Source organism: Thioclava sp. NS-SX20, assembly GCF_057380695.1.
Genome location: NZ_CM170816.1, coordinates 279,888 through 336,712, shown reverse-complemented (window position 1 = coordinate 336,712; position 56,825 = coordinate 279,888). Strand labels below are relative to the sequence as shown.

Below are 56,825 nucleotides of genomic sequence, written 5' to 3'. Positions count from 1 at the left end.
CGGGCAACCTTGCGCGCGATCTTCCTGACGATCCTTTCGGCCAGCTTCCTGACCTTCGTCTACGGGCATTATTCCCATGCGCAGGAATCACCGGAGGAAAGCGCGCTTTTGTCCGAGGAGGATAACGGCCCTACCCCCGAGATGGATCTGGCGCCTGAAGGGGCCGATGCGGGCAAGACCAAACTCGGTTCGGCCACCAACCTGCCCATTCCGCGCTATGTCTCGCTGAAGACCTCGACCGGCAATGTGCGCCGCGGCCCCTCCCTGTCGCACCGGATCGACTGGGTCTTCAAACATCGGGGCATGCCGCTGAAGATCACCGCCGAATACGGCAACTGGCGGCGGATCGAAGACCGTGACGGCGCGGGGGGCTGGGTCCATTATGCGCTGATCTCGGGGGTCCGCACCGTGGTCATCCAGGAGGATATGGCGCTTTTGCATGCGAAGCCCGATGACAATGCGGCCATCACCGCGCGCGCGGAATCCGGTGCCATCCTGCATCTGGGCAAATGCACCCATGACTGGTGCGAGATCCGTGCGGAAGGCGCGGAAGGCTGGGTGCGCAAAACCGAAATCTGGGGCGTCGATCCCGACGAAATTCGCGACTAGCGCCTTTACCGGTCTGTCAGGTTGGGCTAGGTCTGCCGCGCAGGGAGATAGCTGATCGGCCAAAAGAGGGCCTGCCCCATGTATGATTCTGAAAGCGTGAAACTTAACAGCTCTGCGGGGCTGGCCTCGGTGGCCGTGGCGATGGTGCTGGTGGGGCTGAAGGCATGGGCGCTATGGCAGACAGGGGCAGTGTCTATCGGGGCCTCTCTGGCCGATAGCGCGATGGACCTGCTGATCTCGGTTCTGGGCCTGATCACCATCCTCTACGCCGCCAAACCCGCCGATCATGACCATGCCTTCGGCCACGGCTCTGCCGAAGATCTCGTCTCGTTGGGGCAGGCGCTTTTTGTGGCAGCCTCTTCCGGCATCATCATCTGGACAGCCGTCGAACGCTTGCTGATGCCCGCGGCCAGCTACAAGCTGGAGGCCGAGGGCACCGGCATCGCCATCATGATCTTCTCGGTCCTTCTCACGCTTGTTCTGGTCTGGTGGCAGGGGCGTGTGGCCAAGAGCACCGGCAATAAGGTCGTTGCAGCAGACCGGCTGCATTATGTGGGCGATATGATCCCCGCCCTTGGGGCGGTCTTCGCGCTCTGGGCGTCAAAATCGCTTGGCTGGCACAAGGTCGATGCGGTGGTGGCGCTGCTGGCGGCGCTGGTGATGCTCAAAGGCGCGTGGACCATTGGCACCGGCGGCTGGAACGCCCTGATGGACGGGGCTGTTGCCCCCGAGATCGTCAAGAACATCCGCCATATCGCCAGCACCCATCCGGGCGTGCGCGCGTTCCACGACCTGAAAACCCGCACTGCGGGGGCCACGATGTTCGTGCAGCTACATGTCGAACTGGATGGGGAGCAGACGCTGGAGGACGCGCATGAGATTGCGGCCCGCCTCAAGCACAAGATCATCGACACCTATCCCAATGCGGATGTCATCATCCATAAGGATGTCTGGCGCTCTGGCAAATAGGGGCAGGCCCGCAAGCCCGCCCACCTATATGGCGCCCCTTGGGGTCAGACCTTATCCAGCAGACCACGGCCCTTCAGCAGAGCCTCGACCCCCGGCATCCGGCCACGGAACCCCTTGTAGAGCGTCTCGGCCTCTTGCGAGCCCCCTTTCGACAGGATCCAGTCCTCCAGCTTTTCGGCCATCGCCGGATCGAAGGGGCCGCCGGCTTCCTCGAAGGCCTCGAAGGCATCGGCATCCATGACCTCGGACCACATATAGCTGTAATAGCCCGCGCTATAGCCATCGCCCGAGAAGACATGCCCGAAATGCGGCGCCGCATGGCGCATTCGGATCGCATGGGGCATGCCGATGTCTGCCAGAACCTCCGCCTGACGGGCCAGCGCATCCTTGGGGGCCGCGCCCTCGTGGAAGTCCAGATCGACCAGCGCCGAGGCCAGATATTCCACCGTCGAGAAGCCCTGATCATAGGTCGCCGCAGCCTTCAGCTTGTCCTGCAGCTCCTGCGGGATGGCCTCGCCCGTCTGATAGTGGCGGGCGTGTTTTTGCAGCACCTCCGGCACATCCAGCCAGTGCTCGTAAAGCTGGCTCGGCAGTTCGACGAAGTCCCGCGCGACCGAAGTGCCCGAGATGAATTCATAGGTCACATCCGACAACATCTGATGCAGCGCATGGCCGAATTCATGGAACAGGGTCCGCGCGTCATCATGGCTAAGAAGCGTGGGATCGCCCTTGGCGAAGTTGCAGACATTCATCACGATCGGGCGCGTGTCCCCGCCCAGCTTCTTCTGCGAGCGCATCGCCGTGCACCAAGCGCCTGACCGTTTGGACCCGCGTGCATGGTAATCGCCCAGGAAGACCGCGATATGCTGGCCCTTACGGGTGACCTCCCAACCGCGCACATCCGCGTGGTAGAAAGGCCCCTCCATCGGGGTGAATTCCAGCCCGAACAAACGGTTGGCCACATCAAAGGCCGCGCCAATCATCGCATCCAGCGAGAAATAGGGCTTCAGCGCCTCTTCATCGAAGTCGAATTCCGCCACACGGCGTTTTTCGGAATAATAGCGCCAGTCCCAAGGTTCTAGCGGACCATTGGTGCCATCGCGATGCAGCATCTCGGTCAGCACCTCGGCATCGGCCTCGGCCGCTGCCTTCGCAGGCCCCCAGACACCCATCAGAAGGTCGCGCACCTTCTCGGGGCTGCCTGCCATCTCGGTCTCCAGCTTATAGGCCGCGAAGCTGTCATAGCCCAAAAGCTTGGCGCGTTCTTCGCGCAAGGCAAGGATCTCGTCCAGCAGCGCGGTATTGTCGGTCTCATTGCCATTGGCCCCCCGCGCGGTCCACGCCTCATAGGCAATCCGGCGCAGCTCCCGATTGTCGGAAAACTGCAGGAAAGGCACCACGAGCGAGCGCGACAGCGTCAGCACGGGGCCGTCTTCCTCGCGGTCCTTGCCCGCGGCCCGCGCCGCCGCCGCCAGCGAGGCCGGAAGCCCCGCCAGATCCTCTTCGGTCAAAGGATGCGACCAAGCGCGCTCATCCGCCAGAAGGTTCTGCGAGAACTGGGTGTAAAGCACCGCCAGACGCGATTTGATCGCGGTCATCCGCTCGGCCTCGGCCCCTGTCAGCGCGGCTCCGGCACGGATGAACATGCGGTGATAGAGCTCCAGCATCCGGTCCTGTTCGGCGCTCAGACCCAGCGTCTCCCGCGCGCGCCACAGCACGGCGATCCGCTGGTAGAGCGTTTCGTTCATGATGATTTCCGAAGAAAAGGCCGACATCTTGGGCGCCAGCTCGCGCATCAAGGCCTCACGCGCGGGCGTGCTATCAGCGCCCGAGACGGTGTAGAACAGCCCCGCGACACGGTTGAGCAGCTCTTCGGCCTCTTCCAGCGCCTCGATCACATTGGCAAAGGTCGGCGGCTCGGGGTTGGCGGCGATGGCTGCGATATTGGCGCGGGCAACGGTCAGGCCGGTCTCGATGGCGGGGCCGAACTGGTCATCCTCCATCTGCGCAAAAGGTGGCAGGGAAAACGGGCCGGTCCAATCGGACAGAAGCGGATTTGTCATGCAGATCTCCTTTCCAAGGAAGCTAGGCGCTTGGTTCGGCTATGGAAAGGGGCTGCTTCAAATGCCGTGAGGTTTTCCCCCGCAGATCGCGCAATCGGGAGCGCGGGTCAGTTTGATGCGGCGGTTTTCGCCCCAAAGGATATCGACCATCTGCAAGGAACCACGCAGGCTTTGGCCCGCCCCCGTGATCTCCTTGATCGCCTCGGCGGCCATTTGCGCGCCCACGACGCCGGGCAAAGCGCCAATGACGCCCGCCTCGGCACAGCTGGGCGCAAGCCCTTCGGCGGGCGGTTCGGGGAAGACACAGGCAAAACACGGCGCACCACGGGCCGGATCATAAAGCGAGAGCTGCCCCTCCCACTGTGTAATCGCGCCTGACAAAAGCGGCACGCGGGCCGTGACACAGGCCTGATTGACCAGATAGCGGGTCGGGAAATTATCGCAGCCATCAATCACCAGCTGACAGTTTTCGAACATATCAGCCGCCATTTCCGCCGTCAGACGGGCATTGATTGGCACAATTTCAACATCGGGGTTCTGCGCCGAAAGCCAGCGGGCCGCCACTGCCACTTTGGGCTGGCCGATATCGGCTTCGGTATAGATCACCTGCCGCTGCAGGTTCGATCGCGAGACAAGGTCATCATCGACCACCGTAATCCGGCCCACCCCAGCGGCCGCCAGATACATCAGCACAGGCACGCCAAGCCCGCCTGCGCCCACCACAATCACATGCGCCTCCTTCAACCGCCGCTGACCCGTGCCGCCCACCTCCCGCAGAAGGATATGGCGCATGTAGCGTTCCAGCTCGCGGTCGGAGAAGGCCGCCATTCAGCCGATACCCGTCGAGCCAAAGCCCCCCGCGCCGCGCGCGGTATCGGACAGGGTCTCGACCTCGGTCACGTCAAAGCGATGCACTTGCGCGATCACCGCCTGCGCGATCCGGTCGCCATGCGAGATACGGAACGGCACCTTGCCCAGCAGCATCAGCCCGATCTGCACCACGCCGCGATAATCCTCATCCACCGTGCCGGGGCTATTGGGGATGATGAACCCATGCTTCAGCGCCAGACCCGAACGCGGACGGATCTGCATCTCGGTCCCTGCGGGCAGCTCCACATGGAAACCGGTCGAGATAAATTCGAACTGCATCGGCTCGAAGGTGATCGGCCCGTCGGGCAGAAAGGCGCGCAGGTCCATACCGGCCGCACCGGCGGTCGCATAGCTGGGCAGGGGCAGGTCCAGATTGCCCTCGGCGCGTTTGAAGCGGATTTCCATCGTCATTCCTTCGTCGTCAAAGCGGAAGCGATGCGCTGCGCCAGACGGCGGGCGACCTCTTCCTTGGCAAGGCGCGGCCAGGTCTCGGGACCCTGCGCATCCATAATCGTCACGGCGTTTTCGGAGCCGCCCATGATACCGGTTGCGGGGCTGACATCATTGGCCACGATCCAGTCGCAGCCCTTGCGCGCCCGCTTGGCGGTTGCATGCTCCATAACCTTTTCCGTCTCGGCTGCAAAGCCCACCACCAAGGCGGGCCGCCCCTCGGGCATCTGCGAGACCTGCGCCAGAATATCGGGGTTCTCACCGAATTCGAGCGCGGGCGCGCGGCCCGTGCCGTCCTTCTTCATCTTCTGCTGACCGGCATTGAGCACATGCCAATCGGCCACCGCCGCCGCGAATACCGCCGCATCGGCAGGCAGCGCCTCTTGCACGGCTGTCTGCATCTGCCGCGCGGTCTCCACCCGTACCACCTTCACACCCGCGGGCGGCGGCACCGAGGCAGGCCCCGTGACAAAGGTGATCTGCGCGCCCAAATCACGCAAAGCACAGGCCAGCGCCGTCCCTTGCGCGCCCGAGGAGCGATTGGCGATATAGCGCACCGGATCAATCGGCTCATGCGTCGGCCCCGAGGTCACCACGATATGGCGGCCCGAAAGCGGCCCGTCCGTCAGCGCGGCACGGATCGCGGCGATAATCTCGGCGGGGTCGCTCATGCGCCCCTCTCCGAATTCTCCACAGGCCATCGGCCCCTCGACCGGCCCGACAAAGCGCACCCCATCGGCCTGAAGCTGACGGATGTTGCGCTGCGTCGCGGGATGGTCCCACATGCGTACATTCATCGCGGGCGCAATCAGCACGGGCTTATCGGTCGCCAGAAGCAGCGTCGAGGCCAGATCATTGGCCAGCCCCTGCGCCATCTTCGCCATCAGATCGGCGGTCGCGGGCACCACGACCAAGAGATCGGCATTGCGCGACATCTGGATATGGCCGATCTCGGCCTCGCGCGAGACATCGAACAGATCTTGATGCGCGGGCTCTCCGGCCACCACCGACAGCGTCAGCGGCGTCACGAATTCGGCGCCCGCCTTAGTGACGATCGGCGTCACCGCACAGCCCTCGGCGCGCAGGGCACGGATCATCTCGGGCACTTTGAAGGCCGCGATGCCGCCACCGATGATCAAAGCAATGCGTTTGCCGTTCAGCATGATCTTTCTCCGCAGAAAACGGCCTTCAGATCTAAGCCACCTGCCCCAGCCGTGCAAGCACCCGCAGATGCCACGCCATTCACGAACTCCCCCGCCAAAGAAAAGCCCGACGCAAGCGCCGGGCCAAGTTCAACAGGGAGAACGTAAAAGGGAGTCACTGATTACGACGGAGAAATCCGGACGGTCAGGCAAAATAGGTCTGCACCTCGGTCCCGTGCATCTCGAGACTTTTGCGCATTTTGCCAAAGGCCTGCGCTTCAAGCTGGCGAATGCGCTCTTTCGACAGACCCAGCTCCTGGCCAAGGCTTTCAAGCGTGCGGGGATCCTCGATCAGACGGCGCTCGCGGATGATGTAACGCTCGCGCTCGGTCAAACGGCCCATCGCCTCGCCCAGCCACGCCCGCAGCGTGATACCGTCCTGATTGGCGGAAACGCTGCCCTCGGTATCGGCGTTTTCATCTTCCAGCGTGTCGACCCATTCACGCCCCTCATCCTCGGAGGATTGCGTGGCGTTCAACGAGAAGTCACTGCCCGAAAGACGACCTTCCATCATCTCGACATCGGCCAGCGGCACGCCGATTTCCTCGGCCACGCGCTTGCGCAGGCTAGCTGCATCGATTTTGCCGCCCTCGGCCTCGACCTCGCGTTCGATCTGCGCCTGCACGCGGCGCATATTGAAGAACAAGGCTTTTTGCGAGGAGGTCGAGCCGGTGCGCACCATCGACCAGTTGCGCATCACGAATTCCTGGATCGAGGCCTTGATCCACCACACGGCATAGGTCGAGAACCGCACACCACGTTCGGGGTCGAATTTCTCGGCGGCTTTCATCAGACCAAGGCTGGCCTCCTGGATCAGATCGTTCATCGGGGCCCCGTAGCGGCGGAACTTGGCTGCCATCGAGATCGCCAGACGCATATAGGCATTGATCAGACGATGAAGGGCCACCTCGTCACGGCTCTCGCGCCATGCTTTCGCCAATTCCAGCTCGGTCTCCGCATCCAGAAACTCGGCCTTCATCGCGCGGCGCGGCAGGGTTTCATCGGTCATACCATCGAGTGCCATCATCTATCTCCCGATCCTGAGCGAGACTGGCGCCCGCATTCAAATCCGTTTCATGATCTGACAATGCACCGGCAGCGAAACGGTTCCGTGAAACTGGAAAAGATTTTTAACCTTTTCGGGAAAATCACGCCGTTCTTTCCAAAACGACGGCAATTTTTCTTTTAACGTCAGACCTCTAGACACATTCCTGCGGGTCAAGCCTTGCCGGCAGGAAAAATCCTCTGCATCGGCGTCTTCCGGCGCGTAACGCAACCATTGCGCGAAAGTCGATTGTCTTTACACTCGGCATATCGCCATCCGCCAAGGGGCATCTTATGGTTGCAACGATTTACACCACAGCCTTCGAAGGCGTGGAGGCTCTGCCAGTCGAGATCCAATGCGCCCTTTCGCCAGGATTGCCGGGCTTCTCCATTGTCGGCCTGCCGGACAAGGCCGTCAGCGAAGCGCGCGAACGCATTCGGGCCGCGCTGGGGGCTTTGGCCATCGCGCTGCCGCTGGAACGGATCACTGTCAATCTGGCACCGGCGGATCTCCCCAAAACCGGAGCGCATTACGACCTGCCCATTGCGCTGGCGTTACTGGCGGCAATGGGGATTATCCCCAAGGAGGAGGCGGCGCAGGTGGTGGCGATTGGCGAGCTGTCTCTGGACGGGCGGCTGGTCGCGGTGCCCGGCGCATTGCCCAGTGCCATGACTGCGGCCGCCCATGACCGCGTGCTTCTATGCCCCGCCGCCTGCGCCTCGGAGGCAGCTTGGGCGGGAAAGGATCTGGTCTTTGCCGCCGCGCATCTGGATGCGATGGTGCGTCATCTGTCGGGGGCTGCGCCGCTGGTGCCAGCCGTCCCTGCCAATGCGCAAACCGACGCCCCGCGCTATGATCTGACAGACGTGAAGGGGCAGGAACGCGCCCGCCGCGCGTTGGAAATCGCCGCCGCCGGTCGCCATCACCTGCTGATGGTCGGGCCACCGGGCGCGGGCAAATCCATGCTGGCGCGCTGCCTGCCCGGCATCATGCCCCCGCTGACACCGGCAGAGGCGCTCGAGACCTCGGTCATCCAGTCGGTGGCGGGGCAGTTGCCCGAGGGCGGGCTGTCGCGCGCGGCCCCCTATCGTGCGCCACATCATACGGCCTCGAAAGCGGCCCTTACGGGGGGCGGGCGCGGGGCCGCACCGGGAGAGATGAGCCTTGCGCATAACGGGGTGCTGTTTCTGGACGAACTGCCCGAATTCCAGCGCGATGTGCTGGAGACCCTGCGCCAGCCGATGGAAACCGGCGAGGTCAGCGTTGCGCGTGCCAATGCGCATCTCACCTATCCCAGCCGTTTTCTGGCGGTGGCGGCGGCCAACCCGTGCCGCTGCGGCCATCTGGGCGACCCCGCCCGCGCCTGTGCCCGTGCGCCCGATTGTGGTGCCGATTATCTGGGGAAGCTGTCGGGGCCGCTGCTGGACAGGTTCGACCTGCGCATCGAGGTGCCCCCTGTGGCCTATACAGAGCTTGCCGCCCGCCCCGCCGGCGAACCAAGCGCCCGCGTTCTGGCACGCGTGACGCAGGCCCGTCAGGCACAGGCTGCGCGCTATGCCGCCTGTCCCGAGATCCGCGCCAATGCCGATGTCAGCGGCGTCTTGCTGGACACGGTGGCCCGCCCCGATGCCGAAGGGGCCGCCCTGCTGGAAAAGGCCGCGCAGCGCCTGCGGCTTTCGGCGCGGGGCTATCACCGCATCCTGCGCGTGGCCCGCACGATCGCCGATCTGGAGGGCACAGAGCCTATCCGCAAGGCGCATCTGTCCGAGGCCATCAGTTACCGGCTGTTGTTCGGGGGGCCGCAGACCATGCGCGGCGAATGAAGCGCGACAGGTCCTCGATCGCCTCTTCCGCCTCGGGCAGGTAGCGGGCGAACATCTGCCAGACATGCGGCGTATCGGGCCAGCTCTGCACTGTCACCTCCACCCCGAAACCGCGCAGACGGTCCGCCATGCGCAGACTGTCATCGCACAGGATTTCGGTCAGGGAGTGCTGGATCAGCACCGGCCCTGCCCCCTCGAAGCGCGAATAAAGCGGCGAGACCTGCGGATCTTCCGGATCCATCCCCGCCAGCAGACAGTCAACCAGCGTGCCAAACTGCTCTGGCGGCAGGATCGGGTCGGCCTCGGCATTGTCGCGCATGGACGCGCCCTGCCCCGTCAGATCGGTCCAGGGCGACATCACACAGGTCGCGCCGGGCGGCGTGCCACGCGCACAAAGCGCCGCCAGCAGCACAAGCGCCAGCCCCCCGCCCGCACTATCTCCCACAATCGCGATACGGTCGGGGCGAAAGCCTTTGGCCAACAACCCGTCCCATGCCGCCAGCGCATCTTCCGGTGCCGCAGGCAGGGGATGGTCGGGGGCCAGACGGTATTCGGGCAATACCACCTCGCAGCCCAGATGCCGCGAGATCTCTCCGGCCAGCCCGCGGTAATGCCACGCCGACCCCGCCAGATAGGCCCCGCCATGCAGATACAGTACGACATGATCGTAATCGGTGATCGCCCCCGCCCGCACCGACAACGCCGCCACCTGCCCCAGATCGCGGCGCAGCACCAGAAGCGCGGGCGGGATCGGCAGACGATGGGTGCCCGCCTCGAGGGCGGCGCGGGCCTCTTGCGGCCCTGTAATCTTGCGAAACCGGCGTTTGACCAAATGGCGCAGAACTAGATTGAAAAGCTGCACACGCGCGCTCATTCGCCGGCTTCCCCGTTATGGAAGGTGATGGCGCGTCAGCCCGCGCGCCGTGCTTCGATGGCCTGCCAGATCTTGGCGGCGATATTGACCCCGTCAAACCGCTCAAGCTCCTGAATGCCAGTGGGCGAGGTCACGTTGATTTCGGTCAGCCAGTCCCCGATCACATCGATCCCCACAAAAATCTGGCCCTTCTCGCGCAGATGCGGGCCGATACGCGCGCAGATCTCGCGATCCCGCTCGGTCAGCTCGACCTTTTCCGGACGCCCGCCGACATGCATGTTGGACCGCGTCTCGCCCTCGGCAGGCACACGGTTGATCGCCCCCACGGGCTCGCCATCGACCAGAATGATCCGCTTGTCACCTTTGGACACGGCGGGCAGGAATTTCTGCGCGATCAGCGGCTCGCGATTGATCCCCGAGAACAGCTCGTGCAGCGAGGCCAGATTGCGGTCATTCGGGTCCAGACGGAACACCCCCGCGCCGCCATTCCCGTAAAGCGGCTTGAGAATGATATCGCCATGTTTGTGCTTGAATTCGCGCAGGGTCTCCAGATCGCGGGCGATCATGGTGGGGGGCGTCAGATCGGGGAAATTCAGCACCAGCAGTTTTTCCGGCGAATTGCGCACCCAGAAGGGGTCGTTGACCACAAGGGTTTTCGGATGGATGCGATCCAGCAGGTGGGTGGTGGTGATATAGCCCATATCGAACGGCGGGTCCTGCCGCAGCCAGACCACATCGAATGTGGACAGATCGACATCCTGTTTCTCGCCCAACGTGAAATGGTTGCCCTTTTCGCGCTTCACGGTCAGCGGCCAGCCCCGCGCATAAATCGCGCCTTCCCGGTAGCTTAGCTGGTCGGGCGTATAATAGAACAGCGCGTGCCCACGGGCTTGGGCTTCCTCGGCAATGCGGAAGGTGCTGTCTGCATCGATATTGATCGGACCAATCGGATCCATCTGAATTGCAACTTTCAAGGCCATGGGCGCCCCCTTTCGTTGGTGACTTAGTGCACCGAAACCAAAAGCACATGCAATCGTGCTGTTCTCCGCATGGTCTGTTCAGTTTTCCACAGAATCTTCCTGCAAGCCCCGTTGTAACAGCGGTGCCCGCCTGTGCCCGGGGATTGATGGCCGCAAACTACAGCCAGCCATCGAAACGGAAAGCGTCGGTCACCAGCCGGATTTCGCCCGTGCCATCCACCAGCGCCAGATCAAAGCGCAGCCGCTTCTGCTGGCACTCGGGGTGGCGGGCCACATAATCCAATGCCGCGCGCCCGATACGGCGGGTCTGCGCCGCCCCGAGGCGTGGCGCGGCAGCCGCAAAACTGCGCGCCCGCTTCACCTCGACAAAGACAAGACAGGCCCCGTCCGACGCGCCACCGCAGCCCCCGCCCTCCGGCAGCGGACCTTCCAGAACCAGATCGATCTCGCCATAGGCGCCCCGCCAGCGTGTCTCACGGCAGACAAAGCCCTGCGCCGCATAGTGCCGCGCCACCTGGGCCTCGGCCACCGCACCGGCAAGATGCGCCCGAAGCCCGCGCGCCTTGCGACGTGCCGCCTCGGGGTCCTCGCTCATAGATCCTCAAGCCCCAGCGCGATCTGATAGACCTCGCGGCGCTTCAGCCCCAGAAGCTGCGCGACCTCGGCAGAGGCATCCTTGACGCTCATATGCGGCAGAAGCTTGCGCAGCGCGGTCTCGATATCTTCAGGGGCGGCCTCGCGCTTGCCCGCCCGATCCACCAGAATAACGATCTCGCCCTTGATCTCGCGGTCCTCAAGCTGCGCCTGCAATTCGGCCACGCTGCCGCGCAGAGCCTCCTCGAACCGCTTGGTCAGTTCACGGCAGATCACCACCTGACGATCCGCACCATAGGCCGCCGCCAGATCGGCCAGAGTATCCTTCACCCGCTTCGGGCTTTCGTAAAAGATCATCGTCGCGGCAACGTTATCCATTGTGCGGAACCAGTCCTGCTTGGCCTTGGACGCCCGCGGCGGAAAGCCCGCAAACAGGAACCGGTCCGATGGCAGCCCCGAAACGGTCAGCGCCGCCAGTGCCGCCGACGGACCGGGGGCGGTATGGACCGGCACGCCCGCATCAATCGCCGCACGCCCCAACTGATAGCCCGGATCGGCCACAAGCGGCGTGCCGGCTTCCGAGGCATAGACCACCGAGCGGCCTTCGCCCAGATGGTGCATCACCTTGGGACGCGCCTGATCGCCATTCTGGTCGTGATAGGAGATCAGAGGCCGGTGATCCAGCGCAACCCCATGAATTTCCATAAGATGTCGCAAAGAGCGGGTGTCTTCGGCCACCAGCACATCGGCTGTGGCCAGCATATCGAGGGCCCGCAAAGTGATATCGCGCGCCGCCCCGATGGGGGTTGCAATGAAATGCAGCCCCGGTGCCAGCGCCCCCTGTCCGGCCTTCGCGCCCACCGTCACCGTTTTTCCGGCCTGCCAATTACCGCTCATTGCGCCCCTTCCGTCACGTTTACTTCCCCTATGGAAACGCATAGGGTCTGCCCTAATTCAATCCCTGCCGAATGATCAGAGGACCACGTATGTTCGCGATTTTACGAAAGCGCCGCAACCCATTGATCCGTCTCGCAGCCGTGATGTCTGCGTTCTGGGTCGCCGCCTGTGACCCGAACGCGATGACTGGCAGCGGATCGGGCCAACGAATCGACACCTCCAAACCGGTTCCTGTCGCCCTACTGCTTCCGGGCGGCTCGGGCAATTCCGGTGACGAGGCTCTGGCGCGCTCGCTCAAGCAGGCTGCCGATCTCGCGATCTCCGATCTCGATGGGGTGAAGATCGATCTGCGCGTCTACAATACCAGTGCCAATGCCGCTCAGGCCGCACAGGTCGCCAGCAAAGCCGTGGATGATGGCGCGAAAATCATCCTTGGTCCGGTCTTCGCACAATCGGCCAATGCCGTGGGCAATGCCGTGGCCGCGCGCGATGTGAACGTGCTGGCCTTCTCGAACAACACCTCGATCGCAGGCGGCAACGTCTTCGTGCTGGGCCCGACCTTCCAGAACACGGCCAACCGTCTGGTGCGCTATGCCGCCCGCAATGGCAAACGCAACATTCTGGTCGTGCATGAACAGAACACCGCCGGTCAGGCAGGGGCGCAGGCCATTGAAAGCGCCATCAGCAGCTCTGGCGCGAAACTGGCTGGCAATATGGCCTATCCCTTCTCGCAGCAGGGGGTGATCAACGCGGCAGGCCAGATCGCGGACCGTGCGAAAGCCGATGATGTCGATGCTGTCTTCATGACCGCCGATACCGCAGGCGCGCTGCCGCTTCTGTCGCAGCTTCTGCCCGAACGCGGCGTGAATACGCAGCAGAAGAAATTTATCGGCCTGACCCGCTGGGATGTGCCGCAAGCCACGCTGCAACTGCCGGGCCTGCAAGGCGGCTGGTTCGCCACGCCCGACCCGAACCTGAACGCCCAGTTCCGCGCGCGCTATCAGGCGGCCTTCGGCGAGGCTCCCTCGCCCATTGCAGGGCTGGCCTATGACGGGATCGCGGCGATCGGCGCGCTCGTGAAATCGGGCAACCCGAATGCGCTGTCGAAATCGGGTCTGACCCAGCGCTCGGGCTTTGTGGGTGTGAACGGCATCTTCCGTCTGCGCTCGGATGGCACCAACGAGCGTGGCCTTGCCGTGGCACAGGTCAATAACGGTCAGGTGCAGGTGATCGATCCGGCCCCGCGCAGCTTCTCGGGTGCAGGCTTCTGATCACTCTTTCCCGCGTGCCAGCCAACTGGTAACACAGGATAACGCAAAGAGGGGCGGCCACGCATCTGCGGGCCGCCCCTTGCCTGTTAAAGCCGTGGCAAAGACGGCGGATAAGGGAGTTGATGATGGACCAAAGCGCTGCTGCCGAACAAAGGCTGATCACCCCGCTGCCTGCCGAGGCCCCGCTGCTTTTGAAAAGCGACGAGCTGATCCCCGCTCTTGACCATGTGCTGGACGGCGTCACCGACCCCAAAGAGATCAGCACCGCAACGGTGCGGTTCCTCAACACCGCCCGCGATGCGGCGCGGCTGTGGATCGAGGCCGATCTGGCAGGTCATCCGCGCATCGCCCGCGCCACGGTCGAGAATTACGCGCGCATGACCGATGGGATGGTGCGGGCCGTGGTGCATGTGGCCTCGGATTATCTCAACCCGCAAACCTCCAAGACCCCGGAGACCATTACCGTGCTGGGCGTGGGCGGCTATGGCCGCGCCGAGATGGCCCCCCATTCCGATGTCGACCTGCTGTTTCTGGGCGACAAGAAGCTCAGCCCGTGGACCGAGGCCGTGATCCAGAGCATGCTCTATATGCTCTGGGACCTGAAGCTGAAGGTGGGCCATGCCTCGCGCACCATCGAGGACTGCCTGCATCTGGGGCGCGAGGATTTCACCATCCGCACCGCGCTTCTGGAACAGCGTTTCCTCTGTGGCGATGCGGCGCTGGCCGACAAGCTGGCGACCCAGCTTCGCAAGAACCTCTTTGCCAATTCCGCCCCCGAATTTGTCGAGGCAAAGCTCGACGAGCGCGCCAAGCGCCACCAGCGGCAGGGCGGGCAGCGCTATGTTCTGGAGCCCAATGTGAAAGAGGGCAAAGGCGGATTGCGCGATCTCCAGACGCTCTACTGGATCGCGAAATACGTGCATTCGGTCAATCGTGCCGCAGAGCTGGTCAAGCTCGGGGCCTTCACCGAAGAGGAATACCGCAATTTCCGCACCGCCGAGGATTATCTCTGGGCCGTGCGCTGCCACCTGCATCTGATCGCGAACCGCGCCGCCGACCAGCTGACCTTCGATATGCAGGTCGAGGTGGCGAGCCGGATGGGGTATAAAGACAGCGCCGGACGCCGTGCCGTCGAGATTTTCATGCAGGACTATTTCCGTCATGCCACCATCGTGGGCGATGTAACGCGGATCTTCCTGACCAAGCTTGAAGCGCAGCATGTCAAACACGCCCCCAAACTGACCCGCATCTTCCGCCGCCGACGCCACCTGAAGCCTCCCTTCATCGACGACAACCGCCGGATCAATGTGGTCGATGAAAGCACCTTCCTGTCGGACCCCCTCAACCTGCTGCGGGTCTTCGAAGAGGCGCTGCGCACCGGCCTGCTGATCCATCCCGACGTGATGCGGCTCGTGCAATCCAACCTGCATCTGTTCGATGACAAGCTGCGCCGGAACCGGGAGGCACGGCGGATCTTCCTTGATCTGCTGCTCAAGCATGGCAATCCGGAACGGGCCCTGCGCCGGATGAACGAGCTGAACGTGCTGGGGGCCTTCATCCCCGAATTCGAGCCCATCGTGGCGATGATGCAGTTCAACATGTATCACAGCTATACGGTCGACGAGCATACCATTCAGGTGATCTCGGCGCTCGCACAGATCGAGCGCGGCGAGCTGATCGAGGAATTGCCGCTTTCGTCGGAAATCCTGAAAGAGGGCATCAACCGCAAGGTCATGTATGTGGCGCTTCTCTTGCACGATATCGGCAAGGGCCGCCCCGAGGACCATTCCATTCTGGGGGCCAAGATCTCGCGCAGCGTCACCCCGCGTCTGGGCCTGAAGGAAAGCGAATGCGAAACGGTGGAATGGCTGGTGCGCAACCATCTGGTCATGTCCGACATGGCCCAGAAACGCGACATTTCCGACCCGCGCACCATCAAGGAGTTCGCCAAGGTGGTGAAGACCCGCCAGCGGCTGGACCTGTTGACAGTGCTGACGGTCTGCGACATCCGTGGCGTGGGGCCGAATGTGTGGAACAACTGGAAGGCCACCTTGATCCGGCGCCTGCATGCCGAGACAGCGGAGGCGCTGGAGCATGGGCTGGAGGCGATCAACCGCGACCAGCGCGAACAGGATGCCCGCAAATCCCTGCGCGACCGGCTGGAGGCCGAAGGCTGGGAACCCAAGGTGCGCCGCGCCGAGGTGGCCCGCCATACCCCCGCCTACTGGCAGGGGCTGTCCACCCAGACGCAATATGCCTTCGCACATCTTCTCAAGGATCTGCCCGATGACGAGATCCGCATCGATGTGCAGGTCGATGCCGATCACGATGCCACCCGTGCGGCCTTCGCGCTGGTGGATCATCCGGGCATTTTTGCGCGGCTGTCGGGCGCGATCGCGCTGGTGGGGGCCAATGTGGTGGATGCCCGCACCTATACCACCAAAGACGGCTATGCGACGGCGGTGTTCTGGCTGCAGGATGCCGATGGCCACCCCTTCGAGGCCTCGCGCCTGCCGCGCCTGCGCAATATGATCGACAAGACGCTCAAGGGCGAGGTCGTGGCCCGCGATGCGCTGAAAGACCGCGACAAGGTCAAGAAACGCGAGCGCGAGTTCCGCTTCCCCACCCATATCATGTTCGACAATGACGGCTCGGAACTTTACACCATCGTCGAGGTAGATACCCGCGACCGCCCCGGCCTGCTTTATGACCTGACGCGGGCCCTGGCCTCGAGCAATATCTACATCGCCTCGGCGCAGATCGCGACCTATGGGGCGCAGGTGGTCGATACCTTCTATGTGAAGGATATGTTCGGTCATAAGCTCCATGCAGAGAGCAAGCGGCAGAAACTGGAACAACGGCTGCGCGATTACATCGAAAGCGGTGCAAAGCGGGCGAATAACTGATGAAGGCCATGCGATGAAGGCAGGACGGCTGGTCAGGGGCTTCCTGACGGTGGGGCTATGGACGCTGGGCAGCCGCGTTCTGGGCTTTGTGCGCGATATGATGATGGCGGCCTATCTGGGCACCGGACCGGTGGCCGAGGCCTTCATGGTGGCGTTTTCGCTCCCCAATATGTTCCGCCGCTTCTTCGCGGAAGGGGCGTTCAACATGGCGTTCGTGCCGATGTTCGCAAAGCGCGTCGAGGCGGGCGAAGACCCGCATGGCTTGGCCCGCGATGCCTTCAAGGGGCTGTTCGGCGTGCTGTTTCTGTTTACCATTCTCGGCACGATGGCGATGCCGTGGCTGGTCTGGGCGATGGCGGCGGGCTTTGTGGGCGATGCGCGCTTCGATATGGCGGTCGATTTCGGGCGGATCACTTTCGTCTATATCCTCTTCGTGTCGCTGGTGGCGCTTTTATCGGGCATTCTCAACACGTTCGGGAAATTCACCGAAGCCTCTATCGTGCCGATCCTGATGAATGTCATGTTCATCCTTGCCATGCTGGCGGCCAATCAGGCGGGCTGGGATATGGGCACGACGCTGGCATGGACGGTGCCCGCCACGGGGGTCGTGCAATTCGCCTTCGCCTGGGTTGCCGCCCATAAGCTCGGCTACACGCTTTTGCCCGGTCGCCCGCGCATGACACCGGAACTCAAGCGCCTGCTGATCATTGCAGGCCCTGCGGTGCTGGCGGGCGGCGTGGTGCAGATCAACCTGCTGGTGGGGCGTCAGGTGGCCTCTTTCACCGAAGGGGCTGTGGCATGGCTGAGCTATGCCGACCGGCTCTACCAGTTGCCTCTGGGCGTCGTGGGCATCGCCATCGGCACCGTGCTCTTGCCCACCCTCTCGCGCCATCTGCGCGCGGGCGAGGAAGCCGAGGGCCGCGAGAGCTTTTCACGCGGGGCGGAATTCGCGCTGTTTCTCACGCTGCCTTCGGCAGTGGCGCTGGTGGTGATCGCGCCGCAACTGATTTCGGTGCTTTATGACCGTGGTGCATGGCGCGCCGAAGACACCGTCGCCACGGCGCTGGTTCTGGCGATCTATGGCGTAGGTCTACCGGCTTTCGTGCTGCAAAAAGTGCTGCAACCGGTCTTCTATGCCCGTGAGGACACCCGCCGTCCCTTCTATTATGCGCTGGTCTCGATGATGGTGAATGCCGGTGCCGCCATCGGGTTGATGCCCCTGATCGGCTTTTCGGCGGCGGCTTTGGGCACCACGATTTCCGGCTGGGTCATGCTGGCCCAACTCTGGTGGGGCGCGCGTAATATGGGCCTCTCGGCCCGCCCTGATGCGCGCTTCTGGAAGCGCCTGTGGCGGATCGCGATCGCCTGCGCGGTGATGGGCGTGCAGCTTCGCTATACCGCCGACTGGCTCGCGCCGACGCTGGCAGATCGCGGCGCCCGCTGGGGCGCGCTCGGGCTTCTCTGCGGTTCGGGGATCGTGGTCTATTTCCTGACCGCCTTCGCGCTCGGGGTCTTCGGGCTGGCGGAGTTCAAGGCCAATCTGCGCCGTCGCCGGAAATAAACAGAAACGGCGCCCCGCAGGGCGCCGTTTACTTCAGCGACGGTTGCGCAGCTTCGCGAGCACCCGCCCCCAGCCACCGGGCGAGACAAGGAAGCTGACCAGAAAGCCCACGATGAACCCCGCCAGATCGGCGATCCACTGGTCGGTGCCGCCGAAGATCACGCTGAACAGCAGCTGGATGCCCATCAGGAACCCGATCAGCTGGAAGGCCTGCATCCGGTTGCCACGGGTATGGCCGAGATAGGTCCATTGGATAAAGCTGAACGCCCCGATCAGCCCATAGGCCGCCGGATAGCCGCCATAAAGCGCGCTCTGGGTGAAGGGCAGCGCGGTATAGATCAGCGCCGCCAGAATGGACGAGGCAAAGAACACCACCGCCACGGCCCAGCCACGGAACACCTCGCCCACCATCTTGCCAAGCGCCAGAATGAACACCAGCACGAAGGCGGCATGGGTAAAGCTGCCATGCACAAAGGGATAGGTCACCACCCGCGCCATCTGCTTCCACGGATGCACGCCCGCCTCCATCATCGCCCGCATCAGGTTCGGGTCGTAGGCAAAGCGTTGCAAGGCTTCGGGCCGCCAGACGATACCGTTCTGGAACAGCCCCGCCTGCCCCAGCCCGAACATCAGCTCGCCGATGATGATGGGGGCCGCCAGCAACCAGACGATAGGCGGTAATTTGTTAAGCGGGCCTTCAGTGTAACCGGAGCGCATAGAGGATCCTTCGTATTGGGTGGCGCCGATATGGGGCGCAAAGGCCGCCCGTTCAACCAAGAAAGGGCCGGGAACCGATATAGAGCCGGGCCAGACATTGATCCCCGCCGCATTTGGGGATAAGCGAGCAAGGACGATATTACCAGCCTGCATGCAGGGGAGCCGCAGATGAGCGATACGACCGTAACCCCGCCCGTTACTCCAAATGCAAATTTCAAGCCGCGGATCTTCTCCGGCATCCAGCCGTCCGGCAATCTGACGCTGGGCAACTATCTTGGGGCCCTCAAGCGCTTTGCCCAGAAGCAGGATGAGGGGATCGAGACGATCTACTGTCTGGTGGATATGCATGCGATCACCGTCTGGCAGGACCCCGAGGCGCTCCGCCGCCAGACCCGCGAGGCGGCTGCCGCCTTCATCGCCTCTGGCGTGGACCCGTCGAAATCCATCCTCTTCAACCAGTCCCAAGTGGGGGCCCATGCCGAGCTGGCATGGCTTTTCAACTGCACCGCGCGTCTGGGCTGGATGAACCGGATGACCCAGTTCAAGGATAAGGCGGGCAAGAATGCCGAGAAGGCCTCGCTGGGTCTTTACGCCTATCCCGCGCTGATGGCGGCCGATATCCTGCTCTATCACGCGACCATGGTGCCGGTGGGCGAGGACCAGAAGCAGCACGTCGAGCTGACCCGCGATATCGCCAATAAGTTCAACCATGACTTCGGTGTGGATTTCTTCCCCGAACCCGAACCGCTGATCGAGGGCGCGGCCACCCGCGTCATGAGCCTGCGTGACGGGTCGAAGAAGATGTCGAAATCCGACCCCTCCGATGCAAGCCGCATCAATCTGACCGATGACGCCGACACGATCGCCAAGAAGTTCCGCAAGGCCCGCACCGATGCCGAGCCGCTGCCGGAAACCGTCGATGGCCTCAGCGAACGCCCCGAGGCCCGCAATCTGGTGAATATCTACGCAGCGCTTGCGGATATGACGTCCGCACAGGTCGTGGCCGAATTCGCTGGCAAGGGCTTTGGCGATTTCAAACCGGCTCTGGCCGATCTGGCGGTCGACAAGCTAGCACCGATCTCCACCGAGATGAAACGCCTGATGGATGACGTGACCGAGATCGACCGCATCCTTGGCAAAGGCGCAGAACAGGCCGATGCCATCGCCCGCCCGATCGTCGAGAAGACCTATAACATCATGGGCATGGTGCGCTCGCGCTGATCGCCTACCCGTCGGGGGCCGCACCGGCCCCTGACAGCGGATGAAAGGGGGCTCGATGCCCCCGAAATCCGCACCCCCTTGGCACAGACCCCCATCCTGCCTACCTTCACGCCATCAGGCCAAAGGACACCCCCCAGAGGACCCCCCATGAAACAGCCGCTCAACCTCTATCTCGCAGCCCCCCGTGGCTTCTGCGCAGGCGTGGACCGCGCCATCAAGATCGTGGAAATGGCCTTGGAAAAATGGGGCGCGCCGGTATATGTCCGCCATGAGATCGTTCATAATAAATTCGTCGTCGACAGCCTGCGCGACAAGGGCGCGGTCTTTGTCGAGGAGCTCGATGAATGCCCCGATGACCGCCCCGTGATCTTCTCGGCCCATGGCGTGCCCAAAGCCGTCCCCGCCGAGGCCGCCCGCCGCGAGATGGTCTATGTCGATGCCACCTGCCCGCTGGTCTCCAAGGTCCATATCGAGGCCGAGCGTCACCACGCCGCAGGCCTCCAGATGATCATGATCGGCCACGCCGGCCACCCCGAGGTTCTGGGCACCATGGGCCAGCTCCCCGAGGGCGAGGTCCTTCTGGTCGAGACCGAAGCCGACGTCCCCCATCTGACCCCCCGCGACCCCGAGGCACTGGCCTTCATCACCCAGACCACGCTCTCGGTGGATGACACCGCAGGCATCGTGGCGGCCCTGCAAAAACGCTTCCCAAAGATCGTCGGCCCCGCCAAGGAAGACATCTGCTACGCCACCACCAACCGTCAGGCCGCCGTCAAAGCCATCGCGCCGAAAATCGACGCGCTTCTGGTGATCGGCGCGCCCAATTCCTCGAACTCGCGCCGTCTGGTCGAGGTCGGCTCCTCCGAGGGTTGCAGCTATAGCCAGCTGGTCCAACGTGCCACCGATATCGACTGGCGCGCGCTCGAGGGCATTTCCTCCATCGGCATCACCGCAGGGGCCTCGGCCCCCGAGGTGCTGATCAACGAGGTCATCGACGCCTTCCGCGACCGCTATGATGTCACCGTCGAACAGGTAGAAACCGCGCAGGAACGGGTGGAATTCAAGGTCCCCCGCGTGTTGCGCGAAACCGCCTGATGCGGGCCTCGCGCAGCCACTCCGGTCGCCCCTCGATCCCGCGCAGGGCACTGGCAGTCACGGCGCTTGCCTGCCTGCCGCTGGTCTGGGCCGTGATCGCCACACGCGACGGGCAGCTCACCCTGCCCATCACCATCACCCCGCGTGACCTCGCCGCCTTCTGGGCGCTGATCCTGCTGGCGCTCTGGGCCTTTCGCGCAGCCCAAAAGATGCAGGCCAGCACATCGCTCCTGCTGGCCCATACCCTGCCCTTCTTCGCCACAATCGCGGCGATCCGCGCGGGGCTGCCGGTCATGCAAAGCCTCTTTGCCACCCATCTTGTCACACTCATCATCGACCTGATCCTGAAAAACCGCCGCCCCGAATGGTGGGCCCGCCTGCGTCTGGGCGAAAGCCTCCTGATCCTCGCCTGTCTCTACGCGCTGATCCCCTGAGCCTCTGGACCACAATCGCCCTTGCCGCTATCACAGGCCGCAAAGGAGACCCCCATGCCCGACCTATTCGCCTATACCGACGGAGCCTGCTCCGGCAATCCCGGCCCCGGTGGCTGGGGGGTCCTGCTTCTGGCCAAAGATGGCGAGACCATCGTCAAGGAACGCACACTCGAAGGCGGCGAAGCGGACACCACCAATAACCGCATGGAACTTCTGGCGGCCATCTCGGCGCTGGAAACCCTTGCACGGCCATCAAAAATCACCATCGTCACCGATAGCGCCTATGTCAAAAACGGCGTCACCGGCTGGATCTTTGGGTGGAAACGCAACGGCTGGAAAACCGCCGCCAAAAAGCCCGTGAAAAACGTCGACCTCTGGCAACGGCTGGATGAGGCCCAGGCCCGCCATGATGTCACATGGGAATGGATCAAGGGCCACGCAGGCCACCCCGAAAACGAACGCGCCGATGAATTGGCCCGCTCCGGCATGGCCCCGTTCAAACCGTCGAAATAACGCGCAAACAGCGGCCACAGGCGCCGCGCAGGCCCTCCAAAGGCCTGCGCCGTAAGAAACTCTTGCGCCGGCCCGCAGGGTCGGCGCGCCGCTTGGTTCAGAAAAACCAGCCCATCACCAATGGCGCGATGATTGCGGTCAGGATCGCATTCAGCCCCATCCCGATCGAGGCAAATGCCCCCGCCTGCTCATGCACCTGAAAGGCCCGCGCTGTGCCGATCCCGTGGGCCGCAACCCCTGTCGCCAAACCCCGCGCGCGCCAGTCGCGCACGCCGATCAGGTTCAGCAAAGGCGACACGATAATTGCCCCGATCATCCCCGTCAGCAGCACCAAAGCCGCCGTCAGCGTCGGCTCGCCTCCGAGGCTCTCGCTGATGCCGATTGCCACAGGCGCGGTGGCCGATTTCGGCGCCAGCGTGGCCAGCAGGCTGTGATCGGCCCCCAATGCCCAGGCAATGCTCAGCGCAGAGATCACCGCCGTGGCACTGCCAACCACAAGCCCCACCGTAATCGGCAGCCATGTCCGCTTGATCTCGCCGCGATTGGCATAAAGCGGCACCGCGAGGCAGACCGTCGCCGGACCCAGCATGAAATGCACGAATTGCGCGCCCTCGAAATACTGGTCATAGGGCGTGTTGGTCAGCGTCAGCAGCACCCCCAGAAACAGCACCGCAAGGGCAACCGGATTGGCCCAGGGCTTCCGCCCCGACGCACGGAAAATCGCATCTCCCGCCCAATAGGCAAAAAGCGTCGCACAAAGCCACAGAAGCGGCTGCGAGGCGAGATAGGACCAGATCGTGAAAGCATCCCTCATTTGTCGCGCCCTCCCTTGGTGAGGCGCAGCGTAATGGCAAAGGCCGCAGCCCCCGCCATCAGCGCCAGCGCGGTCGACCCGAACAGCGACAGCCCCAGCGCAAGCCCGTGGCTTGTCAGCGTGTGAAGATGCGCCACCACCCCCACCCCGACCGGCACGAAGAGAAGCGACAGATGCGACAGCAGCCCCTTGGCCGTCGGCTGCACCAACGCGCGCAGCCGTGCCGAGGCAAACAGCCCCAGCAGCATGAAGATCATGCCCAGAACCGGTCCCGGCAAAGGTAGCCCCACCCCGCGCGAGATGACCTCGCCCAGAAGCTGGAATAACAAGATGAAAGCAAAGGCAGCGACCATGATCCCTCCGGTACCCGAAACCGTAAAAAGATGTCCTCCCGATGCGTCAGCTATGGCACTGTGACCAACGCTCCACAAGGCAATGACCTCCGAAGCAATACACAGACTTGCGATAAATGCGATAATCTGGGGATAAATCGGCCTTTCCCCGCGCGCGACTGTGTCTTTGAATTGACACATGACAGATCGGCTGGGAAAAGGCGGCCTTATCCGGTGCCCTCGGGGGCCAAGATATCTGCGCGCTTCGCGCATCCTGTAGAAGGAATGGTGCCCTTGCGTTTCACCCGCTTGCGTCTCAACGGCTTCAAAAGCTTCGTCGACCCCACCGATCTGGTCATTCAGGACGGGCTGACGGGGGTTGTCGGCCCCAATGGCTGCGGCAAGTCGAACCTGCTTGAGGCGCTGCGCTGGGTGATGGGGGAAAACCGCCCCTCGGCGATGCGCGGCGGTGGCATGGAGGATGTGATCTTTGCGGGCACCTCCTCGCGCGGGGCGCGTAACTTTGCCGAGGTGGTGCTGCAGATCGACAACGAAGAACGCCTCGCGCCCTCGGGGTTCAACGACAGCGATCTTCTGGAAATCACTCGCCGCATCACCCGCGATGTGGGCTCGGCCTATAAGGTCAATACCAAGGATGTGCGCGCCCGCGATGTGCAGATGCTCTTTGCCGATGCCTCGACGGGGGCGCATTCGCCCGCACTTGTGCGTCAGGGCCAGATCAACGAGCTGATCAACGCCAAACCCAAGGCCCGCCGCCGGATTCTGGAAGAGGCCGCAGGGATTTCCGGCCTTTATCAGCGCCGCCATGAGGCAGAGCTGCGGCTGAAGGCCACCGAGGCCAATCTGGAACGCGTCGATGATGTGATCGACCAGCTGGCTAGCCAGCTGAACAGCCTTGCCCGTCAGGCGCGTCAGGCCGCGAAATACCGCCAGATCGGCGAGGAGCTGCGACGGTCCGAAGGGATGCTGCTGTACCGGCGCTGGCTTGAGGCCGATGAGACCCGCCAAGAGGCCGAAAAGGCTCTCAGCGCCATCATCGCCAATGCGGGCGTGGCCGAACGCGCCGCCCGTGACAGTGCCGAGCTGCGCGCCAATCTCGAAGAAATCCTGCCGCCCCTGCGCGAGGAAGACACGGTTGCCACCGCCATTCTACAGCGGCTTGTTCTGTCGCAGGACCAGCTGTCGCAGCAGGAAGCGCAGGCCCGCACCCAGATCGAGATGCTCAAGGGCCGGATTGCCCAGATCGACCGCGATATGGAGCGCGAGACCGGCCTGAACCGCGATGCGGGCGAGACCCTGGAACGGCTGGAATACGAGTTGCGTCAGATCACCCGTGACAGCGCGGGCCATGAGGATGCGCTGGCCGCCGCCGAAGAGGCCGCCGCCGAGGCCGCCGAGGTTGCCCGTGACCGCGAAGAGATCCTTGACCAGCTGACGGGCGATGTGGCCCAGCTGGCCGCCCGCCACCAGTCCGCCGAACGCCAGCTGGCCGATAGTCAGGCCGCAACCGAGCGTTTCGACCGCGCGGCCGCCGCCGCCCGCGTCAATGCCGCCGAGGCCGAAGAGGCGCTGGCCGAGGTCAATGACCGGATGGAGGCCGCCCGCGAGGCTGCTGCCGAGGCCACCGATATGGCCGATCAGGCCGAAGAGGCGCTGCATGGGGCCGAGGACCTGCGCGCCACCCTTGAGACCCGCGAAGGCGAGGCCCGCGAGGCCCGCGCCGAGGCCGAAGGGGTGATCACCGCGCTGAAATCCGAGGTCAGCGCCCTGACGCGTCTTCTGGACCGCGAGGCCATGTCGGGTCCGCAGATCCTTGACAGCATTACGGTTTCCAAGGGCTATGAGGCGGCTTTGGGGGCGGCACTTTCCGATGACCTCAATGCGCCCGAGGCGGCGGGCAATGCGGGCTCGGGCTGGCTAACCCTGCCGCCCCTTGGCGATGCCCCCGCCCTGCCCGATGGCGTGCCCGCGCTGGCCGAATATGTGCAGGCGCCCGAGGCTCTGGCCCGCCGCCTGTCGCAGATCGGCGTGGTAGAGACATGGGATCAGGGCGACCGCCTGCATCAGGACCTGCGCCCCGGCCAGCGGATCGTAACGCTTGCGGGCGACCTCTGGCGCTGGGACGGGCTGCGCGCGGGCGCCGAAGATGCGCCCTCTGCCGCCGCGCAACGTCTGCGCCAGCAAAACCGCCTGAGCGATCTGCGCGCCGATCTGGCCGAAGCCGAGGCCGCCGCCCAATCCGCCGTGCGCAACCATGAACAGCTGAAGCAGAAGCTGGCCGATGCCAATCTGGCCTTTACCCGTGCGCGCGACGCCCGCCGCGAAGCCGACCGCCGCATGGGCGAGGCGCAGCGCCAGATGTCGAAGGCCGAGGCCGACCGCTCGATCACTGAAGGCCGCCTTGAAGCCGCACGTCAGGCCGAGGGCCGCCATGGCGAGGAAGCCCGCGCCGCCCGTGAGGCGCTTGCGGAAGCGCAGGCCGCGATCAACGCCCTGCCCGCTTTGTCCAAGGCTCGCCAAGAGGTGGATCAGGTGAAAATCACGGTCGAGGCCGCGCGGATGACCATGCTCACGCGGCGCTCGGCTCAGGATGAGGTCCGCCGCGAAGGCGAGGCCCGCGCGCGCCGCCAGACGGAAATCACCGAGCAGCTTGCGGGCTGGAAGACCCGCCTTGCCACCGCCGAACGTCATGGCGCCGAACTGGCCGACCGCCGCGCCGAGGCGCTGGAAGAGCTGGAAGAGGCTATGGCCCTGCCCGAAGAGCTTAACGAACGCCGCGACGAGCTGCGCGAACAGATCCAGGAGGCAGAGGCGCGCAAATCCAAGGCCTCGACTGCGCTACAGGATGCCGAAACCCGCCTGCGCACCGCCCAGACCGTCGAACGCGAGACGGAAAAACAGGCCTCGGAAATCCGCGAAGCGCGGGCGCGGGCCGAAACCCGCGTGGAATCGGCGCGTGAGGCGCTGACTCTGGCGGTGGACTGGATCAGCGACGAGATGGATCTGGCCCCCGAGAGCCTGCTGAAATCACTGGAGATCGCGCCCGAGGATATGCCCACCATCTCCAAGCTGGAAAAGGCGGTGGCCGATCTGAAACGTGACCGCGATGCTTTGGGGGCGGTCAACCTGCGTGCCGAGGAAGACGCGCGAAGCATTCAGGAAGAACATGACACGCTGTTCACCGAGAAGGGCGATCTGGAGGATGCCATCGCCAAGCTGCGCGGCGGGATCAACGGGCTGAACCGCGAGGGGCGCGAGCGTCTGCTGGCCGCTTTCGAGCAGGTCAACCAGAACTTCCGTCAGCTGTTCACCCACCTCTTCTCGGGCGGCGATGCCCGTCTGGCGCTGGTGGAATCCGACGACCCGCTGGAAGCGGGCCTTGAGATCATGTGCCAGCCGCCGGGCAAGAAGCTGTCGACGCTGTCGCTTCTGTCGGGGGGCGAGCAGACACTGACCGCGATGGCGCTGATCTTTGCCGTCTTCATGGCGAACCCCGCGCCGATCTGTGTGCTCGACGAGGTCGATGCGCCGCTTGATGACGCCAATGTCACCCGCTTCTGCGACCTGCTGGACGAGATGACCCGCCGCACCGATACCCGCTTTCTGATCATCACCCACCATGCCGTGACCATGAGCCGCATGGACCGTCTTTTCGGTGTGACAATGCAGGAACAGGGTGTAAGCCAGCTGGTATCGGTCGATCTGAAAAAAGCCGAAGCAATGGTCGCCTGAGACGGACCATAAGGACCCACATGAAACAGTTTCTTCTTCCTCTTGCCTGTATGGGCCTTCTGGCCAGCGCCGCGACGGTTCAGGCCGCGGCGGTCACGGCCAAACCCAGCACGGTTTCCGCCTTCCTCGAAGCATATGGCCTGCCGGTCACGCAGGGCACGGATGACTCGGGTGATCCGATGCTGGACAGCCGGATCAACGGCACGCATTTCTCGGTCTATTTCTACGGCTGCCGTGGCAATACCAACTGCCGGACCATCCAGTTCTCGACCGGCTACGATCTGGACCAGCCGATGAGCGCGACCATGATCAACGAATGGAACCGCAATAACCGCTTCGGACGTGCCTATCTTGATGACGAGGGCGACCCCTTCCTCGAGATGGACATCAATCTGGATGGCGACGGCGTGAACGAGAAGAATTTCGATGTCTCGCTGGACCTGTGGAAGGCCGTCACCCGCGATTTCGAGCATTTCATCGACTGGTAAGCCCCTGCCTGCATGACAGGTCCATGAAAGGGCGCGCGGCGGGTGCATTCCCCTTGCGCCCGCATCCATGCGCGCCTAGCGTCCGGTGCACGCTTTTTGCGCGCATCATGAGGACCCCATGTCGAAAATCGAAACCCGCCTGTCCGACCTGAACATCACCCTGCCCGCCGCCCCCGCGCCTGCAGCGAATTACGTGCCCTATGTGATCACCGGAAACCAGCTTTATGTCTCGGGACAGATCTCGGCCAGCGCCGAAGGTCTGGTCACGGGCCGTCTGGGCGAAACGATGGATGTGGCCGAAGGCGCTGCCGCCGCGCGCCTGTGCGGGCTGGCGCTGATTGCGCAGGCGAAAGCCGCGCTTGGCGATCTGGACCGCATCACCCGCGTGGTCAAACTCGGCGGTTTCGTCAATTCCACCGCAGAGTTCATCGACCAACCCAAAGTGGTGAATGGCTGCTCCGACCTGATGGTCGAGGTCTTCGGTGATGCGGGCCGCCACGCCCGTTCGGCGGTCGCCACGCCCGCCCTGCCGCTGGGTGTGGCCGTAGAGATCGACGCCGTCTTCGAGATCGCAGATGCTTGACCCGCGCTTCCTCAGCCTGCCCATCGCGCATCGGGCCTTTCATGACCGCGCGAAGGGCCGCCCCGAAAACAGCCTGGCCGCCATTCGTGCCGCCATCGCAGCGGGCTATGGCATAGAGATCGACCTGCAGCTTTCGGCAGATGGCGTGGCGATGGTCTTCCATGACTATTCTCTGGACCGCCTGACCGACGCGACCGGCCCGCTGCATGCCCGCAGTGCCGCCGAGTTGCAGGCCATCTGTCTGCGTGATGCCGATGAGGGCATCCCGACATTTGCCGAAGTGCTGGATCTGGTGGCAGGACAGGTGCCGCTTCTGGTCGAGATCAAAAATCAGGATGACCCCGACGGGGCGGGGCTTGGCCCGCTGGAACAGGCCGCGGCAGAGGCGCTTGCGGGGTATCAGGGGCCGGTCGCCGTGATGGGGTTCAACCCCGCCTCCATCGCCCTGTTCCATGCGGCAGCCCCCGCTGTGGCGGTCGGGCTGACCACCTATGCCGAATGGTCGGCCGAAGATTTCCCCACCCTGAGCGAGGACCAGCGCGCCCGCTTGCGCGGGATCGCCGATTATGACCGTGTGGGGGCCTGCTTTATCTCGCACCACTGGAAAGACCTCGGCATGGCGCGGGTGGCTGCCCTGAAGGCCGAGGGCGCGCATATCCTGTGCTGGACGATCCGCAGCGACGCAGAGGAAGCCAAGGCCCGCGAGATTGCCGAAAACGTGACCTTCGAGGGCTATGCCTCGGCCCTGCCCGACGCTTGACCTGCGGCGTGATCCGGTCATCATCGGCTCCGACAGGAGCCTGCGATGACCGATCAGATTGAACTGGAACTGGCCGAGGGCGTCTCGGCCATCTACCCCGCTTTGTGGGATAGCTGCGCCTGTCCTGAAACCCGCGACGGCGGGCGCGCTTATGACCCTTTCACCACGCATCGCTTCCTTTCGGCGCTTGAGGCCTCGGGGTCGGTCGGGCGCGGCACGGGCTGGGACCCGCGCCCCATTGTGGCCCGCGCGGGCGAAACGGTTCTGGGCGTGGCGCCGCTTTACGTCAAATCCCATAGTCAGGGCGAATATGTCTTTGACCACGGCTGGGCAGATGCTTTTGAGCGCGCGGGCGGGCAATATTACCCCAAACTACAATGCGCGGTGCCCTTCACGCCCTGCACGGGCAGGCGGCTGCTGACAGCACCAAATCACGCCGAGACAGGCCGCGCCGCCCTTCTGGCGGGCATGGCGCAGGTGGCGGAAAATAACGGGCTGTCCTCGGTTCATATGACCTTCTGCCTTGAAGATGAGGCCGATCTGGCCGAGGGCGCGGGCTATCTGCACCGCCACGGCCAGCAATTCCATTTCTACAATCAGGGCTATGCCGATTTCGACGCCTTCCTTGCGCAGCTCTCCTCGCGCAAACGCAAGGCGCTGAAGAAGGAACGCACCCGCGCCCAAGGCTTTGGTGGCGAGATCCGGCAGTTGACAGGCGATGACATCCGCCCGGAGCATTGGGACGCCTTCTGGACCTTCTATCAGGACACAGGCGCGCGCAAATGGGGCAGCCCCTATCTGACGCGGGCCTTTTTCGACGCGCTGCACGAGATGCGCGAGGATGTGCTTCTGGTGCTGGCGCTGCGCGAAGGCCGCCCCATTGCGGGCGCGCTTAACCTGATCGGGCGCGATTGTCTCTATGGCCGCTATTGGGGATGTATCGAGGATCACCCCTATCTGCATTTCGAGCTATGCTACCATCAGGCGGTGGATTACGCGCTGGCCCACGGGCTGGCGCGCGTGGAAGCGGGCGCGCAGGGCGAACACAAACTGGCGCGCGGATATCTGCCCCATATCACCCATTCGGCGCATTGGATCACCCACCCGGGTTTGCGCCACGCGATTTCGGACTATCTGGAGGCTGAACGCGCGGCAATCGACGAGGATGTCGAGGTCATGACCGAGATGGGGCCCTTCCGGAGCAAGGGTTGAAGTCTGCTTGGCCTGCCTCTATCCGCCGCGCAGAAGGCCTGCATAAACCAATGCCGCGCACAGATAGATAAAGGACCGAAGACGCATGGACGAGCTGAACCTGCAAAACCTGACAGATGTAAGCCAATGGATCACCCCCGAACGGGTCGATGCCGTGGTTCTGGCCACGCTCAATGTGCTCACCGCGCTGGTGATCCTGATCGTCGCCCTGTTCATTTCGGGCTGGGCGAAGGGACGTATCTCGCGGCTTGCGGCGCGGCATCGCCGCCTTGATGACACGCTTTTCGGCTTTCTGGGCAATATCGCGAAATATCTGATCCTCGCGATCGGCTTCATCTTCATTCTCAACCGCTTCGGCATCCAGACCACCTCGCTGGCCGCTCTGATCGGTGCCGCCGGTCTGGCCATCGGTCTGGCGCTTCAGGGCACGCTGTCCTCGCTGGCCTCGGGGGTGATGATCATCATGTTCCGCCCCTTCCGCGTGGGCGATTACATCGCAGCGGGCAGCGAATCCGGCACCGTGACCGAGATCTCGCTGTTCTATGTCATCCTGAAAACCTATGACGGCATCCAGATCGTGGTCCCGAACTCGGATATCTGGTCGTCTTCGATCACCAATTATTCGGCCAATACCACCCGCATGATGGATCTCACCATCGGCATTTCCTATGACAGCGACATCAAACTGGCCAAGGAGATCCTGCAGAAGATCGTCGACGAAGACCCGCGCGTGCTGAAAGACCCCGCCCCGACCATCGGGGTAAAAGAGCTGGGCGACAGTTCGATCAACCTGCTGTTCCGCGCGTGGTGCAATACCGATGTCTACTGGAAATTCCGCTGGGAGCTGTTCGAATTTGTCAAAAAGGAATTTGACGCGAATGGCATCGGCATTCCCTTCCCCACCCGCGAGATCGTGTTCGACAACAAACTGGAGATGGTCAAACTGAAAGACCAAAACCCCCAAAAGCGGCTTTCCTCCGGTTTGGAAAACGGGACGGAAACCGGTGTCGGGGCGGTGACGCAGGAAGACAAATTGAAGTAAGCCGCAAATCGGCTACACTGGCGCGACACAACAAGCGGGCGGGAATTTCCTGCCCGCTTTCCAAAGGGATCACCGGATATGGCAAGCAAGCTGAACCAAGACGAACGCGCCTCTCTTCTGCCGGTTCTACAGGAGAATGGCTGGCGGACGGCCAAGCAATCGGACGCCATTCGCAAGGTCTGGAAATTCGAGAATTTCGAGCAGGCTTGGGGCTTCATGGCGCAGGCGGCGCTGCTGGCCGAGAAGATGGACCACCACCCCGACTGGCGCAATGTCTATAACGTGGTGGATGTCGAGCTTTCGACCCATTCCTGCAAAGGTCTCAGCATTCTGGATTACGAACTGGCCCGCGCGCTGGATGCCATTCCGCATAAGGGCAAGGTGCTGTTCCAGTCCCCCCTGCCCGAGCGCGAACCCGGTCAGGACGAGGTTGATGAACCCGACCCCCGCCCCGATCTGGGCACCGATCTGAGCGAGGATTTTCTGGACTAGGCAATAGGTTCGAAAACGCGCGGCAGATAGCCGGCGGGGTCGGCTCTGCCGGAACACGCGCATGTTCCGGCCCCTCGGTCGGCGGGGGGATCACGCCCCCCGCAGGTCCTCGATATAGATCCGCACGGCGTCTTGCACATGGCGGAAACGGTCGCCGCCCAAGTGTTTGCCGCCATACCAGCGGGTGACCACGATCAGATGGTTCTCCAGCCCCTCGCGTTCCAGCATCCGCAGGATCACCATGCCCGCGCCCGACTCGCCATCATCGTTTTTCACCGGCGCCTCGGGCGTCAGCAGGCCCCATGTGTTATGCGTGGCCTTGGCGAATTTCTTGGAGCGGCAGAGGTCCTTGATCAGCGCCTTGGCCTCGTCTTCCGAGGCGCAAGGCGCGCCGGAAACCGCATATTTCGAGCCGCGGTCGCTGATGATATTGTCGATGGTGGTCAGCTTAGCCATCCGAGGCCGCCTCCAGCTTGGCCATCGCCTCGTCATTCAGCTGCAGGTCGATCGCGCCCAGAAGGGTCTCTAGCTGCGCCATAGTCGAGGCCGAGACGATCGGCGCCGACACGCCCTCCCGCGCCATCGCCCAAGCGGTGGCCACCTGTGCCATAGGCGCACCCATGCCATCCGCCACCTCTGACAGCGCATCCAGAATGCGAAGGCCCCGCGCATCCAGATATTTCGCCGCATGGCGGGCACGGGGAATGCCGTTGAAATCGTCCGGCTTGCGGTATTTGCCAGACAGAAACCCTGCCGCCAGCGTGAAAAAGGTCACGGCCCCGAGGCCCTGCGCCTTCACCAGCGGCAGCAGGTCCTGTTCAAATCCGCTGCGCGCCGAAAGGCTGTATTCGGGCTGGACCACCTTGATCCCCGTCACATTCATCTGCCGCGCCAGAGACAGCGCCGAGGCCAGACGGTCGGGTGCGAAATTCGACGCGCCCATCGCGCGGATCTTGCCCTGAACGCGCAGCATCTCGAACGTTTCCAGAACCTCTTCCTGCGGCACATCCCCGTCATCGGCATGGGCAAAATAGAGGTCGATATAATCGGTGCGCAGACGGGTCAGCGACTCGTCAATCGCGGCCAGAATATTCTCGCGCCGCAGCCCCTTGCGCCATGACAGCTTGCCCACCTTGGTATAGATCACCACATCGTCGCGCCGCTTGCGGGCGGCCAGCCAGTCGCCGATCATCGCCTCGGATTCACCGCCCTGCATACCCTCGCCCCAATAGGAATAGCTGTCGGCGGTATCAATCGAGGTCACCCCCGCCTCCACCAACCGGTCCAGCATGGCAAAAGAGGTCGCGCGATCTGCCGTCCAGCCCAGAACATTGCCGCCAAAGACGAAGGGAGAAACAGTCAGGCCCGATTGGCCAAGCGGTTTATGCTGCATAGTGATCACCCTCTAGGCGCGGCACGAAAAATGGCCCCGAAGGGCCATTGGTGACGGGATTTCCCGCCCTTTTCAAGATGGGGCGATTCAGATCGCCTCAAGCATGCTCTCGCCGCCCGAGATATCGCAGGTGCCTGCGTTCTCTTCCTTGTGCAGAACTTTCACCACGCCATCCACGACATACATCGCATAGCGCAGCGAGCGGTCCTTGAAACCGATGGCGGGGGCCGAGAAGTTCATCCCGATGGCGCTGGTGAAGGCGCTTTCCGCATCGGCCAGCATGGTGATGCCCGCAGCCCCCGCGCCGGTCGATTTCGACCATGCATCCACCACGAAGGGGTCGTTGACGGTGATGCAGATCACCTCGTCCACGCCCTTCTCGGCAAATTTCTCGCGGGTACGCATGAAGCTCGGGACATGGGCGGTGGTGCAGGTGCCGGTAAAGGCGCCCGGCAGACCGAAGATCACCACTTTGCGGCCTTTCATCTTGTCACCAAGGCTTACGGTTGTCGGGCCTTCGCCGCCAAGCGCCAAAAGGGTTGCCCCGGGAAGCACGTCGCCTTCACTGATCGTCATGTCGCTCTCCTGTCGCGTTGCACATGTTTGCCGGTAAGTTATAGGGTTCGGCAGCAAGAGCACCAGAGGGAAAGAGAAATGTCAGGTATCGTGATCATCGGGGCTGGACAGGCCGCAGCCTCTCTGGCGGCCAAGCTGCGGACCGAGGGCTATGAGGGCGCGGTGACGATTATCGGCGAGGAGCCTGTGGCGCCCTATCAGCGCCCGCCCCTGTCAAAGGCCTATCTGCTGGGCGAGATGCCGCTGGAGCGCCTGACCCTGCGGTCGCCGGAATTCTGGGCCGAGCAGAACATCACCCTGAAGCTGGGCACGCGGGTTGATCGCATCGACCCTGCCGCGAAACGGGTGCATATGGCGGGCGAGGTATTGGGCTATGACCAGCTGGCGCTCTGCACAGGGGCCGACCCGAAACGCCTCGCCCCTGCCTTGGGCGGCGATCTGGGCAATCTCTTCACCATCCGCAATCTGGCCGATATCGACGCGCTAGCGCCGCAAATGGTGGCGGGCAAGCGTCTGGTGGTGATCGGCGGCGGCTATATTGGCCTCGAGACAGCGGCAGTGGCGCGCAAGCTGGGGCTGAAGGTCACTCTGGTGCAGGCCTCCGAGCGGATCCTGCGCCGCGTGGCCTGCCGCGAGACGGCAGATGCGGTGCGCGCGCTGCATCAGGCCGAAGGGGTGACGATCCTTGAAGGCACCAGCCTGCGGGAACTGCGCGGGGATGGCATGGTGGACAGTGTCGAGCTGGTTGATGGCACGGTTCTGCCCGCCGATCTGGTGGTGGTCGGCATCGGTGTCACCCCTGCGACGCGGCTGGCCGAAGAGGCGGGGCTGGTCTTAGGCGATGGCATTGTGACCGACAGTCAGGGCCGCACCTCGGACCCGCATATCTGGTCGGCAGGCGATTGCGCCGAGATCAACCTGAACAGCGCGCGGATGCGGCTGGAATCGGTGGGCAATGCCATTGATATGGGCGAGCTGGTGGCCTGCAACATGCTGGGCGCGGGCAAGGACTATCAGCCCAAGCCGTGGTTCTGGTCGGATATGTTTGCCTCCAAGCTGCAGATCGCGGGCTGGAATGGCGGCTATACCCGAGTGATCGCGAAAGATGTGGATGGCCAGAGCTTCTGGTATTTCCGCGACGATCAGCTGATTGCGGTGGATGCGCTGGATGCGCCAAGGGCCTATATGGTGGGCAAGCGCCTGATCGAGGCGGGGTCGGATGTGACCCCCGCCGAGGTTGAGGCGGCGGTGGATTTGAAATCTTTGATGCGGCGGTAAAAGATGCGGATTATTGGTGGCGAGAAGCGCGGGCTAAAGCTGACGGATGTGGGCGAAGGCGATGCCAAGGGGCATCTGCGCCCCACAACGGACCGCGTGCGCGAGTCGATTTTCAACCTGCTGGTCAATGGCACGCATGGCAATCCGATCCCCGAGGCGCGGGTGCTGGACCTGTTTGCGGGCACGGGGGCTTTGGGGCTTGAGGCGCTGTCGCGCGGGGCCAAACGTGTGGCTTTTGTCGATGAGGGCACGCCTGCGCGGATATTGCTGCGCAAGAATATCGAGCTGATGCGGGCGATGGGGGTCACCGACCTTTGGCGGCGCGATGCGACCCGCATGGGGCCCTGCCGTGGCGAGGGCTACGACCTGATCTTCCTCGACCCGCCCTATGGCATGGGGCTGGGCGAGAAGGCGATTGCGTCGTGTCTGGAAAACGGCTGGATCGCGCCGGGGGCGATGGTGGTCTGGGAAGAGAATGTGGCGCCTGTGGTGCCTGCGCCGCTGGAGCAGATCGACCAGCGCAAATATGGCGATACGGTCGTGACTTTGGCCCTGATGCCGGAGGCGGAATGATGGTGAAAGCGGTTATCTTCGATTGCGACGGGGTCTTGGTGGATAGCGAGCCGATGACCTTCGATCTGCTGCAAGAGGAGTTCACGGCGCATGGCTTGGAACTGACCCTGCATGAGATGGAGCGCATATTTATCGGTGGCACCATCGAGGGCTGTGCCGCGCGCGCCCGCGAGATGGGGGCCTCCCTGCCCGCCGATTGGGGGGATCATTATTATGCGGTGCTCTGCGAGAGGCTGCGCGCGGGCACGCCTTTGATGGCGGGGGTGCCGGAGCTGCTGGATCGGCTGGATGCCGAGGACATTTCCTATGCGGTGGGGTCCAATGGTCGGCATGTGAAGATGGCCGCCACATTGGGGCAGCATCCCGAGATACGGGCCAAGCTGGAGGGGCGGTTGTTCTCCGGACAGGAGGATGTGGCGCATCCAAAGCCCGCGCCGGACCTCTATCTGCATTGCGCCGAAGCGCTGGGGGTTGCGCCTGCGGAGTGCGTCGTGATCGAGGACAGTCCAGCGGGCGCGCGGGCCGCAGTGGCGGCGGGCATGCGCTGTCTGGGCTATGCGCCGCAGGGCGATCATCCGGCCTTGGCGGCCACGGGGGCCGAGCTGTTTACCGATATGGCACAGGTCCCTGCCCTGCTTGGGCTGGGCGGATAGACCTCTGCCTCCAGACCCGATTTGACCGGCGCCATTGAGGCCCCGGCCAAATCGGTCGGCGCATGGCGCCTCCGGCCCCGCCCGACCGGCGCAGACCGAAGGGATCGTTTCCGTGGTCGGAACCATTTTAGCGATTCCCCCGTATTGTCCATTCGCAGCCCCATTTCAGCCCAAATTCAAACCGATCTTTTGCAGGACGAAATGACTCAAGGGTTGCTGCAAATGGACCGTCTGACAGAAATGGAAGCCTTTGCCACGGTGGTGGACCAAGGTGGCTTTACCGATGCCGCCAAGAAGATGGGGATTTCCAAATCTGCCGTGTCCAAACATGTATCCGCCTTGGAGACCCGTCTGGGCGCACGGCTTCTCAACCGCACCACGCGCCGCGTCTCGCCCACCGAGATCGGCATGGCCTATTACGACCGCGCGCGACGGGTTCTGAATGATGCGGGCGAAGCCGATGCTCTGGTGACCTCGATGCAGACTGCGCCTTCGGGCACGCTGCGGATTTCAGTCGCCACCGATTTCGGTGTGCATCTGCTCTCGCCGGTGCTGGGCAATTTTCTGAGTGCCTATCCGGATATCACCGTAAATATGGTGCTGAACAACCGCTATGTCGAACTGATCTCGGAGGGGTTCGATATGGCCATCCGGCTGGGCGAGATGGAAGACAGCAGCCTGCGGGCGCGCAAGCTGACGGAAACCGGGCAGAAAATCATCGCCGCCCCCGGTTATTTCCAGAAATACGGCCGCCCGTTGAAGATCGACGATCTCAACAATCACAAACTTCTGCATTATTCCAACCAGTCCACCGGAAATGTCTGGAAGATCACCGCCCCTTCGGGCGAGCGCCGTCAGGTGCGTTCGGCGGGCTGGCTGACCGTGAATGACGGGCAGTCATTGCTGCAAGCGGCCATCAGCGGTCTGGGCATCGCCTATCTTCCCTCCTTCCTATGTGCCGACGCCTTGAAAAAAGGGCTGGTCGAAGAGGCGCTCCCCGATCTGCCGGATGACCCGCTGGGGATCTATGCGATCTACCCTCCGGGTCGCTATACGCAGCCCAAAGTGCGGGCATTCATGGATTTTCTGGTCGACACCTTTCAGGATCGCGGCCCCGACAACTGGTAAGCGCCAGAGCATCTGACACAGCAGATCCACCTCGGGCTGGACGCGGAGGTGGGTTTTGCGCATGCCGTGGAGGTGCTCCGGCACACCATCCGCTGCATCGTTTTCCAACCGGACATGCCTGCCGCCCTGCCCCGCCACCTGTCGCGCGGCCTGACAAGGGCGCGGATCAGGCGGCTGTCGATCCGTCGGGGCGGCCTCGACGTGGCTCTGCGCCTCGGTCGGGCAGAACGCGTTCGTCAGGATGTAGAGCTCCGGATCAATCAGATCCGGAGCTCTACGGACCATATCCATAGGTCTGGAACCTAGTCGAGATGGGTCGAGGTCAGCACGACCTCCACCCGACGGTTGGCGCGCCGTCCCTCTTCCGTCAGGTTGGTGGTGATCGGTGCCAGCCAGCCTGCGCCTTGGGCGTCGATCCGTTCGGGGGCGATACCGTAATCACTGATCAGACGCGCCCGAACGGCTGCGGCACGGCGTTTGGACAGGTCGATATTGCCCTCCAGCGCGCCTTCCATATCGGTATGCCCCACCAGAGCGATTGTCGCATCGGGTGCGGAGGCCAGATAATCGGCCAGCGCCGCAAGACTGTCATAGCTGCCCGGCTTCAGCTTGTCCGAGCCGCTATCGAAATCGAGCCCGCCCAGAATGCCGTGCCCCTCGGTTTGCAACAACGTTCCGATAGGACGCTTTTCGGCGCCGGTGCTGGCCCCAGTGGTGATCTGCAACGGGTTATCGGGGCGGGCGGCATCCACAATGCCCGCGCTTAGCGTGGTCAGGTTCACAAAACCGGAATTGGAGGAACGGCTCACCGTCAATGCCAGATATTCCGGCCCCTTACGGGCGGCCAGATACAGGAAATCACCCAGATCGATATGCATACCCGGCTCGGGCAGGAGATCCAGCTGATACCGGAAATCGAACCCGCCGCAGGCATCCGTGGCACAATCATACAGCACCGTGTAGCCCGCATCCTCGATCTGCGCCCGTAGCGGAGCCAGAATTTGCAAGGTGGTCTGCTGATTGCCACGCAGACGCCATGCCGTATCGATCCGCGTGCCCTCGAGCGCGCGGGAAGGCGCGCGCGACTTGACCGTCCACGGGCCGGTCAGCAGGCTGTAGTCGGTGGCGGGATTACTGTCAGAAGCGCTGATCGAGGCATCCTCGGGCAGATCGAGCTGGAGCGGCGAAGCAACCGCCACCGAGCCACCAAAGACACAGCCAAGAACAAGGGCAAAGCGCAGAAGGGTCATGAAACGTCCAAACGGTAATGATAACGGCCCTGTTCTGTCATACCCAAGCGGGTATAAAGCGCAATGGCCCCTTCGTTCGAGGCCCGCACAACAAGCCACAGATGCGACGCCCCTTGGGTGGTGGCCCAGCGGGCGGCTTCGCCCATGATATGGCGCGCAACCCCGCGGCGCCGGAAAGCAGGGCGCGTGTTGACCGCATGGATCATCGCATCGCTCCCCGCGCAGGCAACAAAAGCTGCCCCCGCCGCGCGGTCACCATCGCGGCCCAAAATTACGCAGGCAGGGCCCTGCGCACGGGCCATCACCGCCTGACGGGCAGCATTTATGCCGTCTTCTTCGAAGATCTCGCGGGTGATGGCCAGAGGCGGCCAATGGCTAAAGGCCGAAAGCGCAGGCGGGCTGTCAAAGGCCGAACAGGGCGCGCAAAACACCACGGTCGGGTCGAACACCTGAAACCCGCGTGCGGCCAGAGCCTGATCCAGATCCTCTTGGCCGCCACGGATCTGGAATTTCACCGGCTGGCCCAAGGCGCGATGACCGGCGATGGCTGCCTCGATATCCGCCTCGGGCAAAGCCACATCCAAAGAGGCAGACCCCACGCGGCTGCCCCCGCCCTGCCCCTCGCGCAGTGTAAAGCCCCCCACCTGCCGGAAGGATGCCGCAGGCCACGTGCGGTCGATCACCTCATAGAAATCGGCATCCGACATCATTGGCCCTCGGGAAAAGCGGCTTTGAGTGCCGCGAATGCCGCCTCGAGCCGCGCCTCTTCCTGCCCGCGCACCACAAGGTTCACGCCGTAATTCCCATCAGTTACAAAGGGGTAGGACCCGAAGGACAGATCCTCATAGGTCTGGGCCAGATCGCGCAGCGGCTCGGCAATCTCGGATTCGGGGCGCGGCACCCGCAGGCTGCGCGACAGAACCGGCGCACCGCCCGTAAGCGTCGGCAGCACGCTTGCCACCATCGCCTGAAACACATTGGGCACGCCTGCCATCACATGCACATTGCCCATGGTAAATCCGGGCGCGACAGAGACAGGGTTGTCGATCAGCGTGGCCCCTTCGGGGATGCGCGCCATCCGCATCCGCGCGGGCGTGAACTCGGCCCCGCGTGCGGCATAATGCGCCGCCAGCAGCGCCTTGGCATCCTCGCGCACATCCACTTTCGCGCCAAAGGCCGCCCCTACAGCATCGGCGGTGATGTCATCATGGGTCGGCCCGATCCCGCCCGAGGTAAACAGCGTGTCATAGGCCGCTGACAGCGCATGGATCGCGCTGACGATCTGGTCCTGATCATCCGCAACAATCCGCACCTCCTTCAGGTCGATCCCCGCCTTGGTCAGCTCGCCCGCAAGATAATAGGCATTGCCCTCGCGGGTGCGCCCCGACAGGATTTCGTCACCAATGATCAGGATCGCGGCAGTAGGATTGGACATGGGTTTATCTCCTTTGCACATAGGTATAGGCCGGGTTGCGAGGGGCGGAAAGCCCAAGCCCTAGTCATTGCCCTCTTTTGTGATTAACTAGGGATCAAGTGATTGAAGGAGAAAGCCGGTGGATGAAGCCCAAGGCCGCGTGACGAAAGACGGGATCCGCATCTATAATACCGAAGAGGACTTCGACGGCATCCGAGCCGCCTGTGCCGTGACCTCGCAGATCCTCGACGAGGTGGCAGACCATGTCCGCCCCGGCATCACCACGATGGATCTGGAAACCTTCATCCGCAAACGGGTCGAAGAGCTTGGCACCACCTCGGCCACCATCGGCTATCGCGGCTACCAGCATGCCTCCTGCATCTCGGTCAACCATGTGGTCTGCCACGGCATTCCGGGCGATAAGGTGATCAAGGATGGCGACATCCTGAACATCGACATCACCGTCATCAAGGATGGCTGGTTCGGCGACAGCTCGCGCATGTATGTGGCGGGCAATCTGACCCGCAAGGCCGAGCGCCTGATTCAGGTCACCTATGACGCGCTGATGATCGGCATCGATCAGGTCAAACCCGGCAATACCTTCGGCGATATCGGCCATGCGATCCAGAAATATGTCGAAGGCAACCGCATGAGCGTCGTGCGCGACTTCTGCGGCCACGGTGTGGGCCGCGTCTTCCACGCCCCGCCAAATGTGCTGCACTATGGCCGCGCGGGCGCAGGCGCGGTGCTGGAAGAAGGCATGATCTTCACGATCGAGCCGATGGTCAATCTGGGCCGCCCCGACACCAAGGTGCTGGCCGATGACTGGACCGCCGTCACCCGCGACAAATCGCTCTCGGCGCAATTCGAACATTGCGTGGGCGTCACGGCAGATGGCTGCGAGATCTTCACCCTCAGCGCCAAGAACCGCTTCCACCCGACATGGGGCTGAACGGGGGGCTAAACGGGGGGTATAACGCGCCCGGAAGGCCGCGCGCGGCCTGACCGATTTTGACGGGGTCTCGATGGCCCCGTTAAAATCGGCCCCGCCTCAGATTTCTTCCACCATCGACACCCCGCGCAGGGACCGGATCGCCCCTTTGATCTGCGGGTTCACCGGAAAATCACGCCCCGTCGCCAATTCATAGCGACAGTTCTTTTCGGCATCGAACACCGTGAAACTGATCGGCCCGCGCGAGCGCACCTTGCCCTCTTCCTCCAGCCGCCCCAAAAGCGACGCAATCGACGGCACGGCTTCCGGTGTTTCCACGTGAATCATCAGCCCCGTGCCACCGGCATCGGCGACCATCGTATCCACGGGGCTGGCCGAACCGGCGACCATCCGCACCGACTCGCCATCCACCTCGACCTTGACGTTCAGCACCAACAGCCGCCCCGTCTCCAGCACCGCACGCGACGCCTCCAGCGCCTCGGACCAGAAGGCCACCTCATAGGGCCCCGACGCATCCGACAGCGCGACAAAGGCAAAGCGGTTGCCCTTCGCGGATTTCTTCTCGCGCACCGAGGCCACCTCGCCCGCGATCTTGGCCGCAAAGGGGCCGTTAAGCGCCTTGGCGTGGATCTCGTCCAGCGTCATCACCTTCTTGCGCTTGAGCGCGGGCATATAATCTTCCAGCGGATGACCCGAGAGATAGAAGCCGATGGCCTTATGCTCCTCGGCCAGTTTCTCGCCCGGCAACCAATCGTCGGTATCGGCCATGCGCGGCGGCGGCAGATCATCGCCCGCATCGCCAAACAAGGACACCTGCGCCGAATTCTTCGCCTCGATCACCGCCCCCGACCATGCCACCAGACTGTCCAGCGACTGGAACACCCGCTTGCGGTTCGGGTCCAACTGGTCAAAGGCCCCCGCCCGCGCCAGCATCTCCAAGGGCCGCTTGCCAACCCGCTTCAGATCGACACGGCGGGCGAAATCAAAGAGATCACGGAAGGGCTTATCCTTCCCGTCCACCTGACGCGCCCTGACGATCATCTCCATCGCCTCGACACCCACATTCTTCAGCGCGCCCAAAGCATAGACCAGCTTCTGATCCACCACATCAAAGGTCGCCAAAGAGCGGTTCACACAGGGCGGCACGATCTCGGCACCCAAGCCCTTCTTGACCTCTTGCGCATAGATCGCAAGCTTCTCGGTCAGATGGATATCGCAATTCATCACCCCTCCCATGAACTCGACAGGGTGATTGGCCTTCAGCCAAGCGGTGTAATAGCTGACCACCGCATAGGCGGCGGCGTGGGATTTGTTGAAGCCGTAATTGGCGAATTTCTCCAGAAGGTCGAAGACCTCCGAGGCCTTCTTCTTGTCGACCCCGTTCTTCGCCGCGCCCGATTCAAATTTGGGGCGCTCGGCATCCATCGCCTCCTTGATCTTCTTACCCATCGCGCGGCGCAGAAGGTCGGCGCCGCCCAGCGTATAGCCCGCCATCTCCTGCGCGATCTGCATCACCTGTTCCTGATAGACGATGATGCCTTGGGTCTCGGCCAGAATATGGTCGATGGTCTTATGCACGGATTCCAAAGGCTTGCGCCCGTGTTTCACATCGCAATAGGTGGGGATATTCTCCATCGGGCCCGGGCGATACAAAGCCACCAGCGCCACGATATCCTCGATACAGGTGGGTTTCATCTGGCGCAGCGCCGATTTCATCCCCTCGGATTCCACCTGAAACACCGCAACCGTATGCGCGCTGGAGTAAAGATCATAGGTCTTCTGATCATCCAGCGGAATAAGGTTGATCTGGTTCTCGCCCCCCGCCGCCGGTTCATAAAGCTGGTTGCCATGCGCATCCACATGCAAAGGGCGGCCCGATTTGAAGATCAGGTTCATCGCCGATTGCACAACGGTCAGTGTCTTCAGACCCAGAAAGTCGAATTTCACCAGACCCGCGCTTTCAACCCATTTCATATTGAACTGGGTCGCCGGCATATCGGATCGCGGATCCTGATAGAGCGGCACCAGATGGTCCAGCGGACGGTCGCCAATCACCACCCCTGCCGCGTGGGTCGAGGCATTGCGCAGCAATCCTTCCACCTGCTGGGCATATTTCAACAGCCGTGCAACGACCTCTTCGTTCTTTGCCGCCTCGCGCAGACGCGGCTCATCGGCCAGCGCCTTCTCGATCGACACGGGCTTCACCCCCTCGACGGGGATCATCTTGGAAAGCCGGTCCACCTGCCCGAAGGACATCTGCAACACCCGCCCCACATCGCGCACGGCGGCCTTCGACAGAAGCGCACCGAAGGTGATGATCTGGCCCACCTTCTCGCGCCCGTATTTCTGCTGCACATATTTGATCACCTCTTCGCGGCGATCCATGCAGAAGTCGATATCGAAGTCCGGCATCGAGACCCGCTCGGGGTTCAGGAAGCGTTCGAACAGCAGCGAATAGCGCAAGGGATCAAGGTCGGTAATGGTCAGCGCATAGGCCACAAGCGAACCTGCCCCCGACCCCCGCCCCGGCCCCACCGGAATATCATGCGCCTTCGCCCATTTGATAAAGTCGGCCACAATCAGGAAGTAGCCCGGAAATCCCATCTGTTCGATGATCCCAAGCTCGAATTTCAGCCGCGCCTCATAGTCCTCGACAGGGGCCGCCGCCTCGATCACCTCAAGCCGGTTGCGCAGGCCTTCCCACGCCTGACGGCGCAATTCCTCGACCTCGTCATCGGCGAATTTGGGCAGGATCGGGTCAATCTTCGAGGCCCCATAAGCACAGCGCCGCGCGATCTCGACGGTATTCTCCAAAGCCTCCGGCAGATCGGAAAACAGCGCCACCATCTCGGCTTCGGATTTGAAATAATGCTGGGGCGTCAAACGGCGGCGCGGCTCGATCTGGTCGACATAGGCCCCCTCCGCAATGCAGATCAGCGCATCATGCGCCTCATACATCTCGGCCTTGGGAAAATAGACATCATTGGTGGCCACCAGCGGCAGACCCATCTCATAGGCCATTTCGACAAAGCCGCGCTCGGTCAGACGTTCGGCTTCGGTATTGCGCCCATCCTCGCCCGGATGACGCTGCAATTCGACATAGAGACGGTCGGGATAAATCGCGGCCAGACGCTCCATCAGCGCCCGCGCCCGATCCGGCTGGCCATTCTGCAAGAACTTGCCCACAGGCCCCTGCGCCCCGCCGCTCAGACAGATGATCCCCTCGGAATGCGCCGCAAGCTGCTCGGTGGTGACCTGCACCAGATCGCCATTCTTGCCCACATAGAGGCAGGTCGACAGCTCCATCAGGTTCTCGTAACCCGTCTCGTTCTGGGCCAGAAGCACCACTGGCGCCGGCAGCCGGATCTTTTCACCCGGTCGCGCCGGATCATAGGCCACAGACACCTGACAGCCCAGAATAGGCTGCAATCCCGCCCCCTTCGAATTGACCGAAAACTCCAAAGCGGAAAACATCGCATTGGTGTCGGTGACGGCAACGGCGGGCATATTGGCCGCGTCACACATCTTGATCAGCTTCTTGACGGGCACAGCCCCCTCAAGCAGCGAATATTCGGTATGGACGCGCAGGTGAATGAATCGAGGCTCTGTCATACCCGCCAATCTACGCGCGCAAACCACCCGCGAAAAGCCTGATCGCACGAACAGCCTGTCAAATTTCCTCCCGCCACATCACAAGCTCCGCTTTTTCCGATTGACCGCTTTTCATACAGGCCGCACAATTTACAGGCACGTTACCCGCCGCCCCGCCGCCAGATTCCGGTTCAGCCTTGCATCATCTCCACCCGATACGCTTTTCTGGGCTTGGGGTTCTGCCAGGCAGAACCGCGCCTCCGTTCTACGCCACATCGGGCGGGGTCGCACTTCACAGCTGTACCGTGGCGAAAGTCTTCTCATGGAAATTACGTTTCTTCTCAACGGAGAAACCCGCCGCGTTGCCCTAAGCGACCCGACGCAATCGGTCCTCGACTGGCTGCGCGCCGAAGGCCTCACCGGAACAAAAGAAGGCTGCAACGAAGGCGATTGCGGCGCCTGCACGGTCATCCTCACCGATGCCGCAGGCTCCAGACCGCTCAACGCCTGTATCCTGATGATGCCGCAGCTTCATGGCCGCGCCCTGCGCACGGTCGAAGGCATCAGCGGCCCAAAAGGCCAGTGCCACCCGGTGCAGGACAGCATGATCACCCATCACGGCAGCCAATGCGGCTTCTGCACCCCGGGCATCATCGCCTCGCTGGCCTGCGCCCACCAGAACGACCAGACCGACCACGACGACCTTCTCGCGGGCAACCTCTGCCGCTGCACGGGCTATGCCCCGATCATCCGCGCAGCCAAAGCCGCCAGCCACAGCCCGAAACCCGACTGGATGGACAGCCCCCTCCAGCTGCCGGAAATATCCTCGGAGGGTGAATGGTCCGCAGGACCAGAGGGAGGCAGACAGCCTCCCTTCCTCCCCCGCTCCACCAAAGATCTGGCCGATTGGTATCTCGCCCACCCGCAGGCCACGCTGATCGGCGGAGCCACCGATGTCGGGCTCTGGGTCACCAAGAAACTGCAAGACCTGCCCCTCGTGGCCTTCCTCGGCCAATGCGAAGACCTCGCGCAGATCAAGGAAACCGACACCCATCTCACCGTGGGTGCGGCCACCACAATCGCCGCCCTGCGCCGCGCGGTCGCTCCGCATCTGCCCAGTTTCGCCGAGCTCCTGCGCCGCTTCGCCTCGGAGCAGGTGCGTCAGGCGGCCACCTTGGGCGGCAATATCGCCAATGGCTCGCCCATCGGCGACACGCCCCCCGCTCTCATCGCCCTTGGCGCCACACTCACCCTGCGCCAAGGCGACAGCCGCCGCGAGATGCCGCTTGAGGACTTCTTCCTCGATTACGGCAAACAGGACCGCCGCGCGGGCGAATTCGTCGAAAGCCTCACCTTCCCGAAATCCGCCCCGCAGTTCCGCGCCTATAAGCTGTCGAAACGCTTCGATCAGGATATCTCCGCCGTCTGCGCCGCCTTCAATCTGACCCTTGACGGCACCACCATCACGTCAGCCCGCGTGGCTTTCGGCGGCATGGCAGGCACCCCCAAACGCGCCAGCGGCTTCGAGGCGCTCTTGACCGGCAAGCCCCTGTCGGATGAGACCTTCCGCGCGGCGCTCCCCGCGCTTGGCCTCGACTTCCAACCGTTATCGGACATGCGCGCCTCGGCCCATTACCGCCTGAAAGCCGCCGAAGGGCTGGCGCTGCGCTATCTGGCCGATCTCACGGGCCAGCACAGCTCTATTCTGGAGGTCCAGCCATGAGCGTCGCCAAACCGCTGCCCCATGACTCCGCCCGCCTGCATGTAACCGGACAGGCACGCTATCTCGATGACCTGCCCGAACCCAAAGGCTGCCTGCATCTGGCCTTCGGTCTTTCAACCGAGGCCAGCGCCGAGATCACCGAGATCGACCTCACCGAAGTCCTCGCCAGCGAGGGCGTGATCACGGTCCTCACCGCCGCCGATATTCCGGGCGAGAATGACGCCTCCACCAACCGCGGCTGGCACGAGCCGCTTCTGGCCGAGGGTGAGGTCCATTACCTAGGCCAGCCCGTCTTCATCGTCGTCGCCACCTCGCACCGTCTCGCGCGTATCGCCGCCCGCCGCGCCCGCATCACCTATGCGCCCCGTACGCCGATCCTGACCATCGACCAAGCCATCGCCCGTGAAAGCTGGTATGAGGGCGGGCCGATCATCTGGGAAAACACCGACCCGACCGAGGCTTTGGCACAGGCGGCTTTCACCGCCCATGGAAGTATCGAGATCGGCGGTCAGGAGCATTTCTACCTCGAAGGCCAAGCCGCCATGGCCGAGCCGCAGGATCAGGGGATGATCCTGCGCGTCTCGAGCCAGCACCCGACCGAGGTGCAGCATAAGGTGGCCGAGGCCCTAGGCCTGCATATGCATGACGTACGCATAGAGATGCGGCGCATGGGCGGCGGGTTCGGCGGCAAGGAAAGCCAAAGCAACCAGCCCGCCATCGCCTGCGCCGTGGCCGCCCATGTTACGGGGCGCGCCTGCAAGATGCGCTATGACCGCGATGACGATATGACCATCACCGGCAAGCGCCATGACTTCCGCGTGGACTACCAGATCGGAGCGGATGCCGATGGCCGCATTACCGGCGCGATCTTGCGCCAGTTCGCCCGCTGCGGCTGGTCGATGGATCTGTCGCTGCCGGTCTGCGACCGCGCCATGCTGCATGCCGATGCCGCCTATCACATCCCCGCGCTGCGCGTCGAAAGCCTGCGCCTGCGCACCAATACCCAATCGAACACGGCCTATCGCGGCTTTGGCGGCCCGCAGGGCATTCTGGGCACTGAAGCCGCCATCGAGCATCTGGCACAGGTGATGGGCCTTGACCCGCTGGAATTACGGCGGCGCAATTACTACCCCGAGATGGGCGAGCCCCCCGCCCCCACCCATTACGGCCAGCCCGTTGAGGATAGCATCCTGCAGGCGCTGACCGACAGTCTGACCGCCCGCGCCGATTTCACCGCCCGCCAGAAGGCAGTGGCCGATTGGAACGCCGCCAATCCGGTGCTGAAAAAGGGTATCGCGCTGGCGCCTGTGAAATTCGGGATTTCTTTCACACTCAGCCATCTCAATCAGGCGGGCGCTTTGGTGCATGTCTATCAGGATGGCACGGTGCGGCTAAACCATGGCGGCACCGAGATGGGTCAGGGTCTGCATATCAAGGTCTGTCAGGTGGCGGCCAAGGTCTTCGGTCTGCCGCTTAGCCAGATCCGCATTTCGGCCACCGATACCGATAAGGTGCCCAATACTTCGGCCACGGCGGCAAGCTCGGGGGCCGATCTGAACGGCATGGCGGTGAAAGCGGCCTGTGACACGATCCGCGACCGGATTGCGGGCTTTCTGGCCCAGCGCGAAGGCTGCCCGCCAGATGCGGTGCGTTTTGAGGACGGCTTTATCACCGCAGGCACCTATCGCGGCACCTTTGCCGAAGTGATCACCGCCGCCTATGAGGCGCGGATCAGCCTGTCCTCGACGGGCTATTACGCCACCCCCGAAATCTCCTGGGACCGGACAACGGGCACGGGCCACCCCTTCTATTACTTCGCCTATGGCGTCTCGATTGCCGAGGTGGTGATCGACCGTCACACCGGCGAGAACCGCATCCTGCGGGCCGATATCCTGCATGATGCGGGGGCCTCGCTGAACCCCGCGATTGACCAAGGTCAGGTCGAGGGCGGTTTCGTGCAAGGCGCGGGCTGGCTGACGACCGAGGAACTGGTTTGGGATGACAAAGGTGCTTTGCGCACCCATGCGCCCTCGACCTACAAGATCCCCGCCTGCTCGGACAGACCGCGGATTTTCAACGTGGATCTCTGGGACCAGCCCAACCGGAAGGAAACCATCTACCGCTCCAAAGCTGTGGGCGAGCCGCCCTTTGTCCATGGCAATGCGGTGTTCTTCGCGCTGCAAAATGCGGTGGCCGCCTGTGGTCCGAACTGGCCTGCCTTGCGCGCGCCTGCAACCCCCGAGGCCATTTTAGAGGCCATCGCACGGGCCGAGGGCACGGCATGAGCTTTGACCCCGCACGCCTGCGTCACTCAGCCCCCTTCACCCGCGTCCTTGTGGCAGGGGTCAAGGGATCCACCCCGCGCGAGACAGGCGCCGAGATGCTGGTCTTTGCAGACCGCATCCAAGGCACCATTGGCGGTGGCGCGCTGGAATATAGCGCCATCCAGGAGGCCCGCGCAGGCCGGACGGGCCGCCAGACCATCCCGCTTGGGCCTGCTATGAACCAATGCTGCGGCGGTGCGGTGACCTTGGCCTATGAGGCGATCACCCCGCAGGATATGGCGCGGGAGTTCGGGGCGCTTCATGCCCGCCCCTTGGACGGGCCTGCCGAGATGCCGCTGTCGGTCCATCGCGCGCTGGCGCGTTACCGCGACCGTGGACAGCTGCCACAGCTTCTGATCGACGGCTGGCTGGTGGAACCCGTGGCGCCTCCGGCCTTGCCGCTATGGATCTGGGGCGCGGGCCATGTGGGGCGTGCGATTACCACGATCCTTGCGCCCTTCCCCGACTACGCGATCCATCTGGCCGATACCGATGCGGCGCGCTTTCCCGAGGTGCTGCCGCAGGGTGTCACGCCGCTGATCGCCTCAAACCCCGCCGATCTGGTGCCCCTCGCGCCGCCCCATGCGCATCACTATGTGCTGACCTATTCCCATGCGCTGGATCTGGAGTTGTGCCACCGTCTTCTGACCCATGGCTTCGGCCATCTGGGGCTGATCGGGTCCGAGACCAAATGGGCTCGGTTCCGCAACCGCCTGCGGGATTTGGGCCACAGCCCAGAGAAAATCGGGCAAATACAATGCCCCATCGGTGACCCGAGCCTTGGCAAACACCCGCAGGCCATTGCGATAGGGGTGGCCGCCGGAGTATTGAAAGAAAAGACGACCATCCGGTCAAAACCCGACAGTCAGGACGCAAGAGAAGCATGAGCGATCCCCTATTGAAACTTGAGGGCCTGACCAAGGCCTATCCGGGCGTGATCGCCAATAGCGATGTCGGCTTCGAGATCGGTCAGGGCGAGATCCATGCGCTTCTGGGCGAGAATGGCGCGGGCAAATCGACGCTGGTCAAGATGATCTACGGGCTGGTGAAGCCTGACGCGGGCCGGATGACCTTCCGCGGGCAGGCCTATGCGCCCCCCGAGCCTCGGGCCGCACGCGCGAGCGGCGTGGCGATGGTGTTCCAGCATTTCTCGCTGTTCGATGCGCTGAATGTGGCGGAAAACGTGGCCTTGGGGATGGAGAACCCGCCCCACATGCGCCAGCTCGCCCGCCGTATCCGCGAGATTTCCACCCAATACGGGTTGCCCCTGGACCCTGCCCGCCTTGTGGCCGATCTTTCGGCAGGCGAACGCCAGCGCGTGGAGATCGTGCGCTGTCTGCTGCAGGACCCCAAGCTTCTGATCATGGACGAGCCGACCTCGGTGCTGACCCCGCAGGAGGTCGAGATCCTGTTCCGCACCCTGCGCCAACTGGCTGCCGAGGGCACGGCGATCCTGTATATCAGCCACAAGCTGGAGGAGATCCGTTCGCTTTGCGACCGTGCGACCATCCTGCGCGGCGGCAAAGTGGTGGGCGATGCGATCCCGCGCGAGAAATCCGCCCGCGAACTGGCCGAGATGATGGTGGGCGCCGAGCTGAAGGTGACCGACCGCGAGGGCCGGACGCTGGGCGATGTGGTGCTTGAGGTGCAGCGCCTCAGCCTGCCGCCGCAGTCACAATTCGGGGTGTCGCTGAAGGATGTGGCCCTGCGGCTGCGCGCGGGCGAGGTTCTGGGCATCGGCGGTGTGGCGGGCAACGGGCAGGAGGAACTGCTGGCGACCTTAGCGGGCGAGCGCCCCTCGGCTGCGGGCAGCGTGGTGCTGGCGGGGCGCGATGTCTCGGGGCTTGGTCCCAACGAGCGCCGCGCCTATGGCCTCTTGACCGCCCCCGAGGAACGGCTGGGCCATGCCGCCGTCCCCGCCATGAGCCTGACCGAAAACACCCTGCTGACCGGCACCATCCGGCGGCCCTTGGCCAAGGGGGGCATGGTCGACATGGCCGCCGCCCGCGCCTTTGCCGAAGAGATCATCACCGCGTTTGATGTGCGCACTCCGGGGCCGCATGTGGCCGCGCGTGCGCTCTCTGGCGGCAACCTGCAGAAATTCGTGGTCGGGCGCGAGGTGCTGCAAGAGCCTGTCGTTCTGGTGGTCAACCAGCCCACTTGGGGGGTGGATGCGCTGGCCGCGGCCTCGATCCGGCAGGCGCTGCTGGATGTGGCGGCCAAGGGCGGCGCGGTCATCGTGATTTCTCAGGATCTGGACGAGTTGATGGAAGTTTCCGACCATTTTGCCGCGCTGAACGCGGGCTCTCTGTCGCCGCCGCGCCCGACCAAAGGGCTGAGCATCGAGGAAATCGGCCTGATGCTGGGCGGCGCGCATGGAATGGGTGATGCCGCGCCAGATAGGGTAGCGGAGGCAGACGCATGATCACTCTGGTGCGCCGCCCGACGCCTTCGCGCCACTGGGCGTGGTCCACGCCGCTCCTTGCGGTCCTTGCCACCATTCTGGCGGGAGGGCTGCTCTTTGCCCTGCTGGGCAAGGACCCGTTTGATGCGATCAAGGCGATTTTCTGGGACCCGATCCTTGGCCAGAACGCTTTTTACTACCGAAGCCAGCTTCTGGTGAAAGCCGCCCCCCTGATCCTGATCGCCGCAGGGCTCGCCGTGGGCTTCCGCGCCGGTATCTGGAACATCGGGGCCGAGGGGCAGTATATCATCGGCGCCATCGCGGGCGCTTGGCTGGCGCTGCATATCTATCCTGCCGAGGCCGCGTGGCTGTTTCCCGCGATGATCGTGCTGGGCGCGCTTGGCGGGCTGGTCTGGGGGCTGATCCCCGCACTGCTGAAGGTCTGGTTTGGCGTCAACGAGATCCTCGTGTCGCTGATGCTGGTCTATGTGGCGGAGAACCTGCTGGCCTATATGGCGTTCGGCCCGCTGAAAAACCCCGAAGGGTTTGGCATGCCCGGATCGCGCAACCTCCAGCAATACCCTTCGGCCTTCAATGGCGAGCTGATCGCAGGCACGGGGGCGCATTGGGGCGTGGTGGCCGCGCTGATTGCAGTGATCTTCACCTATATCCTGATGCACCGCCATATCGCGGGCTTTCGTATCCGCGTGGCAGGCGAGGCCCCGCGGGCGGCGCGTTTTGCAGGCGTCGTGCCGGCACGGCTGGTGATCTTCTGCCTGTGCCTGTCGGGCGCGTTTGCAGGTATGGCGGGGCTGTTCGAGGTGGCTGGCCCCTCGGGACGGATCAGCGACAGCTTCAACGCGGGCTATGGCTTCACCGCCATCATCGTGGCCTTTCTGGGCCGCCTGCATCCGGTGGGCATCCTTCTGGCGGGGCTGTTGATGGCGCTGACCTATATCGGCGGCGATGTCGCACAGCAGATGCTGCAACTGCCACCCTCGGCCATTCAGGTCTTTCAGGGGATGCTGCTGTTTTTCCTGCTGGGGTTCGACGTGCTGACGAATTACCGTATCACCTTCGGGAGGCGCCCATGAGCCGCCGCCTGCCTTCGCTCCACCGGCCCATTCTGGCCCTGATGGGGTTTCTGGCTGGCTTGGGCGGCTATTACGTGCTGATCTGGTCCACCACCGCCATCCTCTACGTGCCGCTGGCAATCGGGCTTCTGGCGATGTGGGAACTGACGCGGCGGATCTCGGAATTCGCCCGCCGCAGGGTTCTGCCCAAGGACTGGGCCGATGACGAGATCCCCCCCGAAGACGATACGATCCATGCCAGACGTGCGGTGCGGTCCCTGCGCAGGTCGCGCCCCGATATGGTCGTTTTCGCGCTGGCCTGTGTGATCGGTCTCGGGCTGGCCTATCTGTTCTGGGGGCCACTTCCCGGCCTCGAGCCCCCCCGCACAAGCTATGGAGTCGTCAAATGATCGGCGGTATCGATATTGTCACTCTGATCGCCATGCTGATGACCGCCTCGACGCCGGTCCTGCTGGCGGCCACGGGCGAGTTGGTGGTGGAACGCTCGGGCGTGCTGAACCTCGGGGTCGAAGGCATGATGATCATGGGGGCCATCGGCGGTTTTGCCGCTGCGGTGGCCACGGGAAGTCCGGTGGCGGGGTTTGCGGCGGCGGCGTTATCGGGCGTGGTGATGGCGCTGCTTTTCGGGCTGCTGACGCAGATCTTCCTGTCAAACCAGGTGGCGACGGGGCTGGCGCTGACGCTCTTCGGGCTGGGGCTCTCGGCGCTTTTGGGCAAATCCTTCGAAGGCGTGCGCCCGCCCGCGACCGGCAAGATCGACTTCGGGCCGCTAAGCGATCTGCCGGTGCTGGGCCGCATCCTGTTTTCACATGACTGGGTGGTCTATCTGTCGCTGACCCTTTGCGCCGCCACTTGGGCCTTTCTGAAATTCACCCGCGCGGGGCTGATCCTGAAAGCCGTAGGCGAAAACCATGACGCCGCCCATGCGCTTGGCTACCGCGTTATCGCGATGCGCTTTGCCGCGCTGGCCTTTGGCGGCGCGCTGGCGGGGATCGGGGGCGCCTATCTCAGCCTCGTGCGGGTGCCGCAATGGACCGAGGGCATGACCGCAGGCGCGGGCTGGATCGCACTGGCCATCGTGGTCTTTGCCTCATGGCGCCCCGAACGCGCGTTGATCGGATCTTATCTTTTCGGGGGCATTACGGCGCTACAACTCCAGCTACAGGCGGCAGGCTATTCCATTCCGGTACATCTGCTGTCGATGGCCCCCTATCTCGTCACGATCGTGGCGCTCGTCCTTTTGTCGATGACCCACCGGCATGGCGCACAGGCCGGACCGGGAAGTCTCGGAAAATCCTTCCATGCCTCTCGTTGAGGGGCTAGTCTCGGGGTGCATAAAGATGCCCGCAATCCAAGGGGAACCTTCCATGAAACGCAGAACTTTCCTTGCCTCCTCGGCTGCTATGGCCGGCATTGCCGCCACCGGCGCACCGGCTTTCGCACAGGACGATCCGCTGAAGATCGGCTTCATCTATGTCGGCCCCGTGGGCGATATGGGCTGGTCCTACCAGCATGATCAGGGCCGTCAGGCGATCGAGGCCGAATATGGCGACAAGATCCAGACCAAGTTCATTGAATCGGTTCCCGAAGGCCCAGACGCCGAGCGCGCGCTGACCTCGCTGGCGCTGGAAGGCCATGAGCTGATCTTTGCGACCTCTTTCGGCTATATGGATTCCGTGATCAATGTTGCGGCCAAATTCCCGAATGTGAAATTCGAGCATTGCACGGGCTACAAACGCGCCGAGAATGTCGGCACCTATGATGCACGCTTCTATCAGGGTCGCGCCATTCAGGGCACCATCGCAGGGCGCATGACCAAGTCGAACAAGATCGGCTATATCGGCTCCTTCCCGATCCCTGAAGTGATCCAAGGGATCAATGCGGCCTATATCCACGCCAAGAAGGTCAATCCCGATGTGCAGATCTCGGTGGTCTGGGCCTATACATGGTTCGACCCCGCCAAAGAGGCCGATGCCGCAGCTGCCCTGATCGCCGATGGTGTCGATGTGATCTTGCAGCATACCGATTCCACCGCGCCGCAGGCCAAGGCGCAGGAAGCCGGCAATGTGATCACTTTCGGGCAGGCCTCGGATATGTCGAACTTCGCGCCCAAACCGCGCGTCAGCTCGACCATCGACAACTGGGCCCCCTATTACAAAGGGCGCGTTGCGGCCGCTCTGGAAGGGTCGTGGAAGGCCGATGCCACTTGGGGCGGTATCGACAGCGGCATGGTGAAGATCGGTGAAATCACCGATGCGGTGCCCGCCGAAGTCAAGCAGGAGGCCGAGGCGCTGATCGAGGCGATCCGTTCGGGCAGCTACCACCCCTTCACCGGCCCGTTGAAAAAACAGGACGGTTCGGACTGGCTCGCCGAGGGCGAAGTGGCGGATGATGCAACGCTGGCCGGGCTGAATTTCTATGTCGAGGGGATTTCCGCCGAAATCCCCGGCTAAGACCTAACCCCTTGGAATGTGGGAAGGGCACCGCCACTGGTGCCCTTTTTCACAACCGGATCCGGGCAGTTCTCGCGGCTGCGGCGAATAAGATCAGGAACATTTATCGGACCGGCTTGGTTATCCACCTGAAAAGACACCCCGCCGTTATCGGGGGTCGCTCAGGAGGAATGATGAAGAGTAAACTTCGTAACACGACCGCCCTCATTGCCGCGCTGGCCACTTTGGCCCCCAGTCTGACGGTCGCGCAAACCATCCCAGCGGTGCCGAAACAGGCCCAGTCCGAAGACCGCCCCGATACGGATCGCGGCAAGATGTCCTCGGGCAAAGAGGACACCGGCCCCAGTCAGGCCCGCGCGACCACCTGTATCGAGACCCAAAGCAAAAACGGCGTCTCCGCCAAGGCCGCAGCAGAGCTGTGCGAAGGCATGACCGCCGCAAGCCCCAATTCCCAGGCCGAAAAGCGCAGCGAGGCGGCGCAATCCGCGCAAGCGCGTGCACAGGCGGATGCACAGACCGAAGCGGCCCGCAAGAAAATGGAGGCCCGCACCGCTGACCCGAAATCCGACCCGAAACCGGACACCGGATCACAGGGCGCGGCCCCTGACGCCAGCCCCGAACTCGGCACCCGAGCCACCTCCAAGGCCAAAGATGAAGGCCAGAACACCGCGCCCGCACCGCGCGCGGACAAAAGCGGTGCCCCACAATCCTCGGCCCAATCCTCCTCGAAGCCTTCGGCCTCGGACGCGGTGAAAAAGGCGACGTCGGAACAGGCCGATACCGCGAAAGGCACCCCCAAGGCACAAGACGGCACATCACAGGCAGAGCCCAAGGCCCAGCCCGAGGCAGGCCTTCTGGGCACCGGCAAAAGCGGGACCCAAGCCGGAAAGCCCGAGCTGAAAGCGGATGCAGAAGGCGGTAAGGTTGACGCGCTCAAGCGCAAACTGGGCGGCGACAGCGCCGATCCGGCGACGGCAGAACAGTCCAAGCCCGCAGGTGCCAAGCCCGCAGGTGCCAAGGCCGGAGATGGCAGTACGGCATCGAAGACCAAGGCAGGAGAGGCGCGCGACCAGAGCGACGCCCCTCAGGCCAAACACGCCCCGTCCGATGCCGCAGACCGTAAGGGCAAGGCCGCAGCTTCCGAACAGGACGCGGCGCAGCAAGAGAGCGGCAAGACAGAGGCGCAATCGCTGTCCAAGGCTCTGGCCGAAAAGCAGGCGGCCCAACCGGCAGATCCCCGCGCCGCCGGGGCGAATGCTGAGGCAGCCGCCCCCCGTGACGGCAAAGACAGTCGGCAGGAGGCCCAAGAGCCGCGCCGTGTCGAAGAGGCTCTACAGGCCACAGAAGACGCACGCCAGCGCGCCAGCGAAGGGGCGCCGGTGAAGAACGAGGCCCTTGCAGACAAGGCCGACATGCCCGCCGCAGGTGACAAGCCGCGCGCCAACTCCGCAGAGGGGGCGCCGATGACCGAGGAGGTCATTACCAAAGACAATGCGCGTTCCTCTGCCGAGGATTTCGCCACCGCCGTCAATGCCAAACCGAGCCAGAAATCGCCCGAGGCCGACAAGAAATCGGGTCTCTCGGATTTCGAGAAAGTCGCGATTGCAGGGCTTGGGGCGCTGGCCGTCGGGGCGATTTTGCAGAATGGCTCCGAGGTTGCGGTCAATTCCGGCGACCGTGTCGTGGTCCAGAACCCCGATGGCAGCTATGGTCTGATCAAGGATGACAACGCGCTCTTGCGTCAGCCGGGCTCGACGATCCGCACCCGCGATTATGACGACGGCTCGACGCGCACCATCACCGAACGTCCCGATGGCGCGCAGATCGTCACCATTTATGATGCCCAGCGCCGCATCGTCCAGCGGAGCCGGATCGAGCCGGACGGCACGCGCTACATCCTGATCGACGATTCGCGCGGAGCCGCACCTGTGCAGGTCTCCGACCTGCCGCGCGCCAATTTCCGTGATGTCTCCAGCACCAGCAACGAGACCGCCCTGCGCGATGCTTTGGCCCGTAATGCCGATGTGAACCGTGGGTTCACCCTGTCGCAGATCCGTCAGATCCCGTCGGTGCGCGCATTGGCACCGGCCATTTCGGTGGAGAATGTGACCTTCGCGACAGGCTCCGCCGCGATCCAGCCCGAGCAGGCGCAGGCACTTTCCGATCTGGGCGAGGCGATCAAGGCCCGTATCCGCGAGAACCCGCAGGAAATCTTCCTGATCGAAGGTCACACCGATGCGGTCGGGAACGCGGCCTATAATCTGGCCCTGTCGGACCGCCGCGCCGAATCGATGGCTCTGGCACTGACGGAATATTTCGACATCCCGCCGGAGAACCTTGTCGTGCAAGGCTATGGCGAGGAATATCTGAAGGAAAACACGCAAGGTGCCTCTGAACAGAACCGCCGCGTGACCATCCGTCGCGTCACCGATCTGCTGCGTGTCGCCGC

At 63.4% G+C, this 56,825-nt stretch carries 50 protein-coding genes (1 of these 50 only partly in view); 31 read left to right on the top strand and 19 right to left on the bottom strand.

All coding sequences use genetic code 11. The features are described 5' to 3' along the window. Positions 1–141 precede the first annotated feature (141 nt). Both AC2ISB_RS01635 and AC2ISB_RS01630 read left to right on the top strand, forming a co-directional pair. A complete protein-coding gene (locus AC2ISB_RS01635; protein ID WP_339109475.1) occupies positions 142–609 on the top strand; it encodes an SH3 domain-containing protein in 468 nt (155 codons plus the stop codon). Between the two features lie 78 nt (positions 610–687). Next, positions 688–1,578, top strand: coding sequence for a cation diffusion facilitator family transporter (locus AC2ISB_RS01630; RefSeq protein ID WP_339109109.1), 891 nt, complete (start codon positions 688–690; stop codon positions 1,576–1,578). A gap of 44 nt (positions 1,579–1,622) precedes the next feature. Here the strand turns inward: AC2ISB_RS01630 and AC2ISB_RS01625 are convergent, their stop codons facing one another. The 5 genes from AC2ISB_RS01625 to AC2ISB_RS01605 all read right to left on the bottom strand — a co-directional run bounded on the left by AC2ISB_RS01625 (position 1,623) and on the right by AC2ISB_RS01605 (position 7,187). Next, positions 1,623–3,641: a M3 family metallopeptidase gene (locus AC2ISB_RS01625; RefSeq protein WP_486575744.1), complete on the bottom strand. Its 2,019-nt coding sequence runs from the start codon at positions 3,639–3,641 to the stop codon at positions 1,623–1,625. A gap of 57 nt (positions 3,642–3,698) precedes the next feature. Next, on the bottom strand, positions 3,699–4,469 hold the full coding sequence (locus tag AC2ISB_RS01620; RefSeq protein WP_486575742.1) for a HesA/MoeB/ThiF family protein: 771 nt from the start codon (positions 4,467–4,469) through the stop codon (positions 3,699–3,701). Further along, positions 4,470–4,922, bottom strand: a complete 453-nt coding sequence (gene dut, locus AC2ISB_RS01615; protein WP_486575740.1) for a dUTP diphosphatase — start codon at positions 4,920–4,922, stop codon at positions 4,470–4,472. Continuing rightward, positions 4,919–6,124 carry a bifunctional phosphopantothenoylcysteine decarboxylase/phosphopantothenate--cysteine ligase CoaBC gene (gene coaBC / locus AC2ISB_RS01610; protein ID WP_486575738.1) on the bottom strand — a complete coding sequence of 402 codons (1,206 nt, stop codon included), beginning with the start codon at positions 6,122–6,124 and terminating at the stop codon, positions 4,919–4,921. Before coaBC ends, dut begins: the two co-directional genes overlap by 4 nt. Before the next feature lie 184 nt (positions 6,125–6,308). After that, positions 6,309–7,187, bottom strand: coding sequence for an RNA polymerase factor sigma-32 (locus AC2ISB_RS01605; RefSeq protein WP_339109474.1), 879 nt, complete (start codon positions 7,185–7,187; stop codon positions 6,309–6,311). Positions 7,188–7,501: 314 nt separating this feature from the next. On the opposite strand from AC2ISB_RS01605, the gene AC2ISB_RS01600 reads away from it, so the two are divergent. Continuing rightward, complete coding sequence (locus tag AC2ISB_RS01600) at positions 7,502–9,031, top strand: YifB family Mg chelatase-like AAA ATPase (RefSeq protein ID WP_486575736.1); 1,530 nt, start codon at positions 7,502–7,504, stop codon at positions 9,029–9,031. Here AC2ISB_RS01600 and AC2ISB_RS01595 read toward each other — a convergent pair. The 4 genes from AC2ISB_RS01595 to rsmI all read right to left on the bottom strand — a co-directional run bounded on the left by AC2ISB_RS01595 (position 8,982) and on the right by rsmI (position 12,376). Next, positions 8,982–9,905, bottom strand: a complete 924-nt coding sequence (locus AC2ISB_RS01595; RefSeq protein ID WP_486575734.1) for an alpha/beta hydrolase — start codon at positions 9,903–9,905, stop codon at positions 8,982–8,984. The genes AC2ISB_RS01600 and AC2ISB_RS01595 overlap by 50 nt on opposite strands. A gap of 35 nt (positions 9,906–9,940) precedes the next feature. Further along, positions 9,941–10,885 (bottom strand): glutathione synthase, encoded by a 945-nt coding sequence (gene gshB / locus AC2ISB_RS01590; protein WP_339109102.1) that lies wholly within the window; start codon positions 10,883–10,885, stop codon positions 9,941–9,943. 157 nt (positions 10,886–11,042) lie between these two features. Further along, complete coding sequence (locus AC2ISB_RS01585; protein ID WP_339109101.1) at positions 11,043–11,480, bottom strand: YraN family protein; 438 nt, start codon at positions 11,478–11,480, stop codon at positions 11,043–11,045. Beyond that, a complete protein-coding gene (gene rsmI / locus AC2ISB_RS01580; protein WP_339109100.1) occupies positions 11,477–12,376 on the bottom strand; it encodes a 16S rRNA (cytidine(1402)-2'-O)-methyltransferase in 900 nt (299 codons plus the stop codon). Before rsmI ends, AC2ISB_RS01585 begins: the two co-directional genes overlap by 4 nt. Positions 12,377–12,465: 89 nt before the next feature. Here rsmI and AC2ISB_RS01575 point away from each other — a divergent pair, with 89 nt between their 5' ends. From AC2ISB_RS01575 to murJ, 3 genes are all read left to right on the top strand, one after another. Beyond that, on the top strand, positions 12,466–13,647 hold the full coding sequence (locus AC2ISB_RS01575; protein ID WP_339109099.1) for a penicillin-binding protein activator: 1,182 nt from the start codon (positions 12,466–12,468) through the stop codon (positions 13,645–13,647). A 125-nt stretch (positions 13,648–13,772) separates the two neighbouring features. Further along, positions 13,773–16,553: a [protein-PII] uridylyltransferase gene (locus AC2ISB_RS01570; RefSeq protein WP_486576730.1), complete on the top strand. Its 2,781-nt coding sequence runs from the start codon at positions 13,773–13,775 to the stop codon at positions 16,551–16,553. Positions 16,554–16,566: 13 nt separating this feature from the next. Then, positions 16,567–18,114 (top strand): murein biosynthesis integral membrane protein MurJ, encoded by a 1,548-nt coding sequence (gene murJ, locus AC2ISB_RS01565; RefSeq protein ID WP_339109097.1) that lies wholly within the window; start codon positions 16,567–16,569, stop codon positions 18,112–18,114. A 33-nt stretch (positions 18,115–18,147) separates the two neighbouring features. Here the strand turns inward: murJ and AC2ISB_RS01560 are convergent, their stop codons facing one another. Next, positions 18,148–18,831, bottom strand: coding sequence for a rhomboid family intramembrane serine protease (locus AC2ISB_RS01560; protein WP_339109096.1), 684 nt, complete (start codon positions 18,829–18,831; stop codon positions 18,148–18,150). A gap of 168 nt (positions 18,832–18,999) precedes the next feature. Between AC2ISB_RS01560 and trpS the strand changes: the two genes are divergently transcribed. From trpS to rnhA, 4 genes are all read left to right on the top strand, one after another. Beyond that, positions 19,000–20,052, top strand: a complete 1,053-nt coding sequence (gene trpS / locus AC2ISB_RS01555; RefSeq protein ID WP_486575731.1) for a tryptophan--tRNA ligase — start codon at positions 19,000–19,002, stop codon at positions 20,050–20,052. 147 nt (positions 20,053–20,199) lie between these two features. Further along, a complete protein-coding gene (gene ispH, locus AC2ISB_RS01550; RefSeq protein WP_339109094.1) occupies positions 20,200–21,147 on the top strand; it encodes a 4-hydroxy-3-methylbut-2-enyl diphosphate reductase in 948 nt (315 codons plus the stop codon). Continuing rightward, positions 21,147–21,581 carry a hypothetical protein gene (locus AC2ISB_RS01545; protein ID WP_486575729.1) on the top strand — a complete coding sequence of 145 codons (435 nt, stop codon included), beginning with the start codon at positions 21,147–21,149 and terminating at the stop codon, positions 21,579–21,581. The genes ispH and AC2ISB_RS01545 overlap by 1 nt, the downstream gene beginning before the upstream one ends. Before the next feature lie 54 nt (positions 21,582–21,635). Next, positions 21,636–22,094: a ribonuclease HI gene (gene rnhA / locus AC2ISB_RS01540; protein ID WP_339109092.1), complete on the top strand. Its 459-nt coding sequence runs from the start codon at positions 21,636–21,638 to the stop codon at positions 22,092–22,094. A 97-nt stretch (positions 22,095–22,191) separates the two neighbouring features. Here rnhA and AC2ISB_RS01535 read toward each other — a convergent pair whose 3' ends face one another. Together AC2ISB_RS01535 and AC2ISB_RS01530 are read right to left on the bottom strand one after the other, a co-directional pair. Further along, the gene (locus AC2ISB_RS01535) at positions 22,192–22,908 is read right to left on the bottom strand and encodes an LrgB family protein (RefSeq protein WP_339109091.1); all 717 of its coding nucleotides are present in this window, start codon (positions 22,906–22,908) and stop codon (positions 22,192–22,194) included. After that, a complete protein-coding gene (locus AC2ISB_RS01530; protein WP_486575726.1) occupies positions 22,905–23,261 on the bottom strand; it encodes a CidA/LrgA family protein in 357 nt (118 codons plus the stop codon). Before AC2ISB_RS01530 ends, AC2ISB_RS01535 begins: the two co-directional genes overlap by 4 nt. Before the next feature lie 273 nt (positions 23,262–23,534). Between AC2ISB_RS01530 and smc the strand changes: the two genes are divergently transcribed. From smc to AC2ISB_RS01495, 7 genes are all read left to right on the top strand, one after another. Then, positions 23,535–26,993 carry a chromosome segregation protein SMC gene (smc, locus tag AC2ISB_RS01525; protein WP_486575724.1) on the top strand — a complete coding sequence of 1,153 codons (3,459 nt, stop codon included), beginning with the start codon at positions 23,535–23,537 and terminating at the stop codon, positions 26,991–26,993. 20 nt (positions 26,994–27,013) lie between these two features. Then, a complete protein-coding gene (locus AC2ISB_RS01520) occupies positions 27,014–27,481 on the top strand; it encodes a YbjN domain-containing protein (protein WP_339109088.1) in 468 nt (155 codons plus the stop codon). A gap of 118 nt (positions 27,482–27,599) precedes the next feature. After that, positions 27,600–28,064 (top strand): RidA family protein, encoded by a 465-nt coding sequence (locus AC2ISB_RS01515; RefSeq protein ID WP_339109087.1) that lies wholly within the window; start codon positions 27,600–27,602, stop codon positions 28,062–28,064. Next, on the top strand, positions 28,057–28,824 hold the full coding sequence (locus tag AC2ISB_RS01510) for a glycerophosphodiester phosphodiesterase family protein (protein WP_486575722.1): 768 nt from the start codon (positions 28,057–28,059) through the stop codon (positions 28,822–28,824). The genes AC2ISB_RS01515 and AC2ISB_RS01510 overlap by 8 nt, the downstream gene beginning before the upstream one ends. Positions 28,825–28,869: 45 nt before the next feature. Then, the gene (locus AC2ISB_RS01505) at positions 28,870–30,036 is read left to right on the top strand and encodes a GNAT family N-acetyltransferase (protein WP_486575720.1); all 1,167 of its coding nucleotides are present in this window, start codon (positions 28,870–28,872) and stop codon (positions 30,034–30,036) included. Positions 30,037–30,121: 85 nt separating this feature from the next. Continuing rightward, a complete protein-coding gene (locus tag AC2ISB_RS01500) occupies positions 30,122–31,078 on the top strand; it encodes a mechanosensitive ion channel family protein (RefSeq protein ID WP_486575718.1) in 957 nt (318 codons plus the stop codon). A gap of 78 nt (positions 31,079–31,156) precedes the next feature. Continuing rightward, complete coding sequence (locus tag AC2ISB_RS01495) at positions 31,157–31,570, top strand: 4a-hydroxytetrahydrobiopterin dehydratase (RefSeq protein ID WP_339109083.1); 414 nt, start codon at positions 31,157–31,159, stop codon at positions 31,568–31,570. Between the two features lie 90 nt (positions 31,571–31,660). Here AC2ISB_RS01495 and AC2ISB_RS01490 read toward each other — a convergent pair whose 3' ends face one another. The 3 genes from AC2ISB_RS01490 to AC2ISB_RS01480 all read right to left on the bottom strand — a co-directional run bounded on the left by AC2ISB_RS01490 (position 31,661) and on the right by AC2ISB_RS01480 (position 33,539). After that, positions 31,661–32,026: a YigZ family protein gene (locus AC2ISB_RS01490; RefSeq protein ID WP_486575715.1), complete on the bottom strand. Its 366-nt coding sequence runs from the start codon at positions 32,024–32,026 to the stop codon at positions 31,661–31,663. After that, positions 32,019–32,963 carry an aldo/keto reductase gene (locus AC2ISB_RS01485; protein WP_486575713.1) on the bottom strand — a complete coding sequence of 315 codons (945 nt, stop codon included), beginning with the start codon at positions 32,961–32,963 and terminating at the stop codon, positions 32,019–32,021. The genes AC2ISB_RS01490 and AC2ISB_RS01485 overlap by 8 nt, the downstream gene beginning before the upstream one ends. An 87-nt stretch (positions 32,964–33,050) precedes the next feature. Then, on the bottom strand, positions 33,051–33,539 hold the full coding sequence (locus AC2ISB_RS01480) for a peroxiredoxin (protein WP_339109081.1): 489 nt from the start codon (positions 33,537–33,539) through the stop codon (positions 33,051–33,053). Between the two features lie 78 nt (positions 33,540–33,617). Between AC2ISB_RS01480 and AC2ISB_RS01475 the strand changes: the two genes are divergently transcribed. The 4 genes from AC2ISB_RS01475 (at position 33,618) to AC2ISB_RS01460 (ending at position 37,171) form a co-directional block, all read left to right on the top strand. Then, positions 33,618–34,817 (top strand): NAD(P)/FAD-dependent oxidoreductase, encoded by a 1,200-nt coding sequence (locus AC2ISB_RS01475; protein ID WP_486575711.1) that lies wholly within the window; start codon positions 33,618–33,620, stop codon positions 34,815–34,817. Positions 34,818–34,820: 3 nt separating this feature from the next. Beyond that, positions 34,821–35,390 (top strand): 16S rRNA (guanine(966)-N(2))-methyltransferase RsmD, encoded by a 570-nt coding sequence (gene rsmD, locus AC2ISB_RS01470; RefSeq protein WP_406720294.1) that lies wholly within the window; start codon positions 34,821–34,823, stop codon positions 35,388–35,390. Further along, on the top strand, positions 35,390–36,043 hold the full coding sequence (locus tag AC2ISB_RS01465; protein WP_486576728.1) for an HAD family hydrolase: 654 nt from the start codon (positions 35,390–35,392) through the stop codon (positions 36,041–36,043). Before rsmD ends, AC2ISB_RS01465 begins: the two co-directional genes overlap by 1 nt. A gap of 222 nt (positions 36,044–36,265) precedes the next feature. Further along, positions 36,266–37,171 (top strand): LysR family transcriptional regulator, encoded by a 906-nt coding sequence (locus tag AC2ISB_RS01460; RefSeq protein WP_339109077.1) that lies wholly within the window; start codon positions 36,266–36,268, stop codon positions 37,169–37,171. Between the two features lie 302 nt (positions 37,172–37,473). Here the strand turns inward: AC2ISB_RS01460 and AC2ISB_RS01455 are convergent, their stop codons facing one another. The 3 genes from AC2ISB_RS01455 to AC2ISB_RS01445 are packed head-to-tail and all read right to left on the bottom strand — an operon-like array spanning position 37,474 to position 39,856. Beyond that, positions 37,474–38,421 (bottom strand): OmpA family protein, encoded by a 948-nt coding sequence (locus AC2ISB_RS01455; protein ID WP_486575709.1) that lies wholly within the window; start codon positions 38,419–38,421, stop codon positions 37,474–37,476. Continuing rightward, positions 38,418–39,131, bottom strand: coding sequence for a GNAT family N-acetyltransferase (locus AC2ISB_RS01450; RefSeq protein WP_486575707.1), 714 nt, complete (start codon positions 39,129–39,131; stop codon positions 38,418–38,420). The genes AC2ISB_RS01455 and AC2ISB_RS01450 overlap by 4 nt, the downstream gene beginning before the upstream one ends. Next, positions 39,128–39,856, bottom strand: a complete 729-nt coding sequence (locus tag AC2ISB_RS01445) for a competence/damage-inducible protein A (RefSeq protein ID WP_486575705.1) — start codon at positions 39,854–39,856, stop codon at positions 39,128–39,130. Before AC2ISB_RS01445 ends, AC2ISB_RS01450 begins: the two co-directional genes overlap by 4 nt. A gap of 118 nt (positions 39,857–39,974) precedes the next feature. On the opposite strand from AC2ISB_RS01445, the gene map reads away from it, so the two are divergent. Continuing rightward, positions 39,975–40,787: a type I methionyl aminopeptidase gene (gene map, locus AC2ISB_RS01440; protein WP_486575703.1), complete on the top strand. Its 813-nt coding sequence runs from the start codon at positions 39,975–39,977 to the stop codon at positions 40,785–40,787. A gap of 99 nt (positions 40,788–40,886) precedes the next feature. Here map and dnaE read toward each other — a convergent pair whose 3' ends face one another. Continuing rightward, entirely contained in the window at positions 40,887–44,399 is a 3,513-nt protein-coding gene (dnaE, locus tag AC2ISB_RS01435; RefSeq protein ID WP_486575701.1) for a DNA polymerase III subunit alpha, read from the bottom strand. A gap of 301 nt (positions 44,400–44,700) precedes the next feature. Here dnaE and xdhA point away from each other — a divergent pair, with 301 nt between their 5' ends. The 9 genes from xdhA to AC2ISB_RS01390 all read left to right on the top strand — a co-directional run. Then, the gene (gene xdhA / locus AC2ISB_RS01430; protein ID WP_486575699.1) at positions 44,701–46,101 is read left to right on the top strand and encodes a xanthine dehydrogenase small subunit; all 1,401 of its coding nucleotides are present in this window, start codon (positions 44,701–44,703) and stop codon (positions 46,099–46,101) included. Continuing rightward, positions 46,098–48,386: a xanthine dehydrogenase molybdopterin binding subunit gene (gene xdhB, locus AC2ISB_RS01425; RefSeq protein WP_486575697.1), complete on the top strand. Its 2,289-nt coding sequence runs from the start codon at positions 46,098–46,100 to the stop codon at positions 48,384–48,386. The genes xdhA and xdhB overlap by 4 nt, the downstream gene beginning before the upstream one ends. Further along, complete coding sequence (gene xdhC / locus AC2ISB_RS01420) at positions 48,383–49,312, top strand: xanthine dehydrogenase accessory protein XdhC (protein ID WP_486575695.1); 930 nt, start codon at positions 48,383–48,385, stop codon at positions 49,310–49,312. Before xdhB ends, xdhC begins: the two co-directional genes overlap by 4 nt. Then, the gene (locus tag AC2ISB_RS01415) at positions 49,309–50,850 is read left to right on the top strand and encodes an ABC transporter ATP-binding protein (protein WP_486575694.1); all 1,542 of its coding nucleotides are present in this window, start codon (positions 49,309–49,311) and stop codon (positions 50,848–50,850) included. Before xdhC ends, AC2ISB_RS01415 begins: the two co-directional genes overlap by 4 nt. Beyond that, on the top strand, positions 50,847–51,923 hold the full coding sequence (locus tag AC2ISB_RS01410) for an ABC transporter permease (protein ID WP_406720283.1): 1,077 nt from the start codon (positions 50,847–50,849) through the stop codon (positions 51,921–51,923). Before AC2ISB_RS01415 ends, AC2ISB_RS01410 begins: the two co-directional genes overlap by 4 nt. After that, positions 51,920–52,312, top strand: coding sequence for a hypothetical protein (locus AC2ISB_RS01405; protein ID WP_486575692.1), 393 nt, complete (start codon positions 51,920–51,922; stop codon positions 52,310–52,312). Before AC2ISB_RS01410 ends, AC2ISB_RS01405 begins: the two co-directional genes overlap by 4 nt. After that, a complete protein-coding gene (locus tag AC2ISB_RS01400) occupies positions 52,309–53,238 on the top strand; it encodes an ABC transporter permease (RefSeq protein ID WP_486575690.1) in 930 nt (309 codons plus the stop codon). The genes AC2ISB_RS01405 and AC2ISB_RS01400 overlap by 4 nt, the downstream gene beginning before the upstream one ends. A 52-nt stretch (positions 53,239–53,290) precedes the next feature. Beyond that, complete coding sequence (locus AC2ISB_RS01395; RefSeq protein WP_339109064.1) at positions 53,291–54,376, top strand: BMP family ABC transporter substrate-binding protein; 1,086 nt, start codon at positions 53,291–53,293, stop codon at positions 54,374–54,376. Positions 54,377–54,549: 173 nt separating this feature from the next. Further along, positions 54,550–56,825 carry the 5' portion of an OmpA family protein gene (locus AC2ISB_RS01390; RefSeq protein WP_486575688.1) on the top strand. 7 nt of this gene lie beyond the right edge of the window, so only the first 2,276 of its 2,283 coding nucleotides appear in the window; its start codon is at positions 54,550–54,552; its stop codon lies off the right edge, out of view.

Excerpts from the sequence above, each read along its gene's own strand:
- AC2ISB_RS01635 (WP_339109475.1), top strand. The coding sequence starts at position 142 with ATGGATCTGGCGCCTGAAGGGGCCGATGCGGGCAAGACCAAACTCGGT.
- AC2ISB_RS01630 (WP_339109109.1), top strand. The coding sequence starts at position 688 with ATGTATGATTCTGAAAGCGTGAAACTTAACAGCTCTGCGGGGCTGGCC.
- AC2ISB_RS01625 (WP_486575744.1), bottom strand. The coding sequence starts at position 3,641 with ATGACAAATCCGCTTCTGTCCGATTGGACCGGCCCGTTTTCCCTGCCA.
- AC2ISB_RS01620 (WP_486575742.1), bottom strand. The coding sequence starts at position 4,469 with ATGGCGGCCTTCTCCGACCGCGAGCTGGAACGCTACATGCGCCATATC.
- dut (WP_486575740.1), bottom strand. The coding sequence starts at position 4,922 with ATGACGATGGAAATCCGCTTCAAACGCGCCGAGGGCAATCTGGACCTG.
- coaBC (WP_486575738.1), bottom strand. The coding sequence starts at position 6,124 with ATGCTGAACGGCAAACGCATTGCTTTGATCATCGGTGGCGGCATCGCG.
- AC2ISB_RS01605 (WP_339109474.1), bottom strand. The coding sequence starts at position 7,187 with ATGGCACTCGATGGTATGACCGATGAAACCCTGCCGCGCCGCGCGATG.
- AC2ISB_RS01600 (WP_486575736.1), top strand. The coding sequence starts at position 7,502 with ATGGTTGCAACGATTTACACCACAGCCTTCGAAGGCGTGGAGGCTCTG.
- AC2ISB_RS01595 (WP_486575734.1), bottom strand. The coding sequence starts at position 9,905 with ATGAGCGCGCGTGTGCAGCTTTTCAATCTAGTTCTGCGCCATTTGGTC.
- gshB (WP_339109102.1), bottom strand. The coding sequence starts at position 10,885 with ATGGCCTTGAAAGTTGCAATTCAGATGGATCCGATTGGTCCGATCAAT.
- AC2ISB_RS01585 (WP_339109101.1), bottom strand. The coding sequence starts at position 11,480 with ATGAGCGAGGACCCCGAGGCGGCACGTCGCAAGGCGCGCGGGCTTCGG.
- rsmI (WP_339109100.1), bottom strand. The coding sequence starts at position 12,376 with ATGAGCGGTAATTGGCAGGCCGGAAAAACGGTGACGGTGGGCGCGAAG.
- AC2ISB_RS01575 (WP_339109099.1), top strand. The coding sequence starts at position 12,466 with ATGTTCGCGATTTTACGAAAGCGCCGCAACCCATTGATCCGTCTCGCA.
- AC2ISB_RS01570 (WP_486576730.1), top strand. The coding sequence starts at position 13,773 with ATGGACCAAAGCGCTGCTGCCGAACAAAGGCTGATCACCCCGCTGCCT.
- murJ (WP_339109097.1), top strand. The coding sequence starts at position 16,567 with ATGAAGGCAGGACGGCTGGTCAGGGGCTTCCTGACGGTGGGGCTATGG.
- AC2ISB_RS01560 (WP_339109096.1), bottom strand. The coding sequence starts at position 18,831 with ATGCGCTCCGGTTACACTGAAGGCCCGCTTAACAAATTACCGCCTATC.
- trpS (WP_486575731.1), top strand. The coding sequence starts at position 19,000 with ATGAGCGATACGACCGTAACCCCGCCCGTTACTCCAAATGCAAATTTC.
- ispH (WP_339109094.1), top strand. The coding sequence starts at position 20,200 with ATGAAACAGCCGCTCAACCTCTATCTCGCAGCCCCCCGTGGCTTCTGC.
- AC2ISB_RS01545 (WP_486575729.1), top strand. The coding sequence starts at position 21,147 with ATGCGGGCCTCGCGCAGCCACTCCGGTCGCCCCTCGATCCCGCGCAGG.
- rnhA (WP_339109092.1), top strand. The coding sequence starts at position 21,636 with ATGCCCGACCTATTCGCCTATACCGACGGAGCCTGCTCCGGCAATCCC.
- AC2ISB_RS01535 (WP_339109091.1), bottom strand. The coding sequence starts at position 22,908 with ATGAGGGATGCTTTCACGATCTGGTCCTATCTCGCCTCGCAGCCGCTT.
- AC2ISB_RS01530 (WP_486575726.1), bottom strand. The coding sequence starts at position 23,261 with ATGGTCGCTGCCTTTGCTTTCATCTTGTTATTCCAGCTTCTGGGCGAG.
- AC2ISB_RS01520 (WP_339109088.1), top strand. The coding sequence starts at position 27,014 with ATGAAACAGTTTCTTCTTCCTCTTGCCTGTATGGGCCTTCTGGCCAGC.
- AC2ISB_RS01515 (WP_339109087.1), top strand. The coding sequence starts at position 27,600 with ATGTCGAAAATCGAAACCCGCCTGTCCGACCTGAACATCACCCTGCCC.
- AC2ISB_RS01510 (WP_486575722.1), top strand. The coding sequence starts at position 28,057 with ATGCTTGACCCGCGCTTCCTCAGCCTGCCCATCGCGCATCGGGCCTTT.
- AC2ISB_RS01505 (WP_486575720.1), top strand. The coding sequence starts at position 28,870 with ATGACCGATCAGATTGAACTGGAACTGGCCGAGGGCGTCTCGGCCATC.
- AC2ISB_RS01500 (WP_486575718.1), top strand. The coding sequence starts at position 30,122 with ATGGACGAGCTGAACCTGCAAAACCTGACAGATGTAAGCCAATGGATC.
- AC2ISB_RS01495 (WP_339109083.1), top strand. The coding sequence starts at position 31,157 with ATGGCAAGCAAGCTGAACCAAGACGAACGCGCCTCTCTTCTGCCGGTT.
- AC2ISB_RS01490 (WP_486575715.1), bottom strand. The coding sequence starts at position 32,026 with ATGGCTAAGCTGACCACCATCGACAATATCATCAGCGACCGCGGCTCG.
- AC2ISB_RS01485 (WP_486575713.1), bottom strand. The coding sequence starts at position 32,963 with ATGCAGCATAAACCGCTTGGCCAATCGGGCCTGACTGTTTCTCCCTTC.
- AC2ISB_RS01480 (WP_339109081.1), bottom strand. The coding sequence starts at position 33,539 with ATGACGATCAGTGAAGGCGACGTGCTTCCCGGGGCAACCCTTTTGGCG.
- AC2ISB_RS01475 (WP_486575711.1), top strand. The coding sequence starts at position 33,618 with ATGTCAGGTATCGTGATCATCGGGGCTGGACAGGCCGCAGCCTCTCTG.
- rsmD (WP_406720294.1), top strand. The coding sequence starts at position 34,821 with ATGCGGATTATTGGTGGCGAGAAGCGCGGGCTAAAGCTGACGGATGTG.
- AC2ISB_RS01465 (WP_486576728.1), top strand. The coding sequence starts at position 35,390 with ATGGTGAAAGCGGTTATCTTCGATTGCGACGGGGTCTTGGTGGATAGC.
- AC2ISB_RS01460 (WP_339109077.1), top strand. The coding sequence starts at position 36,266 with ATGGACCGTCTGACAGAAATGGAAGCCTTTGCCACGGTGGTGGACCAA.
- AC2ISB_RS01455 (WP_486575709.1), bottom strand. The coding sequence starts at position 38,421 with ATGACCCTTCTGCGCTTTGCCCTTGTTCTTGGCTGTGTCTTTGGTGGC.
- AC2ISB_RS01450 (WP_486575707.1), bottom strand. The coding sequence starts at position 39,131 with ATGATGTCGGATGCCGATTTCTATGAGGTGATCGACCGCACGTGGCCT.
- AC2ISB_RS01445 (WP_486575705.1), bottom strand. The coding sequence starts at position 39,856 with ATGTCCAATCCTACTGCCGCGATCCTGATCATTGGTGACGAAATCCTG.
- dnaE (WP_486575701.1), bottom strand. The coding sequence starts at position 44,399 with ATGACAGAGCCTCGATTCATTCACCTGCGCGTCCATACCGAATATTCG.
- xdhA (WP_486575699.1), top strand. The coding sequence starts at position 44,701 with ATGGAAATTACGTTTCTTCTCAACGGAGAAACCCGCCGCGTTGCCCTA.
- xdhB (WP_486575697.1), top strand. The coding sequence starts at position 46,098 with ATGAGCGTCGCCAAACCGCTGCCCCATGACTCCGCCCGCCTGCATGTA.
- xdhC (WP_486575695.1), top strand. The coding sequence starts at position 48,383 with ATGAGCTTTGACCCCGCACGCCTGCGTCACTCAGCCCCCTTCACCCGC.
- AC2ISB_RS01415 (WP_486575694.1), top strand. The coding sequence starts at position 49,309 with ATGAGCGATCCCCTATTGAAACTTGAGGGCCTGACCAAGGCCTATCCG.
- AC2ISB_RS01410 (WP_406720283.1), top strand. The coding sequence starts at position 50,847 with ATGATCACTCTGGTGCGCCGCCCGACGCCTTCGCGCCACTGGGCGTGG.
- AC2ISB_RS01405 (WP_486575692.1), top strand. The coding sequence starts at position 51,920 with ATGAGCCGCCGCCTGCCTTCGCTCCACCGGCCCATTCTGGCCCTGATG.
- AC2ISB_RS01400 (WP_486575690.1), top strand. The coding sequence starts at position 52,309 with ATGATCGGCGGTATCGATATTGTCACTCTGATCGCCATGCTGATGACC.
- AC2ISB_RS01395 (WP_339109064.1), top strand. The coding sequence starts at position 53,291 with ATGAAACGCAGAACTTTCCTTGCCTCCTCGGCTGCTATGGCCGGCATT.